We start from the raw sequence: 57,671 nt of genomic DNA on the forward strand, positions 1-57,671 counted from the left end.
AGGTTATTAAACCCCATGCGGTTGATCAAACCTTCTGCATCGACCAGACGAAACAGACGTGGTTTATCATTACCCGGCTGAGGACGCGGCGTCACGGTACCAATCTCAATGGAACCAAATCCCATCGCGCCGAGCGCATCAATGCACTCCCCGTCTTTATCCAGTCCGGCAGCAAGCCCGAGTGGATTTTTAAACGTCAGCCCCATACAGGTAACCGGTTTTGCGGGTACTTTCTGGCGGACAAGCGCTTCGAGCGGCGTGCCGGTAATGCGACGTAATTGCTGGAATGTCAATTCATGAGCGCGCTCTGGATCGAGCTGGAAAAGGGCTTTACGAACGAAGGGGTAGTACATGAACTCTCCTGGATTCCCGGTGTGCAAACCGGGGGCGTATTATGTGCGATCGCGAGCAAAAAGGGAATTGACCTGCGGCAATAAATAGCAATCGTTTTCCTGCTTCCTCCTTTTTATCCATTTTTCAACTTTTCTATCCCGTATAAATCATTTCGATAAACAAAGTCTCTCTGCCAGACTGCACAAATTGTTATCAATGTTAATCAAAAGCAAACAATTGGTTATAAGGGGAGAATAACATTATGCGCGTCATTACTCTGGCGGGAAGCCCACGCTTTCCCTCTCGCTCCAGCGCGTTGCTGGAATATGCCCGAGAAAAATTGAACGGCCAGGATGTCGAAGTCTTTCACTGGAACCTGCACAACTTTGCCCCGGAAGACCTGATCTATGCCCGTTTTGACAGTCCGGCGCTGAAGACATTTATCGAACAACTACAGGATGCTGACGGGCTGATTGTCGCAACGCCGGTCTACAAAGCCGCTTACTCTGGCGCACTGAAAACGCTGCTCGATCTGCTCCCCGAGCGGGCGCTGGAAAGAAAAGTGGTTTTGCCGCTGGCGACTGGCGGCAGCGTGGCGCATTTACTGGCCGTCGATTACGCGCTGAAACCGGTGCTGAGCGCGTTAAAGGCTCAGGAGATCCTGCACGGCGTGTTTGCCGATGATTCACAGGTCATCGACTATCAGCATAAACCGCAGTTTACGCCCAACCTGCAGCAGCGCCTGGACAGTGCGCTCGACACTTTCTGGCTGGCGTTGCATCGTCGCGATCTCCAACTCCCGCAACTGAACGCCCTGCGAGGTGCCGCCCATGCTTAATCTGCTCAAGCGTCACACCTCATGGCTGGCATTTACCGGGCTGCTGTCCCTGTCATCCTTGGCGCATGCCGCAGAATCGGCTCCGGATGCCCTGCGCATTGGGTATCAGAAAGGAAGCGTCAGCATGGTGCTGGCAAAAAGTCATCAGCTACTGGAGAAACGCTACCCACAGACCAAAATCTCGTGGATTGAGTTCCCGGCTGGACCGCAAATGCTGGAAGCACTCAATATCGGCAGTATCGATCTCGGCAGTACCGGTGACATTCCGCCAATTTTCGCCCAGGCCGCCGGAGCCGATCTGGTTTATGTGGGCGTCGAACCGCCCAAACCGAAAGCCGAAGTGATTCTGGTGCCGAAAAATAGCCCGATCCAGAGCGTTGCGCAGCTCAAAGGGCATAAAGTCGCCTTCCAGAAAGGTTCCAGCGCCCACAATTTACTGCTCCGGGCGCTGCAACAGGCAGGGTTGAAATTTACCGATATTCAACCGACTTATCTGACCCCCGCCGATGCGCGAGCGGCCTTCCAGCAAGGAAACGTCGATGCGTGGGCTATCTGGGATCCCTACTATTCGGCCGCATTACTGCAAGGTGATGTGCGCGTGCTGAAAGACGGCTCAGACCTCAAGCAGACCGGTTCGTTTTATCTCGCTGCACGTCCTTATGCCGAAAAAAATAGCGCTTTTGTTCTTGGCGTACTGGATACCTTTAGCCAGGCGGATGCGTTAACTCTCAGCCAACGCCAGCAAAGCATTACTCTGCTGGCTAAAACCATGGGCCTGCCCGAGCCGGTAATTGCGTCTTATCTGGATCACCGTCCGCCAACCACCATTACGCCCGTCAGCGCCTCTGTTGCCGCCCTACAACAACAAACCGCGGATCTGTTTTATGACAACCGTCTGGTGCCGAAAAAAATCGATATTCGCCAGCGTATCTGGCAACCCACTCAGCAGGCAGGAGAAAAATTATGAGTCTGAACATGTTCTGGTTTTTACCCACCCACGGTGACGGTCATTATCTGGGGACGGAAGAAGGTTCGCGCCCGGTCGATCACGGTTATTTGCAACAAATTGCGCAAACAGCCGATCGCCTGGGATTTACCGGCGTTCTGATCCCAACCGGTCGCTCCTGTGAAGATGCCTGGCTGGTCGCCGCGTCGATGATCCCAGTCACCCAGCGATTAAAGTTTCTGGTCGCGCTACGTCCAAGCGTAACCTCGCCGACGGTCGCCGCCCGCCAGGCCGCGACGCTCGACAGACTCTCTAACGGCCGGGCGTTATTCAACCTGGTAACCGGCAGCGATCCACAAGAGCTAGCGGGTGACGGCGTGTTCCTTGATCACACCGAGCGCTATGAAGCCTCTGCTGAATTCACTCAGGTCTGGCGGCGTTTGCTGCAAGGTGAAACCGTGGATTTCAACGGCAAACACATTCATGTCCGCGGCGCGAAACTGTTTTTCCCTCCTGTACAACAACCCCGGCCACCGCTTTATTTCGGCGGTTCGTCTGATGTTGCACAAGATCTTGCTGCCGAGCAGGTTGATCTCTATCTGACCTGGGGCGAGCCGCCTGAACAGGTGAAAGAGAAGATTGAACAGGTGCGGGCCAAAGCGGCGGCGCTCGGGCGCAAGATCCGCTTTGGTATTCGTCTGCATGTGATCGTCCGGGAGACAACGCAAGAGGCGTGGCAGGCAGCGGATCGTCTGATAGCCCATCTGGATGACGACACCATTGCCAAAGCCCAGGCCGCCTTCTCAAGAACGGATTCGGTTGGTCAGCAGCGAATGGCTGCACTGCACAACGGTAAACGCGACAAACTGGAAATCAGCCCAAACCTGTGGGCAGGAGTAGGACTGGTGCGCGGTGGCGCGGGTACCGCGCTGGTCGGAGATGGTCCGACGGTCGCGGCGCGTATCAACGAGTATGCCGCACTGGGAATCGACAGTTTTGTGTTGTCCGGGTATCCACATCTGGAAGAGGCATACAAGGTTGGCGAGCTGCTGTTCCCACATCTGGATGTCGCTATACCAGAAATTCCACAGCCGCAGCGCCAGCATCAACAAGGCGAAGCGGTGGCAAACGAATTTATCCCACGCAAAATCGCGCAAAGCTAAGGAGCCTGCTGATGGCAACGCCGAAAAACAGGTGGTTACTGCGCCTCGCACCCTGGTTTTTACCGGTTGGGTTGGTCGCGCTCTGGCAGCTCGCATCATCAATGGGCTGGTTGTCCACCCGCATCCTGCCCTCTCCGGAGGGCGTTGTCGAAGCCTTCTGGACGCTTTCCGCCAGCGGCGAGCTTTGGCAGCATCTGGCGATCAGCTCCTGGCGCGCGCTGGTAGGCTTCTCCATCGGCGGATCGATTGGCCTGACGCTGGGACTGATTAGCGGTCTTTCGCGGTGGGGAGAACGCCTGCTGGATACTTCGGTGCAGATGCTGCGTAACGTGCCGCATCTGGCGCTGATCCCACTGGTGATTTTGTGGTTCGGCATTGATGAATCCGCCAAGATCTTTCTCGTCGCGCTGGGCACGCTTTTTCCGATTTACATCAACACCTGGCATGGGATCCGCAATATCGATCGCGGCCTGGTAGAGATGGCTCGCAGCTATGGGCTGTCTGGTTTTTCACTATTTATTCATGTGATCCTCCCCGGCGCCCTGCCCTCGATTATGGTTGGCGTGCGTTTTGCTCTCGGGCTGATGTGGTTGACGCTTATTGTCGCGGAAACCATTTCAGCCAATGCCGGCATTGGTTACCTGGCAATGAACGCCCGCGAATTTCTGCAAACCGATGTGGTCGTGGTGGCCATTATTCTCTACGCCCTGCTCGGCAAACTTGCCGACGTCAGCGCCCAATGGCTGGAGCGGATCTGGCTGCGCTGGAACCCGGCTTACCATGTGAAGGAGGCTACCGTATGAATACCGCTCGCCTAAACCAAGGCACGCCGCTTTTACTGAGTGCCGTGACGAAGCAATACGCCGCCAATACGGTGCTCAATCAGTTAGATTTGCACATTCAGGCCGGACAGTTTGTTGCCGTGGTTGGCCGCAGCGGAGGAGGAAAAAGCACGCTACTGCGTCTGCTGGCTGGGCTGGAGTCTCCCACCTCAGGTGCATTACTTGCCGGAACCACCCCGCTGGCAGAAATTCAGGAGGATACGCGAATGATGTTTCAGGATGCGCGTCTGCTGCCCTGGAAGACGGTTATCGATAATGTGGGTCTGGGTCTGAAAGGTCACTGGCGCGATGCGGCCCGGGACGCGCTGGCCGCAGTTGGGCTGGAGAATCGTGCTCAGGAATGGCCTGCCGCCCTGTCCGGTGGACAAAAACAGCGCGTGGCCCTGGCGCGGGCATTAATTCATCGTCCCGGTCTGCTGCTGCTGGATGAACCCCTCGGTGCGCTGGATGCCTTAACCCGCCTTGAAATGCAGGAGCTGATTGTCTCTTTATGGCAAGAGCACGGCTTTACCGTACTGCTGGTCACCCATGACGTCAGTGAAGCGGTGGCAATGGCCGATCGCGTGTTGCTTATTGAAGATGGAAAAATCGGACTGGATTTAACGGTGGATATTGCGCGACCACGCCGGATTGGTTCGGTGCGTCTGGCAGAGCTGGAAGCAGAAGTGTTGAACCGGGTAATGCAGCGTAGCGAAACGGAACAGCCGATCCGCCGGCATGGATAAGCATTCAGAAAAATCAGGCCCAGTAAGCGCAAGCGCCACCGGGCCTTTTGCCGGATAGCGGCGTTACCGCCTAATCCGGCTTACAAAACGACAGGTCAACGTTTCAGGCTAACGCTTTGGTTACCTTCTCGAACAGATCGCCGGAGAGATTCTCCAGACCTTTCAGCTGCTCCAGCGCCGCGCGCATCTGCGTCTGACGTTTAGCATCATAACGTTTTAAGCGAATCAGCGGCTCAATCAGACGTGACGCCACCTGCGGGTTACGGCTATTGAGTTCAGTCAGCATGTCGACCAGGAACTGATAGCCGCTGCCATCTTCCGCATGGAATGCCGCCGGGTTGCTGCCCGCAAAGGCGCCAATCAGAGATCGGATTCGGTTCGGGTTACTCATACTGAAGGAACGGTGCTTCAGTAAGCCACGTACCGTCTCCAGCACGTTTATCGCCGGGCTGGTGGATTGCAGGATAAACCATTTGTCCATCACCAGACCGTCATGATGCCACTTATCGTCATACTCCTGCATTAGCGTGTCGCGGCAAGGCAGTTGCGCCGCGACTGCCGCGGACAGCGCCGCCAGCGCATCGGTCATATTGTTTGCTTCACGGTACTGCTTGCTGACCAGCGTGTCGGCCAGATGGGTTTCGCCAAAGGCCAGGAAACGCAGGCAGGCATTACGTAGCGTACGCTTGCCAATATCGGCATGCTCAACGCGGTACTCATCAAGATGATTAGCGTTATAGATGGCGAGGAATTCATCCGCCAGTTCGGCCGCCAGCGTGCGAGTTAACGCTTCACGTACTTCCGTTATTGCCACCGGATCGATGATGTCGAACAGTTCAGCAATTTCATTCACCGAAGGCAGCGTCAGAATCTCTGCCGCCAGTGCCGGATCGATTTTTTCATCCAGCAAAATCGCCCGGAATGCATCGGCTACGTGTACCGGCAGCGACAGCGGCTGTCCCTGCTGATGGCGGGCTACGTTGAGCTTAATATAGGTCGCCAGCAAGCTTTGCGCCGCGTCCCAACGAGAGAAATCGTTACGTGCATGACGCATCAGGAAGGTCAGCTGCTGATCGCTCCATTTGTATTCCAGTTTTACCGGTGCGGAGAATTCGCACAGCAGTGCCGGAACCGGCTGGAAGTAGACGTTATCGAAGACAAACGTCTGCTCAGCCTGAGTGACATTGAGTACGGAATTCACCGGGTGCCCGCCTTTTTGCAGCGGGATCACTTTCCCTTGGTTGTCATACAACTCGAGGGCGAAAGGAATATGCAGCGGCTGTTTTTCGGCCTGATCCGGCGTGGCCGGCGTGCGCTGGCTGATAGTCAGCGTGTACTGCTCAGTGGATGGATTGTAGTCATCACGCACGGTCAGAATCGGCGTACCGGACTGACTGTACCAGCGGCGGAAATGCGAAAGATCGACGTTGGACGCATCTTCCATCGCCTGCACGAAATCATCACAGGTTGCAGCGCTGCCGTCATGACGCTCAAAGTACAACTGCATCCCTTTCTGGAAGTTAGCCTCACCGAGCAGGGTGTGGATCATACGAATAACTTCAGCGCCCTTTTCGTACACGGTCAGGGTATAGAAGTTGTTCATTTCAATGACCATATCCGGACGGATAGGATGCGCCATTGGGCTGGCATCTTCGGCAAACTGCAGGCCGCGCATGGTGCGCACGTTGCTGATCCGGTTTACCGCGCGTGAGCCGAGATCGGAACTGAACTCCTGATCGCGGAACACGGTTAGCCCCTCTTTCAGGCTCAACTGGAACCAGTCGCGACAGGTCACGCGGTTGCCGGTCCAGTTGTGGAAATATTCGTGACCGATGACGCGCTCAATATCGAGGTAGTCTTTGTCGGTGGCGGTATCGGTACGTGCCAGCACATATTTGGAGTTAAAGATGTTCAGACCTTTATTCTCCATCGCCCCCATGTTGAAGAAATCGACCGCGACAATCATATAAATGTCGAGGTCATATTCGAGGCCAAAGCGCTCTTCATCCCATTTCATGGAGTTTTTCAGCGAGGTCATCGCCCACGGCGCGCGGTCCAGGTTGCCGCGATCGACGTACAGTTCCAGCGCCACTTCACGCCCGGAACGGGTGGTAAAGGTGTCGCGCAGAACGTCGAAATCACCGGCTACCAGCGCAAACAGATAACACGGTTTCGGGAACGGATCCTGCCACTGTACCCAGTGACGACCATTTTCCAGTTCCCCCTGCGCCACACGGTTACCGTTGGAGAGCAGGAACGGATATTGGGTTTTATCGGCGATAATTTTGGTGGTAAAACGCGCCAGGACATCCGGCCTGTCGAGATACCAGGTAATATGGCGGAACCCTTCCGCTTCACACTGGGTGCACAGCGCGTCGCCGGACTTGTACAGTCCTTCCAGCGCGGTATTGGCCGCCGGGCTAATTTCATTCACGATACGCAGCGTAAAACGTTCCGGCAGTTGACTGATGACCAGAGCGCCCTCTTCTTCTTTATACTCTGCCCACGGCTCGTCGTTCACGTGGATCGACACCAGGGTCAGATCTTCACCATTCAGGCGCAGGGGCGCATCGGACGCGCCATGACGGACAGCCTGGCTCACGGCGGTGACCACGGTTTTTTCAGCATCCAGGTCAAAGGTCAAGTCAATATCAGTAATCTGGTAATCCGGCGCACGATAGTCGTGACGGTATTTGGCTTGTGGCTGTTGTGTCATAAAAAACCTTTAGCATCTTTGGTAGAGTCTCGGCTTCAGTCTATTCCTGTTGCGTAAATCGCGCTACGCAGAATGTTCATCTTTTCAGGCACAAACACCCTTTTTGCTACATTTTTATAACACGCGGCACGAATTGCCCTCGACCAGAAAGACAGCTTATGGTGTGATCGGGGTTCAATAAATCGCTAAACAAGGTATACTCCAGCGGTTTTCTTAGTTGTTTATTGTACTAAACGCTCCCGTGAGAGGATGCTACTGCGCACCTATGACACAATTCGCTTCTCCTGTTCTGCACTCGCTGCTGGATACAGACGCTTATAAGTTGCATATGCAGCAAGCCGTTTTTCACCACTACTATGATGTACAAGTAGCGGCTGAATTTCGTTGCCGTGGCGATGACCTGCTCGGTATTTATGCCGATTCTATTCGTGAGCAGGTGAATGCTATGCAACACCTGCGACTGCAGGAGGACGAGTACCAGTGGCTCTCCGACCTGCCTTTCTTTAAAGCTGATTACCTCACCTGGTTACGTGATTTCCGCTATAACCCGGAACAGGTTTGCGTCACCAATGATAACGGTAAGCTGAACATCCGCTTAACCGGGCCGTGGCGTGAAGTGATCATGTGGGAAGTCCCGCTGCTAGCGGTTATCAGTGAGATGGTACACCGTTACCGTTCGCCCGAATCAGGCGTCCCGCAGGCACTCGATGAGCTGGAAAGCAAACTAGTAGAATTCTCTGCTTTAACGAAAGATGTCGATATGTCCCGCTTCCATCTGATGGATTTCGGTACGCGTCGTCGTTTTTCACGTGAAGTACAGCAGGCTATTGTTAAACGCCTGCAGCGAGAGCCCTGGTTTGTCGGCACCAGTAACTACGATCTGGCCCGCCGCCTGTCATTAACCCCAATGGGCACGCAGGCGCATGAGTGGTTCCAGGCTCATCAGCAAATCAGCCCTGAGCTTGCCACCAGCCAGCGCGTTGCCCTGGCCGCCTGGTTAAATGAATATCCTGACCAACTCGGCATTGCGCTGACCGATTGCATCACCATGGATGCGTTTTTACGTGACTTTGGCGTCGAGTTTGCGACCCGCTATCAGGGTTTACGCCATGACTCAGGCGACCCGGTGGAATGGGGTGAAAAAGCCATCGCCCATTATGAAAAACTGGGCATTGATCCGCTGAGCAAAACGCTGGTGTTTTCAGATAACCTCGATTTGAAAAAAGCGATTGAGCTCTACCGCCACTTCTCTTCTCGTGTGCAGTTGAGTTTTGGTATTGGCACACGTTTAACCTGTGATATTCCCCAGGTTAAGCCGCTCAATATTGTAATCAAGCTGGTGGAATGTAACGGCAAACCTGTGGCGAAGTTATCTGATAGCCCGGGTAAAACCATCTGCCACGATAAAGCGTTCGTGCGCGCGCTACGCAAAGCCTTCGATTTGCCGCATATTAAAAAAGCCAGTTAAACCTTCCAGGGAGCCAGTTTGGCTCCCTTTTCACGCTAATTTCCGAAATCTTTCACTCCAGCTACGAATTCTGCTTGTCTGATTGCAGATGCCAGGTAACATAGGTATCCCCCCATTACGGGTGGACATGTGTTTATATATCCGACTATTAACAGAGAGAATATTATGAGCGTTGTGCCTGTAGCCGACGTACTCCAGGGCCGCGTAGCCGTTGACAGCGAAGTCACCGTGCGCGGATGGGTGCGTACCCGCCGAGATTCAAAAGCTGGCATCTCCTTCCTCGCCGTTTATGACGGTTCCTGCTTTGATCCTGTACAGGCCGTCATCAATAATTCTCTGCCCAATTACAATCAGGACGTACTGCGCCTGACGACGGGTTGTTCAGTTATCGTAACGGGTAAAGTCGTTGCATCTCCTGGACAAGGACAGAGCTTTGAAATTCAGGCCACTGAGGTTGAAGTAGCCGGCTGGGTTGAAGATCCTGATACCTATCCAATGGCGGCTAAGCGTCACAGCATTGAGTATCTGCGTGAAGTGGCGCACATGCGCCCACGTACCAACATGATTGGTGCCGTCGCGCGTGTACGTCATACGCTGGCGCAAGCGCTGCATCGCTTCTTCCACGAGCAGGGTTTCTTTTGGGTATCGACTCCGCTGATCACCGCTTCCGATACGGAAGGTGCCGGTGAAATGTTCCGCGTGTCTACGCTGGATCTGGAAAACCTGCCGCGTAACGATCAGGGCAAAGTCGATTTCGACAAAGACTTCTTTGGTAAAGAGGCTTTCCTGACCGTTTCCGGTCAGCTGAACGGCGAAACCTACGCCTGTGCTCTGTCCAAAATTTATACCTTTGGCCCGACGTTCCGTGCAGAAAACTCTAATACCAGTCGTCACCTGGCAGAGTTCTGGATGCTGGAACCGGAAGTGGCTTTCGCCGACCTGAACGATGTTGCAGGCCTGGCTGAAGCGATGCTGAAGTACGCGTTCAAAGCCGTACTGGCTGAGCGTGCGGATGATATGAAATTCTTCGCCGAACGTGTCGACAAAGACGCGATTTCACGCCTGGAACGTTTCATTGAGGCTGACTTCGCGCAGGTGGATTACACCGACGCGGTAAGCATTCTGGAAAAATGCGGCAAACAGTTCGAAAACCCGGTTTACTGGGGTGTGGATCTCTCTTCTGAGCACGAACGTTATCTTGCTGAAGAGCACTTTAAAGCGCCGGTCGTCGTTAAAAACTACCCGAAAGATATCAAAGCGTTTTATATGCGCCTTAACGAAGACGGTAAAACCGTTGCAGCAATGGACGTCCTGGCTCCGGGAATCGGTGAAATCATCGGTGGTTCTCAGCGTGAAGAGCGTCTGGACGTACTGGATGCCCGTATGCTGGAAATGGGTCTGAACAAAGAAGATTACTGGTGGTATCGCGACCTGCGTCGCTACGGTACCGTTCCACATTCCGGCTTCGGTTTGGGCTTTGAGCGTTTGATCGCTTACGTGACCGGCGTGCAGAACGTCCGTGACGTTATTCCGTTCCCGCGTACCCCGCGTAACGCCACGTTCTAACCCTGCATTTTTGATACAAAAGCCAGCATTGCTGGCTTTTTTTGTCACCGCTTCACGTTTTGGGATCCCCCTCCCGCGTTTAACACAACCCTTCGCCTTCCCCCTTCCTGTTACGTAATATTTCATCGCAACATATTTGAACAAAAAATAATCAGCATTTTTATTGTGGATTAGCATTTTCTGATTAAATAGTACATTTTCTGACCATTTGCACGGCATTCCAGACGTCCAGAAATAGCTATCTGTAAACCATGAACTTTATGGCAGAACAGAGAAAAAAGGAGTTTATCTAAATTAAATATAAGAAAATCATATAAATAGAAATAGAAGTGGTGATTTTTAGCGCACGGACATCTGAAATTTGAAGTTGTTCACAAAGTTGCACAAAAATAACATTTTGTTACATACTTTTTCTTTTTGAAACCAAATCTTTATATTTGTAGCACTTTGACGGTAGCGAAACGATAGTTTGAATGGAAAGATGCCTGTCAGACACATAAAGACACCAAACTCTCATCAATAGTTCCGTAAATTTTTATTGACGGAAATTATTGGCGGCAGTGGCAGGTGTCATATAAAAACCGATGAGGGTAATAAATAATGATGAAGCGCAATATTCTGGCAGTGGTTATCCCTGCTCTGCTGGTAGCCGGGGCAGCTAACGCTGCAGAAATCTATAACAAAGATGGCAACAAAGTAGACCTGTACGGTAAAGCAGTAGGTCTGCACTATTTTTCCAAGCACAACGGTGACAATGCTTACGCACCTAATGGCGATCAGACTTACGCCCGTCTTGGTTTCAAAGGGGAAACTCAGATTAACGACCAACTGACCGGTTACGGCCAGTGGGAATACCAGTTCAGCGGCAATAACTCTGAAGGCGGTGATGATGCTCAGAATGGCAACAAAACCCGTCTGGCGTTTGCCGGTCTGAAATTTGGTGACGCAGGCTCCTTCGATTACGGTCGTAACTACGGCGTCGTTTACGATGCTCTGGGTTACACCGATATGCTGCCAGAATTCGGTGGTGACACTGCTGCTTCCGACCAGTTCTTCTCCCAGCGTAACGGCGGTCTCGCAACTTACCGTAACTCTAACTTCTTCGGTTTGGTTGAAGGCCTGAACTTCGCTGTTCAGTACCTGGGCAAAAACGAGCGTGATGACGTTCGTCGCTCTAACGGTGATGGCGTTGGCGGCTCTGTTAGCTACGAATTCGAAGGTTTTGGTATCGTAGGTGCGTATGGTGCAGCTGATCGTACCGATGCCCAGCAAAACCCACTTCTGCGCGGCCACGGCGACAAAGCTGAGCAGTGGGCGACCGGCTTGAAATACGATGCTAACAACATCTACCTGGCGGCGAACTACAGCGAAACCCGTAACGCAACCCGTATCGCTAACGGTTATGCTAACAAAACTGAAGACGTCCTGTTGGTTGCTCAGTACCAGTTCGACTTCGGCCTGCGTCCGTCCCTCGCCTATACCAAATCTAAAGGTAAGGACATCGAAGGAATCGGCGACGTAGATCTGGTGAACTACTTCGAAGTGGGTGCGACTTACTACTTCAACAAAAACATGTCCACCTATGTTGATTACATCATCAACCAGATCGATTCTGACAACAAACTGGGCGTAGGCTCTGACGACACCGTTGCAGTGGGTATCGTTTACCAGTTCTAATAGCAGACCTCTTTGTTAAATGCCTAAAAAACAGGACTTCGGTCCTGTTTTTTTATCTCTGCTAGCGGATTCTTGCGTCTTAAAAAAACACCTCGGCTTTTCGTCAGTAACGGTTGGCATTTTGTAAATCTACCGTTAACCTGATAGCGGACTTCCCTTCTGTAATCACTATGGAACCTCGTCATGTTTGAGAACATTACTGCCGCTCCTGCCGACCCCATTTTGGGTCTGGCTGATTTGTTTCGTGCCGATGACCGCCCAGGAAAAATAAACCTTGGGATCGGTGTATATAAAGATGAGACAGGCAAAACGCCGGTACTGACCAGCGTTAAAAAAGCCGAGCAATATATTCTGGAAAATGAAACCACCAAAAATTACCTTGGCATCGACGGTATTCCAGAGTTTGGTCGCTGCACTCAGGAATTACTGTTTGGTAAAGAAAGTTCGCTTATCAACGACAAACGTGCGCGTACAGCACAGACCCCTGGCGGCACTGGCGCACTGCGTGTGGCCGCTGATTTCCTGGCAAAAAACACCTCAGCTAAACGCGTATGGGTGAGCAATCCAAGCTGGCCAAACCATAAGAGCGTCTTTAACTCTGCCGGTCTGGAAGTTCGTGAATACAACTATTACGATGCCGCGAACCACTCATTAGACTTTGATGCGCTGCTGGCAAGCCTCAGCGAAGCGCAGGCTGGCGACGTGGTGTTATTCCACGGCTGCTGCCATAACCCAACCGGTATCGATCCTACGCTGGAGCAGTGGCAAACGCTGGCTCAGCTTTCTGTCGAAAAAGGTTGGTTGCCGCTGTTTGACTTCGCATACCAGGGCTTTGCCCGCGGTCTGGAAGAAGATGCTGAAGGTCTGCGCGCATTCGCTGCGCTGCACAAAGAGCTGATCGTCGCCAGCTCCTACTCCAAGAACTTTGGTCTGTACAATGAGCGCGTAGGCGCCTGTACGCTGGTTGCAGCCGATGCTGAAACCGTCGACCGCGCGTTTAGCCAGATGAAATCCGTCATTCGTGCCAACTATTCCAACCCACCAGCACACGGTGCGTCGGTTGTGGCAACCATCCTGAGCAACGATGCCCTGCGCGCTATCTGGGAGCAGGAACTGACTGATATGCGTCAACGCATCCAACGCATGCGTTTGCTGTTTGTGAATACGCTGCAAGAGAAAGGTGCGAACCGCGATTTCAGCTTTATCATCAAACAGAACGGCATGTTCTCATTCAGCGGCCTGACCAAAGAGCAGGTTCTGCGTCTGCGTGAAGAGTTTGGTGTCTATGCCGTCGCTTCCGGACGTGTGAACGTAGCAGGAATGACGCCAGATAACATGGCGCCGCTGTGCGAAGCGATTGTCGCAGTACTGTAATCTATCGCGTACTAAAAAGGCCGCAATAGCGGCCTTTTTCATTTATCTGCGGTGTTACCAGACTGGCATTTCATCCTGCAGGAACGGATTATGTAGCCGTTCGTTGCCCAACGTCGAAAGTGGGCCGTGACCCGGAATAAACGTCACGTCATCGCCCAACGGCAACAGTTTACGTTTAATCGAATCAATCAATTGACTATGATCTCCGCGAGGAAAATCGCTGCGCCCAACGCCGCCTTTGAAAATCACGTCACCAGAAATCAGTAGCTTCGATTGTTCATCAAAGAAGACCACATGTCCCGGCGTGTGGCCCGGGCAATGCAGTATCTGCAACGTCACGTTACCCACGCTTACCCGGTCGCCTTCATTCAACCAGCGATCGGGCGTCAGCGGCTCACAATCGCCCAAGCCAAACATGCGACTCTGAGCAGGAAGTCCTTGTAACCAGAACTCATCTTCTTTTTCCGGACCAATAACCGGTACACCATAATGCTGTGCCAGTTCAGCCGCAGCACCTACGTGATCAAGATGACCATGGGTGAGCAGGATCTGCATTAGCGTCAGGCCACTGGCATCGACTTCCTGTTTGATTTTCTCAGCATCGCCGCCGGGATCGACCAGCGCAGCCAGACGGGTTTGCTCACACCAGATTAACGAGCAGTTCTGGGCGAATGCAGTGACCGGAATAATACGATAGTTCATACGGCTCCTGTTTCATTAAGCTTATGGATCACCAATGACGCGCCGGTCCGGTGTCAATATGCACAAAGTTACTGCGTGGGTAGTATCCTACACCACCTGCGCGCATAGATAACGCAGCTTTGCGAATATTACTTAATGCGATACCTTCAATATGGAAATCCATGGCCTGCCCTTTCGTGTGGTAGCTTTTCTTTGCCACACCGCGGCTGTGCGCACGTAATTCATTATTGGTATCAATAGAGCGGTAACCAGAAATAAGCTGTACGGGTTTACGCGTGCCCAACAGGCCCTGCAGACGGAAGAGTTGATCGAACAATCCCGGATCGATGGATTTCACTTTATTCGCACGAAAATCACGGAAAAAGTGATTAAGTTTAGCTAATTCGTCCTGAATATAGCCCCTGCCATCAAAAAACTCTGCTTTTATTGACTCACCGGTATGCAGGTTATTCAGAGTCAAAATGCGCGGACGTGGGGTAGAGAGTGTAGCAAACGCAGGCGTAGGCAGGATGGCAGCGCCGAGGGCAATACCACCAAGCGCCAGCAGTTTGCGGCGATTAGCGTCAAATTTGTCCATGGTTTTAAGGTCTACAAGGTCAATGTTATCGTATGTATGCTCTAGCGCACGCGGGAAACCTTATCTGGCTAAGTAGTCCACGTCAAGGCTCCCAACCCCAGGAAATACGGGGCTTGCAGCCATTTCGCCCCGTTTCCAGCATAACTTACGACAATTATTTTCCTCGAACTGCTTCATTTATCTGATTAATTGTTCAGCTTTTGACACAATTTGTGCACTGGATCGCGCTGTCTGATCGTAATTGTAAATATCTGTACGATACTGCGTGCGACCATCCGGGCCAACAAATGCGGTCAGATAGTAGAGGTTGACGGGGATATTCTGGCGAATATTCACGTACCTTGTATCCCCTTGCTTCAGGGCATCCGAGATGCGCGTATCATTCCACCCCGCATCCTGTAGCAGCATATTCGCCAGCTCAGATGCCTTGTTCACGCGCACGCAGCCGGAGCTTAACGCCCGCGAATCCTTCTGGAACAGAGTGTGGTTCGGCGTATCGTGCAGATAAATAGCATCCGAACTCGGCATATTGAATTTATAGCGTCCGAGCGAGTTACGCGCTCCCGGAGCCTGCTGGAAGCGGAACGGCAGATTGGAGGCGGTGATGGTGGCCCAGTCAACCTGCCACGGATCTATCGTCTCTTTGCTGTTCCAGCCGCGCATTACGGTATAGCCGTGACGCTCAAGATACCCCGGATCATTCCAAACCTTAGGCAGAATATCCTTCCGGGCCAGCGTCGGCGGCACGTTCCACGGCGGGTTAACGACCACGTTATTCAGCGCACTGCTCATCATCGGCGTTTTACGATCGGGACGTCCGACGATAACGCGCGAGGCCAGCACCTGATTGCCGTTTTGATAATACACCAGCGAGTAGGCAGGAATATTCACCATAATACCGGTAGACAGCGTACCCGGCAGCAGGCGCAAGCGCTGAATATTTAACGCCAGTACGCCCGCACGTTGAGCGGGCGTCACGTTCAGCCAGTCACGCGTGGCAGGGCCAATCGCGCCATCGGCCCCAAGCCCCTGCCACGTCTGAAATCGCTTAACCGCGTCAACAAGTTCACGATCGTAAGCGCTACGGCCTTCTTTGGCAGCCGTACTGACAACAGATTCCAGCATCCCGGTGCGGCGCAAAATTTCACGCAGCGCAGGGATGTCGTTACTCCACTCCCCCGGACGCAGCGTCGCGGTACTGGTCAGTTGCGGCCAGGGCCGCGTATCGCCCACCAGCTTGAGCAGCGATTCATGCATTGCTGCGTACTGCGGATGTTGCGGTGCCAGGCTGGCGACAAACGAAGTCAGTTGACCGTTATCCAGCGCGACTTGCCATTGGTTGATCACGGAAATCGGCGGCGTCGTCAGCGCATAGGGCTTATCGCTATAGAGCCAGCGATTGCCTTTGACGGGGATGTTGGCAATAAAGTGCAGATACCCCATCATCGCATCTGAGAGCACGATATCTCGCGCCTGACCGGTTACTGCTGGGTCAGTCAGTAAAGCGACCCAGGTGGTGAACTGCGGCTGAAAGCCGGCAATCGCCACTTCAGCTAACTGTTGCTGAAAGGCTTTTACCGCATCACGATTTTCCCACATCGGTTTCATTTCGCGTGCGGCATACAGCAGTTCCAGTTGGCTCATATAAACCGGTGTGAAGCCCGCTGGAAGTTGAGATTGTAATTCGGCGCGGGCTTTATCAACTGACACGCCCTCGGGCAGCGGTTGGATACCTGCCATGATAGCCGTCGCGGAAGATTGAGCCTGCGGCTGCGATAACGCTGTTGGCTGTTCACTGACGGTCGCTGAGCTATCGCCTGGGATCATTTCAGGCTCATCGGCCTGCGCATTGAACAGTGGAGCGAATGTTACGGCCAGGCACAAACTAATTGCCGACAGCCGACGACCACACATTTTATTAAGCAACATCCCTTGCCCCCTGTTTTTTATCATACTTTGAGTAGCCAGGCCGTATGTCTTCCCCTTATTTTGGCGGGGCCGAACCTGTAAAACGCCAATACAAGCTGAAGTATGACGAGCAAGCCTGTGACGCGTTAGGCTTACCTTTAGTATATAAACATGAAAAAATTTTTGCCTAACCTAATGTAAAGAAGTTTAAAGAAATTACACCAGTTATTGAGAATTTTCGGAAGAAAAGAAGGCGGCCATTTAGCCGCCTTTTATTTAGCTTGCCTGCGAGGAGGCATCTTCGGTGCCAGGCAGCGGCTCAGGTAACTGAGGCGCAAACCCGCGCAGACCTACCACGTGAACGTGTTCGGTGTTCTGGAAGACTTTACGCACCAGTTTGTAGGTGGTGCCTTTCTCCGGACTAATGTTTTCTGGGGCTGCGATAATCAGCTGCATTTGCAGACGCTCGCACAGTTCAAACAGAGTCGCGATAGAGCGTGCATCAAGTCGCGCAGCTTCATCCAGGAACAGCAGACGGCAAGGAGAAATATCTTTCCCGCGCAGTCTACGCCCTTCGTCTTCCCAGCTTTGCACAACCATCACCAGAATAGACATCCCGGTCCCGATCGCTTCACCGGTTGACAGCGCGCCAGATTCAGCACGCAGCCAGCCGTCAGAGCCACGGTTAACTTCAACTTCCATTTCCAGATAGTTACGGTAATCCAGCAGTTCTTCACCGATGGTTTGCGGCGTACGTTGCCCCATATCAATCTGCGGATTCAGACGCTGATACAACTTCGCCAGCGCTTCAGAGAAGGTCAGACGATTGCTGTTAAACAGATCCTGGTGCTGCTCATGCTGTTCGGAAAGTACGTCCAGCAAGGTAGCATGCGTCTCGCGTACGTTGACGTTCAGACGAACGCTGTTTACCTGGCCAAACGACACGCTTTGCAGCCCCTGGTTCAGCATGCGAATACGGTTCTGTTCGCGCTGAATGGTCTTACGAATGATATTCGCCACGCTGCGAGAGCTGATCGCCAGTTTCTGTTCGCGAGACGTTAATTCTTCCGTCAGACGGCTCAGCTCAATCTCCATCTGTTCGATCGCTTCAACCGGATCGTCGGTACGGATGATATCCTGGCGAATACGTTCACGCAGATGCTGATAAACCGCGACAAAGAACTGAATTTTACGCTCTGGGCGTTTTGGATCTTCAGACATGCGCAGTACATCGCGCAGGTGTTCGTTATCCGCAACCGCCAGGCGCAGCGCACCAAGCGCCTTATCCGACATCGAGCGCAGTTCATCACCGGAAAGATACGCCAGCTCACGACGGTGCAGGCGGCGTTCAACGCCGTTATCTTTCACCATCCGCATCACCGCACACCATCCGGCTTTCGCGGTAACCACCTGCTCGCGCATCTCAAAATAATCACGTTCCAGCTTGCGCAGCCTGCGGGTCAGGTTTTCCATCTCCGCTTCGCAGAAGGTCAACGCTTTTTCCAGTTGGTTACGGCGCGCACGGTTGTTGCTGAGCTGCGCATGCAGTTCATCACGACGAATACGCGCGCGCTCTTCTGCACCGCTGTCCGCACGAACGCCAATATCCTGCAGTTCACGTTGTAAATCGTTAAGCAGCTCTTTTTTGGTGTCATAGGAGCTTTTCAGCGACGCCATGACCTGGTTGTACTGGCTTAACTGTGCGGCGTGACTGCGTAGCGCTTCACGGGCGCGGGTACGTTCAGCTTCCGCCAGTTCCAGGCGCTCACGCAGTTTTTCGTTCAGATCGCTGTTGCCGCTAAGCATTTCAGCAGAGTCGGAATAGCTAAAGTGCGCCCGGCGCTGCACCACTTCGGTCAGAGCAAAAGCTTGCTGACGCGCATCGCGCTGCATCTGCTGGGAATACGCGTAGTCTTCCTTCAGTTGTTCAAACTGCTCAGGGTCATTTTGCAGGACCGAAACAATCGGTTCCAGTTTGGCTAACTGGTTGCCATGTTGCTGCACAAAACGCGCCGCTTCCTGCGCTTCATCCAGGCGCTCACGAATTTCGTCCACGCGATCGGCCAGCGTGTCATCCGCCAGCAGATTCAAACGCGGGAGAAGGCGGTTAAGAGCGGAGACCCCCTCTTTCGCCTGCTCAAACTGCATACGGCTTTGCTGATTATCATTTTCATGATTGCTCAGCGCCCGTTCCAGTTCAACGCGACGGCCATTCAGTTGGCGAATTTCCGCTTCCGGATCGGCTTCAAACGCCACCGACAAATGACTGCCAATGAAACGACTGAACGCCTGATGCAGACGCTGGGTTTTCTGGACGTCAAAGGAGAGCGTTGCGAAACGTTCAGACAGCCCTTCACGCTCAGCATGCAGGGTTTCGATACGGCTTTCGCGCGCTGCACGGCCAAAAATCGGCACCGTTGGGAAGCGGGAATAACGCCACTGACGCTCGGCGGTTTTCACCACTACCGCTTTTTCCAGCTCGTCAACGCTGAAAACGCTGTCATCAAACGACTGCGGATCCCCTTCGATGAAATAGAGATCTTCCGGACAATCCGTCAGCCCTTCAAGCTGCTCGGTAATCAGCGACAGATCCGGCACCACGATGGCATGACGCGAAGGACCGTACAGCGCAGAGAAGTACGGCGCATCTTCAAGGCTAACGTCGTCATAGATTTCTGACAGCAGAACGCCACCGAAGCGCTCCGCCAGCGCGTTCAGACGCTGATCTTCCGCCCCGCCCGGCTGACTTAAACGTTCAATTTCTTCATCAACTGCATTTTTGCGCGCACCGACTTCATCACGCTCAACAATGGCTTCACGCTCGCGCTCCAGCAGTTGTTGCAGATACTCAGTCACGTCCTGGCTTGAGGTAAACTCTTCGCCACACTGCTCGCGAAGCTGATTCAGGCTATTCTGCGCGGCCAGCCAGACAGGCGCACGTTTCATCAGATGCTGGATACGAGACTGCAGCTGTTCCTGCTCCTGACGCAACGTCATACGCTGTTCGCTGGCAGAAGAGACGCTGTCCGACAAGGCGGCGATGCGTGCTTCCAGTTCCTGGTGCAGCGCTTCCAGCTCATCGATATCGAACTGTTTACCCTGACGCTTGCAGAATTCAGCCAGCAGACGCTCGGCATCTTGCTGTTCGCGCAGACGCTGCTCCAGTTCGCTGAGTCGCATACGCAACGGCTGAACCTGTTCCGCCAGGTGGCGCTGTTCAACGCCTTCCCGCAGCAGTTCACGCGCCACGCTCCAGGCTTCACCACGCGCCAGCGGGCCATTGATAGCCGCCACCAGCTGATAAGCCTGTTCGAACTGGCTGTGCGCGGTTTGCGCCACGCTCATTTTTTGTTCCAGCGTCAGCAGTTTTTCAGTGGCTTCCTGCTCTTTAGCCTGGAAGGTTTCCAGCCATTCAGCAGCGCTGTCGGCGGTCAGATCCGGTAAGTGACAGAGCTCTTTCGCCCGATTCAGCGCCTGGATCGCCTGGGTATATTGGATGGCTCGCGTTTGCTGGACGTCCAGCGCTTGCTGATAATCGGCAAGCTGGCTTTTCAGCTCATCCACTTCCAGTTCCGCGGCTTCTGCGCGGGCTTCGTTTTCATCCTGGCGGTCAACGGCTTCCGCGACCACCTCATTTTGTTCTTCGAGACGGACCTGCAGTTCTTCAAGATCCGCTTCGTAGCGTTCAATTTTTTCCTGCTGACGCAGCGCGGTTTGCACCAGATTCAGGTGATCGCTCGCGGCCTGGTAATCAGCCTCCAGATCGCCTTCCGCGCCGTTATGCTCGCCCAGTTCGCGCGCCATATCCACGTGCTTATACTGCTCCGCGGCCAGCTGCTTGCGTGAAGTATGCAGCTCACGACGATATTCCAGCGCTTTATCAAGATGGATACGACGTTCGTTGGCGTGACGCATATAATCCGCGGCCACATAGTTGGTCGCTTCGCTGATCAAATGCTTAAACAGATCGCGGTCAGACTGAGTTACGCGAATCGCTTCCAGCGTCATGCGGTTTTCACGCAGCGCAGCTTCCATATCCTGGAAGGCTTTACGTACGCCGCTGTTTTCCGGCAGCAGGTAGTCACGCAGTGAACGGGTAATGGCACTGGAGATCCCACCGTACAGCGAGGCTTCAATCAGACGATAGAATTTACTACGGTCAGACGCGGAACGCAGACGACGGGCGATGATGCCCAGATCGAACATCAGTGAGTGATAATCGGTGATTGAGTTGAACTGTTTAAACTGCACGCCTTCCATCTCATCAAGCTTCTCTTTCAGCTCAGAGAGGGACAGCACGCGCGCCTGGCGTTCATTCAGCGTTTCCGTCACCAGTTGGGTTGGCTGCACCGACATCGGCAGTCCCTGAATGGCAAACGGTTTGATATCCACTTTACGATCGCGACCGGCAACCTGTTGCAGACGCACCCCCACGACCACGCGCTGATGGCGCGAGTTGAGGACGTCGAGCATTGAGTAACAGACGCCCGCTTTCAACTTACCGTGCAGGCCCTTATCACGTGAACCACTGGTTGCACCGGCTTCGGTGGTGTTACGGAAATGCAGCAGGGTTAAGTCCGGGATGAGCGCTGTAACAAATGCCGCCATGGTGGTGGACTTACCCGCACCGTTACCGCCGGACAGCGTGGTAACCAGTTCATCAAGGTCGAATGTACGGGCAAAAAAACCATTCCAGTTAATCAGCGTAAGTGAGCGAAATTTACCGCGTTCAATCATTATTCTTCTTCTCCACTGTCCGGCTGATTCTCTTCGGGCTCATCGTTGAGCTGCAGGCGGTTCTCGACCGGCATCGCTTCGCCATCACGAATTAAGCGACGCTGCGCTTCGCGCGGATCGTCACCGCTGCGCACGTCCGCGCCAAAGCGGAAGACTGATTCCGTAATACGGAATTTGCTGCTGTCGTGACCCATAAACCACACCATGCCTAAACGGCGCAGACGGTTTAGCGAAGAACGAACTTTTTCCTGTAGCTTCTGGCGATCAACATCCGAACCGGTTGAACGATTGTTCACCAGTTTCAGCAGCTTCGCTTCATCAGCCAGCGTTAGCAGCTCGTCGTACAACTCTTGCTGGGTAAAAATCCCTTCATTCGCCAGGCGTTCCGGGCTGAGATAGAGATAGCAAAGAATTTTACCGACCATCATGTCCAGTTCAGACAGGACCGAACGGGGGATGAGCGTCGTTGAACGCGGGCGAAGGTAGAAGAACCCTTCCGGCGCACGGATCAATTCCACGTTATAGCGGCTGTAAAACTCTTCAAAATATTCCTGAAAATCCATCAGGAAGGCATGATTATCCAGTTCATCCAGACCGATATGGCGGCCCGAACGTAAGGCGCTGTCCAGCGCCGGAAATAACGGATTCGCCAGCGCCTGCGCCAGCTTTACCGGCATCACTTGTTCAATATTTGTCAATGACATGCGCCTGTACCTTGGCTCCGTAATCATTAATCGGCTGCCATTTGGCTGGCAGTCCGGTGAAGTCTGCTTGCGCTACGCCAAGGCGTACCGCCTGATCGATAACTATGCGCGCGACGTCGAAATGACGCGCACGTGGGTATTGCGCCAGATACTCGCGCACGACCAAACCGAGATCCAGTGGTGTTTGTCTGGATTTGTAGATAGCTAGCTGTTCTTCGATGATCGCCGCCAACTGTTCACGGATCTCGTTAAATTCTTCATATTCCAGATCTTCCGGAAGCTCGCCGGTGACCTCTTCGTCACGCAGCACCATCTCTTCGTCACGCATATCCAGCAGACGATCGGCGTTGGCATAGGTTAGCGCCCACGGATCGTCAAAGTATGTCTGCACGGACTGGCGCAAACGCTGGGCAAAGACGCGGTTTTTATCCATATCGATCGCGGTACGGATAAACTTATGCACGTGACGATCGTAGCCGATCCATAAATCAATGGACTGCTGACCCCAACTGATAATGCGGTCGAGCTTACTTTGTAAGTCAAACACCAACCGATCGACGAAATGCAAATCGTCATGCGTCATCGTGGCGTCCTGGATGTGTAACAGGTGAGCCTGTAGCTTATCCCCCGCCGCTTCCAGCGTATCCTGCAGTTCACGCAGCGTACCAGACGTTTCAGAGAGCAGCAGTTCACAGCTGGAGATCGCCGCCCGCCAGTCTTTATTAAGCAACTGTGCGATGTCGTCTTTTACCTGCTGTTGCTGTTCATCCATGATGCGCTGGGTCAGATCGATACTGTCGAAAATCTCCGCCACCGAGTATTTCAATGGCGCGTAGACGTTGCGATGCCAGTGGAACTCATCGCCACCTTCCGCTGCCGCATCCGCCGCGCGCTTTAGTTCACCTGCAACAATCGACAGCTGCATTGAAAGACGCAGCGTAGAGAATTCACGCTGACGAATGTAGTAATCCGTGATGCCAATTCCCAATGGCGTTAAACGATATATAGCGTTGCCTTCCGCCTGCTCGCTGGTAAAGCGGTTCAGCAGACGTTGACGCACCATATCGTTGATCGCGTTGTTGGCGCGTACGCCGATGGTTTCGCTGGTTTGCTCAAACGCATCACTCACATGGCGGAACGCATCCACCAGCTCACCTTCACTCATCTCGCCGTCAAGTCGCTCACCGTTTAAGGTCGCGACCGCCAGCAGGAACGAAAGTCTGTCTACCGGCAGAGAGATGGAGAAGTCATTTTTTCTGGCCCAGGCAACCAGTTCGGGGACTGTCTGGGAAAATTCACTCATAAATTATCCTTGCATCTGCGGCTCGGGCCGAACTTTTAATCGCGGTGACATGAATATAGCGCCCAAGGCTGATATACGGTTCCTGGCGGCAATAGCGCGTTTCTAACTCAAGTAACATTTCAAAGTCGTCATGCTGTTTATGTTTATCTCGCAGATAATCATGAAACACACGGACGCCCGTTTTACCGGTTATCTGCCAACCGATCTCGTCCAGCCACTGGTAGACCTGCCCCGGATCGCGTGGGTAGTCCGGTGAAAGCGTGCGTTTTTTACGTTTCGGCATCCCCACCTGCACATAGTCAAAGTTCCCTGCGACCATGTTATGCATCAACAGACCGTTAGCATTGTAGAACATTAACGACAGCGCGCCGCCAGGACGCAATACTGACCACAGAGTCTGCAACACGTTGACCGGATCTGTCACCCACTCCAGCACAGCATGAAACAATATCAGATCAACCGGGCTTTCCAAATGCGAAGCAACATCCTGAGCGGCGCATTGTATAAAATGCATGTTCCCGCTCACACCTTTTGCCTCTGCCGCCTGTTGCGCTCGGGCGATCATCTCGCCAGACAGATCGCATAATGTGACGAAATGTCCTCGTTCCGCCATTTTGATGGCCGTTTGCCCTTCACCACCACCGGCATCCAGAATGTGCAGTTTTTGCTCACCGAACGTTTCCAGTAATCGATCCAGATCCTGCCAAAGGATAGCCTGTCTTAATTGACCTTTGGTGGTGCCGTAAATGTTACGGGAAAACTTCTCTGCAATGTCATCAAAATTGCGATCCCGCATCGGGCTCTCCGCATACTGGCTTTAGGGTGACTAAGTAAAACCGCTATTTTGTCACACCCACGCCGAGAATGAACCTTCCTGGTGTAATATCCCTGCAGATCCCCTGCTGTATGGTTAAAAAAGGAACCAAAAAGGATGCTTTTTACGCTGAAGAAAGTGATTGGCGGTATGATGCTGCCGCTGCCACTGATGCTAATTATGATGGGTATTGGCCTGGCGCTGGTCTGGTTCAGTCGCTTTCAAAAAACAGGGAAAGTGTGTATTAGCCTGAGTTGGCTGGCACTGTTACTCCTTAGTTTACAGCCCGTCGCCGACAGACTGTTGAAACCGATTGAGGACAGTTATCCAACGTGGCAAGGTTCGCAAAAAGTAGAATATATTGTGGTGCTGGGCGGAGGGTATACCTGGAATCCGCAGTGGGCGCCGAGTTCAAATCTGATCAGCAACAGCCTTCCACGTCTGAATGAAGGTATTCGCCTATGGCGCGCAAACCCGGGATCGAAGCTCATCTTTACCGGCGCTGCTGCAAAGACGAATAACGTCAGTACCGCAGAAGCTGGCGCCCGCGTAGCGCAGTCGCTGGGGGTGCCAGCCGATGAAATCATCACCCTGGATCACCCCAAAGATACCGAAGAAGAAGCCGCAGCGGTAAAGAAAGCCATCGGCAATGCGCCGTTCCTGCTGGTAACCTCTGCCTCCCACTTACCGCGGGCGATGATCTTCTTCCAGCAGGCCGGCTTGCATCCGCTGCCAGCGCCAGCCAATCAGTTAGCAATTGATTCACCGCTTAATCCGTGGGAGCGCGCTATACCTTCACCCGTCTGGTTGATGCACAGCGATCGCGCTGGTTACGAAACCCTGGGACGCATCTGGCAGTGGCTGAAAGGATCGGAACATTGACAGGAATGTTGCCTGATAAGATGTTCACATGTTTATCATGCGAGCCACGGCAGCAATGATTTCGTTGCCAGGTCAAAGTTGGAACGATTAAAGCGTCCGGTGTTGACCAATTGCGTCACTTCATCCCATAACACATACAACCAGCGCCGCCAGATGAATGACTCCGCCACTGGCGCGCGCTGCAGGTATTGCCAAAGCAGGCTTTCCGCCAGCGCATTATCCATCAAGCGGAACAGTTCATATTCCCTTGGCGCCCACAGCATCAACCCCGGTCCCACCATAGCCAGAAGCTGATCGCTACGGGCGTCTTTGAGCATGCTACGTAAACTGAAATTACCGTGGATCAGCACGCAGTTATCATTGAATCCTGCAAATAAGGTAGGTAAGCACTCACGGGTGCGAAACAGGATCCGCTTGTCCTGCATCGTTAGCCCGGTATTGTTGAACTGATTTAACGTGGTCCACAGCACCTCAACCCGCTGACGATACCAGGATGGCCAGATATTCTCTTGCGTGTTATCCACCATTCCCACGCAGCCAGCACTATCCTGCCGATGCCATGACAGCAGACCTTCTACGATCTGATCTTTTAAATGTTCCCAGCGTTCGGGCGTTCGGGCAGGCGCTTCCACCGGCACCCCACGTAAACGCTCAAGCAGTAGCACATCAGGACCGGGATGTTCCTCGTGGGTTAAGACCCCATAAATGACGGGCATACGCACCGTACCACTGCGCGCCAGCATGGAGGTTTTCCATGCCAACTGCTGCGCCATACCCGGCGTGGTGAAACTTCTCGCCATCAGTGGCATCGGATTTCCCTGGCTGTCGTACAGTGACCACAGGGCCGTATCCACTTTTTCATTCACGCATTCTATACGACTGAGTTTTTCACCCAACAGATGACTGAGTTCGGCACGCAACTGTTCCATTTCGGATTGCCCTCATAAATGCTACTGCTTTCATAATGAGCGTCGTGCAGACAGATGTCACCCGGATGAGATCAATTGATGAAAAGAAAAGTGGCGGGAAAGCGTAACGATATGACACTCCTCCCAAAAATTCGCGTCATCAGGGGGAGTGTCGTGAGAAAAACTAACGCATTTCGGCGCGAACGCGCTCAAGATCTTCGGCAGTGTCTACGCCGGTACCGGGTACTTCTTTGGCGACGGCAACATGAATTTTTTCGCCGTACCACAGCACACGTAGTTGCTCCAGCATTTCAATATGCTCAAGCGGGCTGGGCTGCCAGTTAACATAACGGCGGATAAAACCGGCGCGATAGCCGTAAATACCCAGATGTCGCAAGAAGGTGTCACCCACCGTTTCCAGGCTTTTAGCGAAACGGTCGCGATCCCACGGAATGGTCGCGCGTGAAAAATAGAGCGCATAACCTTCGGCGTCCAGAACGACTTTCACCGCATTCGGATTAAATGCCTCTTCCGCACTGTGAATCGGGGCAGCAAGGGTCGCCATACCGACCTGGCGCTGTGCCAGATTCTCAGCGACCTGGCGAATAATGACCGCCGGGATCATCGGCTCATCACCCTGTACGTTCACAATAACGGTATCATCGCTAAAGCCACATTTCTCGACGACTTCCGCCAGACGCTCCGTACCGGACTGGTGATCGGCGCGGGTCATGCATACTTCACCCCCCACCGCTTCTACCGCGCGAGCGACATCTTGGTGATCGGTCGCAACGATAATACGTTCAGCGCCAGATTCACGCGCACGCTCCAGCACATGCACGATCATCGGCTTGCCATTGATATCCAGCAGCGGCTTGCCCGGCAAACGTGTGGACGCATAACGCGCAGGAATAATGACCACAAAACTCATGATTTACTCTCATCAGTAGTCAGAACGCGAGCTTCGGTTTCCAGTAACACGGGAATGCCATCACGCAGTGGGAAAGCAAGGCTATCCAGTTTACAAATCAGTTCCTGTTTTTCCTGGTTAAACCAGAGTTTGCCATTGCATACCGGGCAGGCAATGATTTCAAGCAGACGATGATCCATAGTTCCTCCAGATGGACCGGATTGTGAATCCGTAAATATTAACATAATCGCTTACCGTGCTGGGTCTATTTCCCAACCATGGCGTGCATCAGCAAATAAACCTTCAGGATAGCGTCCCAGCGTCACACGTGTTGCCTGCTGCCAGCGGGCAAAATCATCAATCGCCTGAAACAATCCTTTTTGCAGAGTACCCCCAGGTTTGACGCCATCCTGTAACCACAGCGAAATCACTTCCAGTACGCCCGTTTTGCGGTGCATTTTGGCATCCATCCGCCCAACTAACTGCCCGCGATGCAGCAGCGGCAGGACAAAATAACCATACTGACGTTTCGGTGCTGGCATGTAACATTCCAGCCGATAGCTAAAATCGAATAGCTGCTCTGCCCGTTTACGATCCCAGACCACCGGATCAAAGGGTGATAATACTGCGCTATGCGTTGCCGTTAATTTACCCGTCAATGCCTGCTCCAGCAGCGGCTGAAGGTGGCTATGCAGCCACAGGGTTCCTAACCCTTCGACATCAACAGGAATAATCTGTTGCTGCTGTGCACGTACGTTGCACCAGTTTTTTAGCGCCGGACGCTTCAGGCGATAGTAGTCTGCCAGCCATTGTTCGCGAAAAATCCCCAGACTGCGGGCGCTGTTATCCAGCATGAGGTTTTCAGCTTCTTCCTGTGAAAGCCGGTCGCGTTCATCATCCCAGTGCGGCATGACGCGATGGGTTAAATCATACACTCGCTGGAAATTACGTCGTTCCACCACCATCACTTTCCCGGCGGTGAACAGGCCTTCAAGATGACGCTTATGCGGTTTCCATGCCCACCAGCCGCTGGCCCCCTTGTGCAGATGCTCAAAATCAGCAGAGCGGACTGGTCCGTTATGCTGGATGTGCTGGAGCAGTTGCTCAATCTCATGAGCATGTTCTTTCATCCACTCCGCTTTATATTTCCAGCCCATTTTCTCCGGGGCCAGCATGCGGTGACGTATCAGCATAAAGTCGCTACGCGGCAAAAAGCAGGCCTCGTGCGCCCAGTATTCCATCAGTTCGCCCCGCTGCAATGCGTCATCCAGCCACTGGGGCGAATAATCACCCAAACGACTAAACAGCACCAGGTAAGGGCTGCGCGCCACAATATTGATGGTATCGATTTGCAATAACGACATGCGCGAAATGGCAGCAAGAATATCTGCTGGGGTTGCCCGACGGCGTGTTTTTTTCAGCAGCCCTTGAGCGGCAAGGTGAAGATGACGGGCATCCGTCAAAGAAAGACGCGGCAACGACATTTATGGCCTCATAAATGATTCGCTGCCGCAGCGTGAATCAGTTAGCGAGTCAGCGAGATTAAGCTATCCAGCAACATATCAGGCCGATCGCCTGACAAATGAGCATTAACAGGTAAATACCACCAGTTTTCATCGGCAAATGCACGGCACTTAACCGCATCTTTTTCCGTCATCACCAGCGTTTGCCCGGCGTCTGCAAACGCACTGACGTCACTGTAGGTCAGAGACTGATGGTCTGCCAGCGCAATACTTTTTTGCACGCTGGCACCGCATGCTTCCAGCGTGGCAAAAAAACGCGGTGGATGGCCAATGCCCGCCATGGCGACAATATTGGACAGCTGCGACACATCGCGGCGTTCACCCGTACGTAAATTAACGGCCAGCCCCGGTTCAAGTCGCATAGGGATTTCCCCTGGCTGCGCAACGCCACCGTTAACGATAGTCGCATCCACCGATTTAAGCCGGCCTGCGCGTTCCCGCATGGGACCCGCGGGAAGCCACCAGCCATTGCCAAACCGACGTTCTCCGTCAATAACCACGATTTCAACATCTCGCGCCAGACGGTAGTGCTGTAGCCCATCGTCCGTCACGATAATCTGCACATCGTGTTGGGCCAAAATGGCTTTGACCGCATCCGATCTTACCGGGGATACCGCTACGGGCACGCCGGTACGTTGGGCGATCAGCACAGGTTCATCACCCGCTTCTGCCGTAGTGGTATCTGCGGTCAGTAACAGCGGGTAAGCAGCCGCTTTCCCGCCATAACCACGCGACACCACGCCCACGCGAATCCCACGTTGACGCAGTTGTTCAACCAGCCAAATCACCACCGGTGTTTTGCCATTGCCACCCGCGGTCAGGTTTCCGACCACCACAACCGGGACTGGTGCACGCCACGCGCGTTTAATCCCAAGCTTGTAACATAAGCGGATCCCCCCGCTCACCAGGCCATACAGCCAGGAGAGCGGGAGTAACAGTCGCCACAGCGGCGACTCACCAGACCAGATTCGAGCGATCATTGACCGAATTGCATTTTGTGTAATTGTGCATACACCCCACGCTGCTCAATCAGCTCGCTATGGGTTCCGCGCTCAACAATAATACCGTCTTCCACCACGATGATTTCATCCGCCTGTTCAATGGTAGAAAGGCGGTGAGCAATCACCAGGGAGGTACGGTTTTTCTGAAGCTCATCCAGAGCAGCCTGAATTGCGCGTTCAGACTCGGTATCGAGTGCCGACGTTGCTTCATCAAGGATCAGAATCGGACTGTCACGCAACAAGGCGCGGGCAATAGCGATACGCTGGCGCTGACCACCAGATAGCAGGACGCCGTTTTCGCCAATCACCGTATCCAGGCCATTGTCCATCTTATTGATGAAATCCATGGCGTAAGCCATTTTCGCCGCTTTTTCGATCTGCTCACGGCTGTACAAATCGGTACGCGCGTAGGCGATGTTGTTGGCAACCGTATCGTTAAACAGGTGCACATTCTGCGAAACCAACGCGACCTGATCGCGCAGGGATGCCAGGGTATATTCACGTAGATCGTGTCCGTCCATCAGAATCTGCCCTTCATCAATATCATAGAAGCGCGTGATCAAGCTGGCGATAGTGGATTTCCCGGAACCCGAACGGCCAACCAGGGCAACGGTTTTCCCCGCTGGGATACTCAGGTTGATGTTGCGCAGCGCAGGTACTTCACGTCCCGGATAGGTGAATGTCACGTTGCGGAATTCGAGATTGCCGGTAGCGCGTTCGATTTCGCGTGTACCTTCATCTTTTTCCTGCTCGCTATCCAGAATCGTAAATAAGGTCTGGCAGGCCGCCATACCGCGCTGGAACTGCGCGTTGACGTTGGTCAGCGATTTCAACGGACGCATCAGCGCGATCATTGACGAGAAGACAACCGTAATTGTCCCTGCAGTCAGGTTTTCCATTACGCTTGGGAAGCTGGCTGCATACAACACGAAGGCCAGAGCCAGAGACGCAATCAGCTGGATGATAGGATCGGAGATAGAAGAGGCGGAAACCATCTTCATGCCCTGCAAACGCATCTTATTGCTGACTTTATCAAAGCGCTTAGTTTCGACTTCCTGACCACCAAAAATCAGAACTTCTTTGTGGCCTTTCAGCATCTGCTCCGCACTGGTCGTAACCTGACCCATGGTGTTTTGCATATTTTTACTGATGCTACGAAAACGCTTGGAAACTATACGAATCGCCACTGAAACAATTGGCGCCAGTACAATCAGGATCAATGACAGCTGCCAGCTGTAATAGAACATCATGATAAACAGGCCAATAATTGAAGCCCCTTCACGTACCACGGTGATCAGCGCGCCGGAGGACGATGATGCGACCTGCTCTGAATCATAGGTAATACGTGACAACAGCGTACCTGTAGACTGTTTATCAAAAAAGGAGACCGGCATGCCCATCATATGACCAAACAGGCGGCGACGCATGGTCATGACCACTTTGCCTGATACCCATGAGATGCAGTAGCTGGAGACATAGCTGGTGAATCCGCGAAGAACCATTAGTCCAATGACCACCAGCGGCATCCACAGCAGCACCGAGCGATCCGTTTTACCAAAACCATCATCCAGTAATGGCTTAAGGAGCGATAGCATGAAGGTATCGCTGGCCGCGTTCAGGATTAACGCTATACCCGCCACGATCAGACCCGATTTAAAAGGCGCTATGGTTGGCCATAGTCGGCGAAACGTCTGCCACGTAGAGAGATCTTTATCGTTATGCATTCAAAAAACCAGCATTTGTTAGAATAGCCGCATATTCTACCCGTTATCCTCCGACACGCCAAACCACTGATGATACCAACGAGGTAAAATCTGATCCCGCAAGCTGTTTATTCGCCAGTTTTTTTGATAAAAATCCAGCGTAATCTGCCCCTGGTGTGGTGTATCCAGCCATTGATAATTTTGTTGCCGATAACGTTGCTTCACTTTCCTGGACGGGAGACACCAGGCATTGTAACGGGATGCGGAGGCTAGCGCGGCCTGCCCGCCGACCCGCTGAATCAGCGCCTGCGATGATGAGGTATTGCTACCATGATGTGGAACCTGTATCACCGTAGACTGCAGATGCTGCCAGTAGTGACTTAGCATTTTTTGTTCAGCGGGAGACTCAATATCTCCGGTCAGCAGAATACTCTGATGCCCGTCATCGACCTTAACCACGCAGGAGTGGTTATTCCCCAGATCTTTATTTCCACGCACGGGCCAATGCGCACTAAAGGTTAACCCTTGCCATTGCCAGCGCTCCCCGCGTAAACACGGGAGATGCCCTTCCCATCCTAATGGGCTTCTTATCCATAGCGACGGCCAGGCTTGCTGCAGTGAACGCAACCCGCCCCGGTGATCCATATGCTCATGGCTTAAAATAACGCCTTCTGGCTCCAGGTTGTGCCAGCGTAGCCATGGAATAATCAGCTGTTGCGCGCTATCGCCTTCAGGCCATGCCAGACCGGTATCGTAAAGAATCGCTTTCCCATTGCGCGCAATTACCATCGCCAGCCCCTGCCCGACGTCCAGCATATGCACTTGCCAGACATCAGTACGTGGCGTTCGCCAGAACGGGGCGCTCAGTAAAAGGAGCACAGTGACGCAAACTACCGGTATAGTTCGCCACGCGTTCAGCCGATATGCGATGAGCAGGAGTCCGGGTACAAATGCAAGCCATTGCCAACGTGCATCAATATTGATCCACCCTTCAGGCAGGCTCCTGAGCCCCCAAAATAATAGCGCGAGGGAGCGATCCGCTAAATACCATAGGTTCGACTCAACCATCGCCAGCCCGGTTAAATGGACGATCATGCCTGCTAATATCAATGGTACGGAAATAAACGTAACCAGCGGTACAGCAAACAAATTCGCCAAAAATGAGGTCAGGCTAAAACCGTGAAACATCGCGATTTGCACAGGCAGAAGCAGGAGCGTAATTCCCAATTGCAAATGAGCAAGCGCCAGAAATTGGCGTCCAACGCGAGACAGCGGCCAATCCGGCATCGGAACCCATTGATACCAGAACAGCAGCGCTGCAACGGCAAAAGCAGACAACCACAGACTTTGTGAAAGAACGGCGACAGGATCCACCACCAGAATGGCTGCCAGACAGCAGAGCCACACCGACCATCCACTCCACTGCCTGTCGCTGAGTTTTAGCCCTCCCCAGACCAGAAGCGCAACAACCGTACGTAATGCCGGGGGCTGTAGCCCCGTTAACCAGGCATAGAATGTTGCGCAGACGATCCCGCCAACTAACGGAACCTGCCAGCAAATCCATCGGGTTGGCATAAAAAATTGCCCCGCGCGAATTAATCCTGCAGCCAGAAGTGCGGCAAATGCAATATGCAGCCCGGAGATAGCCATCAAATGGGCCGTGCCGGTATCACGCATAATGGTTTTCACCGCTTGTGACACGGACAAGCGCTCCCCCATTCCCAGGCCCAGTATAACCTGCTGCCAGGGATAGTCAGCGAGCGCGCTTTTCAACGAGGAGAGATACCGCGAACGCAAACTGCATTGTTGTGTGATAACCGAAGCCTGCAAAAATCTTCCCGTCAGCAGCTGGTGCTGCGCCAATGCGTAACGCTGGCTATCAAACCCGCCCTCGTTCAATTGACCGTGTATAGCACGAACCTTCAACGTCATCGCCCATGTCTGGCCCGCACAAACGTTGCCGGGTAGGTACTGCCCATACAGAGTAATTCCGATAGCAGGAAATACCCGCTTCCCCTGCAGATGCGTGATCTGGCCGTAGTGCGTTGTCATATTATCGGTTCCGGTTATCCGCACGATGGCCTGCTGGCTTTTTGCAGGCAGCGTATTACCGGCCCACAGCGCATCTTTCGCAGCCAGAACTCCCCAAAGAAAAAATAGCAGGGTTAATCCGGCGAAACGTACAGGGCTGTGAGAAATAAGACAGAGCAGAATTGCCAGACCAAATATAACGCCGATGCACAGCATGTCAGGTAACGCAGGTAATAGCATAAGCGGGAGAATGCCGAATAAGGCACTCGTACTAACCGTTGTTATTTTCATCAGTCACCTCCCTGTAGCAGGAAGTGTGCAGTAATGTTCGACGGTTGTCTGGTGCCAATTTAGCGTTATACGGTATGCATTCCGCTAACATTTAGCGGCGCTTGTAACGTGCAAATTAACTGGGATGGAGATTCCAGGATGGGTTGGCAGAAATGAAAAAAGCACCCATGCGGGTGCTTTTCTCGGCGTTAAGTCTCGCTAAAAACTTAACCGTAAATATTGGCGCGATCGCGCAGTTCTTTACCTGGTTTAAAGTGCGGAACGTATTTTCCTTCCAGGTCCACTTTATCGCCGGTCTTCGGATTACGTCCGGTGCGCGGTGCGCGGTAATGCAAAGAGAAACTGCCGAAACCGCGGATTTCAATACGCTCGCCCTGCGCAAGAGTCGAGGCCATATGTTCCAGCATCTCTTTAACTGCATCTTCAACCGCTTTCGCGGGAATATGAGGTTGCTGGGTTGCAAGTCTTTCAATCAATTCTGACTTGGTCATGATTCCTCCGGTTCCTTAAAGGCATAATTAGCTGCTGCATTGATTAAGGGCGGCCTTAGCCGCCCTTTGTCATTGATTACAGGACGAATCCTGTAATCTGTCAAGCTACTCGTCACCCTTTGTGCTGTTAACAGCACAAAGGATTTAGGAGCACTCGATATTACTCGCCTTTAGCTGCTTTGAAAGCTTCAGCCATTGCGTTGTTAGAGAAGTTAGCATCTTCCTGTTTGTTAACAGTTGCGATTGCATCTTTCTCATCAGCTTCGTCTTTAGCACGAACAGACAGGCTGATTGCGCGGTTCTTACGATCAACGCCGGTGAATTTAGCTTCAACGTCGTCGCCTACGCTCAGAACCAGAGTTGCATCTTCAACGCGGTCGCGGGAAGCTTCAGAAGCGCGCAGGTAACCTTCAACGCCGTCAGCCAGTTCTACGGTTGCGCCTTTAGCATCAACAGCAGTGACTTTACCGTTTACGATTGCGCCTTTCTTGTTCAGTGCAACCCAGTTGTTGAACGGATCTTCTGCGAGCTGTTTAACGCCCAGAGAGATACGCTCACGCTCTGCGTCAACCTGCAGAACAACAGCTGCGATTTCGTCGCCTTTTTTGTATTCACGAACTGCTTCTTCGCCTGCAACGTTCCAGGAGATGTCAGACAGGTGAACCAGGCCGTCGATGCCGCCGTCCAGGCCGATGAAGATACCGAAGTCAGTGATAGACTTGATTTTACCTTCAACACGGTCGCCCTTGTTGTGGGTTTCCGCGAACTGCTGCCATGGGTTGTTTTTGCACTGCTTCAGACCCAGGGAGATACGACGACGTTCTTCGTCGATATCCAGAACCATAACTTCCACTACATCGCCAACGTTAACAACTTTGGACGGGTGGATGTTTTTGTTGGTCCAATCCATTTCGGAAACGTGAACCAGGCCTTCAACGCCTTCTTCGATTTCAACGAAGCAGCCGTAGTCGGTCAGGTTGGTCACGCGACCAGTCAGTTTGGTACCTTCCGGATAACGCTTAGCGATAGCTACCCATGGATCTTCGCCCAGCTGTTTCAGGCCCAGAGATACACGAGTACGCTCGCGGTCGAACTTCAGCACTTTAACAGTGATTTCGTCGCCAACGTTTACGATTTCGCTCGGATGCTTAACGCGTTTCCATGCCATGTCGGTGATGTGCAGCAGGCCGTCAACGCCACCCAGATCAACGAATGCACCGTAGTCAGTGAGGTTCTTAACGATACCTTTAACTTCCATGCCTTCCTGCAGGTTTTCCAGCAGCTGATCGCGTTCTGCGCTGTTTTCGGATTCGATAACGGCACGACGGGAAACAACAACGTTGTTACGCTTCTGATCCAGCTTGATTACTTTGAATTCAAGCTCTTTGCCTTCCAGGTGCAGCGTGTCGCGGACCGGACGAACGTCTACCAGGGAACCCGGCAGGAACGCGCGAATACCATTCAGCTCAACAGTGAAGCCACCCTTGACTTTGCCATTGATAACACCAGTAACGGTTGCAGCTTCTTCGTAAGCTTTTTCCAGCGTGATCCAAGCTTCGTGACGTTTAGCTTTTTCACGGGACAGCAGGGTTTCACCGAAGCCGTCTTCTACTGCATCCAGAGCAACGTCAACTTCGTCACCAACCTGGATTTCCAACTCGCCCTGGGCGTTTTTGAACTGCTCTGCCGGAATGGCGGACTCAGATTTAAGACCAGCGTCAACCAGTACTACGTCTTTGTCGATAGCAACAACAACACCACGAACGATGGAACCCGGACGGGTTTCGATTTCTTTTAAGGATTCTTCAAACAGTTGAGCAAAAGATTCAGTCATGTTTAATCTTCAGGTTTCATATTTAACGTCCACCTGGCTCCATGCCGGATGGGGTTGTTTAACATACCCGCTGTCAATCCATTGCAACGGGGGTACTGCAAATTCGGTCGCACTTAAGCGAGTGCCAGTTTTTGGCGCGCGTATTGTAACGCTTTTTCAATCACTTGCTCAATGCTTAATCGGGTTGAATCCAAAACTAAAGCATCAGCAGCGGGAACCAGCGGCGCTACAGCACGGTTACGATCGCGGTAATCGCGTTCTTCGATCTCGGCCAAAAGGCGTTCAAAGTTAACACTAAAGCCCTTTTCCTGCAACTGTAGCATACGTCTATGCGCACGTTCTTGCGAGGAGGCGTCCAGGAAAATTTTCACTGGTGCATCCGGGAACACCACGGTCCCCATGTCTCGTCCGTCGGCAATCAGGCCGGGCGCTTCACGAAACGCGCGTTGACGACGTAACAGCGCTTCGCGTACGCGAGGAAACGCAGCGACCTGAGATGCGGCATTCGCTACTTCCTGGGTGCGGATTTCGCCGCTGACATCTTCACCTTCCAGAATGACTTCCAGGTTGCCGTCCGTTGAGATAAAACGCACATCCAGGTGTGAGGCAAGCGGTACCAGAGCATCTTCAGATGTGACATCAACATGGTGATGCAACGCTGCGAGCGCCAGTACGCGGTAGATCGCGCCTGAATCTAACAGATGCCATTGCAATGCTTCCGCCATTGCCTTGCACAAGGTGCCTTTTCCTGCACCACTTGGGCCATCAATGGTAATAACCGGGGCAATTGCCGTCATCTTTTTCTCCTTAAACGGGCATACGTTAACGTGAACGCCGCGCATTATACGCGCCAACGCTAATAATCGTTAACACAGAGTGTAAAAACCCGATTAGTCTGTAACGATGTGAGGAAGAATTGCGCAATTATAGCGGGCTGGCGAGAAACCAGCCCGGAAGATGACACTGATTTACTTTTTATCTGCAGCGATGCGCTCACGAATATGCGGAGCGCGATCGTCAGATGTGAGGATCAGGCAGGTGTACTAATACGCGCCAACTGTTCGAAATAATCTGGGAAGGTTTTGGCGGTACATTTAGGGTCCAGAATGGTCACCGGCGTGTCAGACAACGCCACCAGCGAGAAACACATCGCCATGCGGTGATCGTTGTAGGTCGCGATCTCCGCAAACTGTAACGTCGCCGGTGGTGTAACGCGAATATAGTCTTCGCCCTCTTCAACGATCGCGCCCACTTTACGCAACTCGGTCGCCATCGCGAACAGGCGGTCGGTCTCTTTGACACGCCAGTTGTAGATGTTACGTAAAGTCGTGGTGCCTTTAGCGAACAGCGCTGCCGTGGCGATGGTCATCGCCGCATCGGGAATATGGTTCATATCCATGTCTACCGCGTTCAACTCACCGTGAGTACAGGCAATAAAGTCATCGCCCCAGGTAATGGTCGCGCCCATTTTTTCCAGCACATCAGCGAAGCGGATATCACCCTGCATACTGTTGCGGCCAATCCCGGTGACTTTTACCGTACCGCCTTTAATGGCTCCCGCTGCGAGAAAATAGGATGCGGAAGAAGCATCGCCTTCAACCAGATATGCACCCGGTGACTGATACTGCTGCTGACCCTGCACAACAAAGCGCTGGTAGTTCTGATTCTCAATTTCAACACCAAACGTTTTCATCAGGTTCAGTGTGATATCAATGTAAGGTTTAGATACCAGCTCGCCTTTAATGGCGATCGTCGTATCCTGCGGCGCCAGTGGCGCAGTCATCAGCAGCGCAGTCAGGAACTGGCTGGATACGCTGCCGTCTACCTCAACCTGTCCTCCGGTAAAGCCACCGCGCAGACGTAAAGGCGGATAGTTTTCCTGCTCCAGGTATTCAATGTTGGCTCCGCCCTGGCGTAACGCATCAACCAGATGGCCAATCGGGCGCTCTTTCATGCGCGGCTCGCCCGTCAACACGATGTCATTGCTGCCCAGACACAGCGCAGCGGCCAGCGGGCGCATTGCGGTTCCGGCATTGCCAAGGAACAGTTCCACTGCGCCTTCGACATGCAGCGCGCCGCCATTGCCGATAATCTCGCAACGCGTACGGTCGGCAGAAAGGGTATAGCTAATTCCTAACGCATTCAGAGCATTAAGCATATGGCGGACATCATCGCTGTCCAGCAGATTAGTCAGGACAGTGGTGCCATTTGCTAATGCAGCCAGCAGCAAAGCGCGGTTAGAAACACTTTTGGATCCAGGCAGATTGATGGTGCCATCCACCCGCGCAATGGGTTGTAACGTCAGGGATTCCATGAAACTCGACTCTCAAAAACAGACATAAAAACCCCACAGACTGGCTGTGGGGATGAAAATACAGCAGATTAACCGCGGCGGCGCTCGAAATCGACCATGAAATCGGTCAGCGCTTTTACACCTTCTAGCGGCATTGCATTGTAGATGGACGCGCGCATACCACCGACCACACGGTGCCCTTTCAACGCGTGCAGACCCGCAGCGAAAGACTCTTCCAGGAAGAGTTTATCCAGGGCGCTGTCAGCAAGCTGGAACGGTACGTTCATGCGTGAACGGTTCGATTTTGCCACGTCGTTACGGTAGAAATCGCTGTTATCGATTACGCCGTACAGCAGTTCCGCTTTTTGCTGGTTAATTTTATCCATCGCGTTAACACCGCCCTGCTCTTTCAGCCATTTAAAGACCAGGCCAGACAGGTACCAGGCAAAGGTTGGCGGCGTGTTGAACATGGAGTCGTTGTCATTCAGCACGGTATAGTCGAGGATTGACGGGCATGACACATGAGCCTTACCCAGCAAATCTTCACGTACGATGACAATGGTCAGCCCGGCCGGGCCGATGTTTTTCTGCGCCCCGGCATAAATTACGCCATAACGGCTCACGTCAAGCGGTGCGGAAAGAATGGTAGAGGACAGATCCGCCGTAACCACCACATTGCTGGCAAAATTCGGCGTTTCATCGATCGCAATGCCATCAATGGTTTCATTCGGGCAATAGTGCAAATACGCCGCGTTGTCTGAAAGCTGCCATTCGCTCATTGGCTTAACAGCACGCAGTCCGTCAACGGTGACTTTGGCGTCGATAACGTTTGGCGCACAGTATTTTTTCGCTTCTTTAATTGCGCTGGCGGCCCAATAACCGGCATCAACGTAATCCGCCGTGGTTTTGTCACCCAGAATATTTAACGGGATACCCGCAAACTGCCCGCGCCCACCGCCATGGCAGAACAACACTTTATAGTTGGAGGGGATGCTGAGAAGATCGCGAAAATCCTGCTCCGCTTCCTCTGCGACCTGGATGAATTCTTTGCCACGGTGGCTAATTTCCATCACCGACGTGCCAAGACCGTTCCAGTCGCGAAGATCCTGTTGAGCCAGTTTAAGTACTTCTGCCGGTAACATTGCCGGACCTGAACTAAAATTGAAGACCTGAGCCATTTCCCCTCACCACGTTGTGTTGTTGTCCAATCAACATCCTGTCATTGGCGATAATCCGGTGACAGACATTGGTATAAGTTATTCCTGTGGATATCGGTTTTATCATTCAGTGACACGCGCCGCAATGGGTAAAACTGGCCAGGGTAAAAATGTGTCATTGGTCACACAACAGAATCTATCGGATTGACGGGTAAAAACCGAGATTTTCGCTGTCAGGTGACCCGTTTTGCCCGACTGGCCTTCGACCATTCTGGATTTGCACAGCGTGGACATAATTGATGATCTCCGGCGTTCATTTGCACCACTTCACTACACCGTATACAGGCATAGTCCCCAGCTTCAGGTATCACTTTAAATCGCTGTGTACAGCGTTTAGGCAAAATACTGAGCCCCGGCTTTACGTCTTCATCGGCAAAGAAATAGACGCTGATTTGCCCATTAGTCTCCAGGATGGCCAGTCTCACCTGTCCCAATTGCTCCACGCCGTTCAAACGCAATTCCATAAAGAATTCGAATTCCGTCATATTGGCGCTATTGAGCTTCGACCATGCCAGCTCGCCGTCCTCAATGATCACAACGGGCTTGCCCTCCAGCAAATCCTCCATTTTCTCGCTATGCGCCATCAGCCACATAACCAGCCGATACAGCACGGCAAGCGTAATAAAGACCACCAGCACCGGCAGCATCGGGACATCATCATAAAATGCCACGTCTCCCGCCGCGGACCCCAGCGTAAGGATGATCAGCACTTCAAAAAGCGACATCTGGCGTACGCCGCGACGTCCGGTGATTTTTAAAAACAGAAAAACCAATATAAAGGTATAGAGGCTGCGCAAAGCAACTTCTCCCAGAAAATCCATGGGCACCTTATCCAGTACCATTCGGTGTAAATCGAAAGCTTTCATTATTATGCTCTAAACGTGGTTGGCTGTAGGAAAGCATAGCTAATACTTTTATTTACGTCTGAACTCCGGCGACGATAGCGCCATTCATTTAAAACCCGTATCATTGCGCGCTTTCCGTACGACAAAAGTGATTTTCATGACGCAAACATTTATCCCCGGCAAAGATGCCGCTCTGGAAGACTCCATCGCTCGCTTCCAGCAAAAATTGCTCGACCTTGGTTTTCAAATTGAAGAAGCCTCGTGGTTGAATCCCGTCCCTAACGTCTGGTCTGTACATATTCGCGACAAAGAATGCGCGCTGTGCTTCACCAACGGTAAAGGCGCGACGAAAAAAGCGGCGCTGGCTTCCGCGCTGGGCGAATATTTTGAGCGTCTGTCGACTAACTATTTCTTTGCGGATTTCTGGCTGGGTGAAACCATCGCCAACGGCCCATTCGTGCATTATCCGAACGAAAAATGGTTCCCGTTGACTGAAGAAGACGACGTACCAGAAGGTCTACTGGATGCTCGTCTGCGTGCGTTTTACGATCCAGACAACGAACTGACTGGCAGCATGCTTATCGATCTGCAATCCGGTAATGAAGAACGTGGGGTCTGCGGCCTGCCGTTTACCCGTCAGTCGGATAACCAGACCGTCTATATTCCGATGAACATTATTGGCAACCTGTACGTTTCTAACGGCATGTCTGCGGGTAACACCCGAAACGAAGCGCGCGTTCAGGGCCTGTCTGAAGTCTTTGAGCGTCATGTGAAGAACCGTATTATTGCGGAAAGCATCAGCCTGCCGGAAATCCCGGCCGAAGTCATGGCGCGCTACCCGGCAGTGGTGGAGTCCATCGCCAAACTGGAAGCGGAAGGTTTCCCAATTTTCGCCTACGATGGCTCGCTGGGCGGCAAGTATCCGGTGATTTGCGTTGTCCTGTTCAACCCGGCCAATGGTACCTGCTTTGCCTCCTTCGGTGCGCACCCGGATTTCGGCGTTGCGCTGGAGCGTACCGTCACTGAACTGCTGCAGGGCCGTGGTCTGAAAGATCTTGATGTCTTCACCCCACCAACCTTTGACGACGAAGAAGTGGCTGAACACACTAACCTTGAAACCCACTTCATCGATTCCAGCGGCCTGATCTCCTGGGATCTGTTCAAGCAGGATGCTGACTATCCGTTCGTTGACTGGAATTTCTCCGGTACCACCGAAGAAGAGTTCGCCACCCTGATGGCCATCTTCAATGCTGAAGATAAAGAAGTGTATATCGCCGACTACGAGCACCTGAGCGTTTACGCGTGCCGCATTATTGTTCCGGGAATGTCTGACATCTATCCGGCTGAAGATCTGTGGTTAGCCAACAACGCCATGGGCGCCCATCTGCGTGACACTATTCTCTCGCTTCCGGGCAGTGAATGGGATAAAGAAGACTATCTCAATCTGATCGAACAACTGGATGAAGAAGGCTTTGACGACTTCACCCGCGTACGCGAGCTGCTCGGTCTGGCAACCGGTGCGGATAACGGTTGGTACACCCTGCGCATTGGCGAGCTTAAAGTGATGCTGGCGCTGGCCGGCGGCGACCTGGAGCAGGCGCTGGTCTGGACAGAATGGACGATGGAATTCAACGCCTCTGTCTTTAGCGCTGAACGTGCCAACTACTACCGCTGTCTGCAAACGCTGCTGTTGCTATCTCAGGAAGAAGATCGTCAGCCGCTACAATATCTGAACGCGTTTGTTCGCATGTACGGTGCCGAGGCGGTTGAAGCCGCAAGTGCAGCATTAAGTGGCGAAGCGCCGTTCTACGGGCTTCAAACTGTTGATAGCGATCTGCAGGCTTTCCCGGCGCATCAGTCTCTGCTGAAAGCCTACGAAAAACTGCAGCGCGCGAAAGCAGCACATTGGTCAAAATAGTGACAATCAGCCTGCGCTGAGTAGGCTAAAGGTATTGTCTGGGCTATATTACGGGGCGCTTAATGCGCCCTGTTTTTTATTTTGGTCAAATCAAAAAATAAATGTAAAAACAAGGTTAAATATTAGTAGTTGATATTAAGAAAATTAGCTTATTAATGTGGTTTTTTATCTCAATTACTCCATTTTAATTAACCGCCCTAGAGGAGACAGAAAGAAAAAATTCAACTCACTTTATAATTTTTAAAATTTATTTTTATTTTGATAATCAACAAGTTACACCGTAATCGCATAAAAACCATGCGCCTTACGGGCCTATAAGCCAGGCGAGATATGATCTATATCAAATTCTCATCTATAATGCTTTGTTAGTATCTCGTCGCCGACTTAATAAAGAGAGAGTTAGTGTGAAAGCTGACAACCCTTTTGATCTTATTCTTCCTGCTGCAATGGCCAAAGTTGCCGAAGAAGCAGGCGTCTATAAAGCAACGAAACATCCGCTTAAGACGTTCTATCTGGCAATTACTGCCGGTGTATTCATTTCAATTGCCTTTGTTTTCTATATCACCGCCACAACCGGTACCGGCACAATGCCTTTCGGCATGGCGAAGCTAGTAGGTGGTATCTGCTTTTCCCTGGGGCTGATTCTCTGCGTTGTCTGCGGTGCAGACCTCTTCACCTCAACCGTACTGATTGTCGTAGCGAAAGCCAGTGGTCGCATCACCTGGGGCCAATTGGCTAAAAACTGGCTTAACGTTTATGTCGGCAACCTGATTGGCGCCCTGATCTTCGTGTTACTCATGTGGCTTTCTGGCGAGTATATGACCGCTAACGGCGCGTGGGGTCTCAACGTCCTGCAAACAGCCGACCACAAAGTGCACCATACTTTTGTTGAGGCGGTAAGTCTTGGCATCCTGGCGAACCTGATGGTGTGTCTGGCAGTATGGATGAGCTATTCGGGTCGCAGCCTGATGGACAAAGCGTTTATCATGGTATTACCGGTCGCAATGTTTGTTGCCAGCGGTTTTGAGCACAGTATCGCAAACATGTTTATGATCCCTATGGGTATTGTAATTCGCGATTTCGCCACCCCGGAATTCTGGACCGCTGTTGGGTCTTCTCCGGAGAATTTTTCTCACCTGACCGTGATGAATTTCATCACCGATAACCTGATTCCGGTTACGATCGGCAACATTATCGGCGGCGGTTTGTTGGTCGGGTTGACATACTGGGTCATTTATCTGCGTGGTAACGATCATCATTAATCTGATGATGCCCATTACACGCAGTAAATAAAAAATCCACTTAAGAAGGTAGGTGTTACATGTCCGAGCTTAATGAAAAGTTAGCCACAGCCTGGGAAGGTTTTACCAAAGGTGATTGGCAGAATGAAGTAAACGTCCGTGACTTCATTCAGAAAAACTACACTCCGTATGAGGGTGACGAGTCCTTCCTGGCTGGCGCAACTGATGCGACCACTGCACTGTGGGACAGCGTGATGGAAGGCGTTAAACAGGAAAACCGCACTCACGCGCCTGTTGACTTTGACACCTCCGTTGCTTCTACCATCACTTCTCACGACGCTGGCTACATCAACAAAGCGCTCGAGAAAATTGTTGGTCTGCAGACTGAAGCTCCGCTGAAACGTGCGATCATTCCGTTTGGCGGCATCAAAATGGTTGAAGGTTCCTGCAAAGCGTACAATCGCGAACTGGACCCGATGCTGAAAAAAATCTTCACCGAATACCGCAAAACCCACAACCAGGGCGTATTCGATGTTTACACCAAAGACATTCTGAACTGCCGTAAATCCGGTGTTCTGACTGGTCTGCCAGATGCCTATGGCCGTGGCCGTATCATCGGTGACTACCGTCGCGTTGCGCTGTACGGTATCGACTACCTGATGAAAGACAAATACGCTCAGTTCGTCTCTCTGCAGTCCGATCTGGAAAACGGCGTAAACCTGGAAGCCACTATCCGTCTGCGTGAAGAAATTGCTGAACAGCACCGCGCACTGGGTCAGATCAAAGAAATGGCTGCTAAATATGGCTGCGATATCTCTGGTCCGGCAACCAACGCTCAGGAAGCTATCCAGTGGACTTACTTCGGCTACCTGGCCGCGGTTAAATCTCAGAACGGCGCAGCAATGTCCTTCGGTCGCGTATCCACCTTCCTGGATGCCTACATCGAACGTGATATCAAAGCAGGCAAAATCACCGAGCAAGACGCTCAGGAAATGATTGACCACCTGGTCATGAAACTGCGTATGGTTCGTTTCCTGCGTACCCCTGAATATGATGAACTGTTCTCTGGTGACCCGATTTGGGCAACTGAATCTATCGGTGGTATGGGCGTTGATGGCCGTACTCTGGTTACCAAAAACAGCTTCCGCTTCCTGAATACCCTGTACACCATGGGTCCTTCTCCGGAGCCGAACATCACCGTTCTGTGGTCTGAAAAACTGCCTCTGAACTTCAAGAAATTCGCCGCTAAAGTGTCCATCGATACCTCTTCTCTGCAGTACGAGAACGATGACCTGATGCGTCCGGACTTCAACAACGACGACTACGCTATCGCTTGCTGCGTAAGCCCGATGGTTGTTGGTAAACAAATGCAGTTCTTCGGTGCGCGTGCAAACCTGGCGAAAACCATGCTGTACGCAATCAACGGCGGCGTTGATGAAAAACTGAAAATGCAGGTTGGTCCTAAATCTGAACCGATCAAAGGCGACGTTCTGAACTTCGACGAAGTTATGGAGCGCATGGATCACTTCATGGACTGGCTGGCTAAACAGTACGTCACTGCACTGAACGTTATCCACTACATGCACGACAAGTACAGCTACGAAGCCTCTCTGATGGCGCTGCACGACCGTGACGTTATCCGCACCATGGCGTGTGGTATCGCTGGTCTGTCCGTTGCTGCTGACTCCCTGTCTGCAATCAAATATGCGAAAGTTAAACCGATTCGTGACGAAGACGGTCTGGCTGTCGACTTCGAAATCGAAGGCGAATACCCGCAGTTTGGTAACAACGACTCTCGCGTTGATGACATGGCGGTTGACCTGGTAGAACGTTTCATGAAGAAAATTCAGAAACTGACTACTTATCGTAACGCTATCCCGACTCAGTCTGTTCTGACCATCACCTCTAACGTGGTTTATGGTAAGAAAACCGGTAACACCCCAGATGGTCGTCGTGCTGGCGCGCCGTTCGGACCGGGTGCTAACCCAATGCACGGTCGTGACCAGAAAGGTGCTGTTGCCTCTCTGACTTCCGTTGCTAAACTGCCGTTTGCTTACGCTAAAGATGGTATCTCTTACACCTTCTCTATCGTTCCGAACGCACTGGGTAAAGACGACGAAGTTCGTAAGACCAACCTGGCTGGTCTGATGGATGGTTACTTCCACCACGAAGCGTCCATCGAAGGTGGTCAGCACCTGAACGTGAACGTCATGAACCGTGAAATGCTGCTGGATGCGATGGAACATCCGGAAAAATATCCGCAGCTGACCATCCGTGTTTCTGGCTACGCAGTACGTTTTAACTCCCTGACTAAAGAACAGCAGCAGGACGTTATTACTCGTACCTTCACTCAGACCATGTAATTGGTTTTGACTGAAATCGTACTTTAAAAAGCGTACAATAAAGGCTCCACGTAAGTGGGGCCTTTTTAATAGCCTGCTTTGTCAGCTATCTATACTTATGGATAGCAGCCAAAACAGACTCGACACAGTTAATAACTGTGCACTAACACTGGCCCCGGATGGGCCACACCTGGAGAAACACCGCAATGTCAGTTATTGGTCGCATTCACTCCTTTGAATCCTGTGGCACTGTTGATGGCCCGGGCATCCGTTTTATTACCTTCTTCCAGGGCTGCCTGATGCGCTGCCTGTATTGTCATAACCGTGACACATGGGATACGCACGGCGGCAAAGAAGTCACCGTCGACGAGTTAATGAAAGAGGTCGTGACTTACCGCCACTTTATGAACGCCTCCGGTGGCGGTGTGACAGCGTCCGGTGGCGAAGCTATCCTGCAAGCTGAATTTGTACGCGACTGGTTTCGTGCCTGTAAAAAAGAAGGTATTCATACCTGTCTGGATACCAACGGTTTTGTTCGCCGCTACGATCCGGTGATCGATGAATTGCTGGAAGTCACCGACCTGGTGATGCTCGATCTCAAACAGATGAACGATGAAATCCATCAGAATCTGGTGGGCGTATCTAACCATCGTACGCTTGAGTTCGCACGTTACCTGTCCAATAAAGACATCAAGGTGTGGATCCGCTACGTCGTTGTGCCTGGCTGGTCTGACGATGACGACTCCGCGCACCGCCTGGGCGAGTTTACCCGCGATATGGGCAACGTAGAGAAAATCGAACTGCTGCCATACCATGAGCTGGGCAAACACAAATGGGTGGCAATGGGTGAAGAGTACAAACTTGACGGTGTTAAGCCACCGAAGAAAGAGACCATGGAGCGCGTGAAAGGCATTCTTGAGCAGTATGGTCATAAAGTAATGTACTAAGTATGACGACCACGGCGTCGCAGCGCTCTGCTTGAGTAGCGCGACGCCAACGTTCTATGCCTACGACATAAAATATTCTGAAAGTTTATTGGTCACGCTTTCAATAGAGAAAATACGTTTCTGGTGTGCTTTACGACACTGCACGTAACGCTCATCCTGCTCTTCCAGAGCACTGAGTATGCGATCCGCCACCATCATCGCACCAGCAATTTCAGCAAAACCAGACTCACCTTCCCCCTGTAACGCAACCGCCGCCTGCAAATTCCAGTCAGAAAGCCGATTTAATGGAGCAAACGATCCGCGAGTTAACGAGAGAATTTTTATGCCTTGTTCCTTCGCTAGCGTCAGCGACTGCATCATATCGGTAGAGACTTGTTCTGTATGAATAACGATAATCCCTGTTTTTTGGCTGTCCGCCAACGGAGAGATAGCCGCCGGATAAAACCGGTCGATATAACTGGCTATTTTCCCCATCTGCACCAGATTGATTTGCAGGAATAACGCCACCGGCACCGCAGTACCTACCGCATAAATTGCAATATTACTGAGCTGATTTAACCAGGTCGCAACCGCCTGCAACTCTTTGCTGTCAATGATGGCATTGCTGTCACAAACGCTTGCCAGTACCGCCGCCGTCTCCTCACTTCCTCCATCATTCGGCCGTGCAGCTCCTTGCTCCAGTGCAAGAGCCGTTCTGAAATCAGAAAACCCCTTAAAACCAAAGGCACGGCAAAAACGAGTGATGCTCCCCTCACTGGTATCAATAGAATCGGCCAGCTCGGTTATCGTATGCCGCATCACAAAATCAGGATTTTCAGTGATAAAACGCCCTACCTTTTCCAGGATCGGACTCAGCTCTGAAGCCCCATTTCTTATGTTAATCAATAAATTAGTATCTATCTGACTCATTTTTCGCCTTTTTGCACAAAATGCAAATGCTGTCACATACTTTGCCCGGCTTTGCGATAATAATTTTTATCGCACCAATGATAATTAAAAATAATTATTTTTACAAACAGGAGAACGTCTAATGAAAGGTCTGATCGTCTGTCGTACCGGTATGGGCAGTTCGCTAATGCTGAAAATCAAAGCCCAAAAAGTCATCGATAAACATGGCTGGGATATCGATCTTGAACACGATGTCCTGTCAGGGCTACGAACCTGGCAAAACATCGACTTCGTGATCACCATGAGCGACCTGACCGATGAGGTAGAAGCCGCCGGGTTCAGAGCAATCGGTATCACCGATCTGATGAACAGCGAAGAAATGGAATCTGCGCTCACCAGCGTTGTTCAAAACAACTAACCTCTCCGGGGGAAATATGGATCTCCTAAAGTTCATTGTATTCGACATTTTGGGTGTAACCCCACTTTTAGTTGGCTTTATTGCGCTAATTGGTTTGCTTATCCAGCGTAAACCCATCGAAAAAGTGCTTTCAGGTACCTTTAAAACCATCGTCGGATTTCTGGTATTTGCCGGCGGAGCAGGGATTGCGGTGACATCCTTAGGTAATTTTCAGACCTTATTCAGCGATGGATTCGGTCTGAAAGGTGTGATGCCGTTAGCCGAAGCGTTAACTGGGCTGGCACAAACCAAGTTTGCCATGTGCGTTTCACTCATCATGGTCGTTGGTTTCGGCTGGAACTTGTTTTTTGCCCGCGTAACGCCGTTCAAATACATCTTCCTGACGGGTCAACATAATCTGTATCTGTCTGCCCTCTTAACCGTTACGCTTAAGGCGCTTGGCTACAGCGATGTAACAACAATCATCGTCGGCTCCATACTGCTGGGGCTTGCGGCCTGTGTCTATCCAGCTATCGCTCAGCCGTGGATGCGTAAGATTACCGGTAATGATGAAATCGCGATGGGTCATTACGTTACTCTGGCCTACGCGCTATCGGGATGGATCGGTTCGAAAGTGGGCGATCCTAAGCAGTCAACAGAAAAGCTAAATCTTCCCGGATGGTTGGGGATTTTTAAAGACTACATCGTCTCCGTGTCCATCTCTGTCAGTATTTTCTATTACATCGCGGCGCTTGCCGCAGGCAAAGAAGCGGTAACAGCCGCCGCCGGTGGAATGCATTGGCTGGTTTATCCGCTATTCCAGTCACTCACGTTTACCGCATCGCTTTATATCATCATCACCGGCGTTCGCTTGCTGTTGTCAGAAATAGTCCCGGCATTTCTGGGCATCTCTGAAAAATTTATCCCGAACGCCAAACCCGCACTGGATTGCCCAGTCGTCTTTCCGTACGCCCCAACCGCCACCGTTTTAGGTTTCATCTCTTCCTTTGTGGGTGGATTGGTGGTTATGGGGGTACTCGCATTAATTGGGCAAACGGTCATTATCCCCGTCGCCATCCCCTACTTCTTCATTGGTGCTACCGCCGCCGTCTTCGGTAACGCGTCAGGAGGCTGGAAAGGGGCCATCGCCGGTAGCTTTGTCACTGGCATATTAATTGGTATTGGCCCGGCACTCATCTATCCCATCATGGAATCGGTGGGATTGTCCGGTACTAGCTTCCCGGAGACAGATTTTGTCGCCCTCGGCTTAGTGGTTTATTACATCGGCAAAATGTTGCCCTGATAAGGAATGAACATGAATATTGACGAATTGAAATCCCATGCGCTGGCTGCTCGCCGGGATATTGTCACCATGATTTATGAATCAGGCATTGGCCATCCTGGCGGTGCATTGTCCATCATCGACATTCTGACCTGGATTTACGATCAAGAGGTGGACTTCTCCTGCGCCCCTCGCGCTCGCGTGGTCATGAGCAAAGGTCATGCGGTTGCTGCTCAGTACGCCATGCTGCATCAAAAAGGCAAAATTGAGCGCAGCGAATTTAATACTTTTCGACAAATTAACTCACGTTTACAGGGGCACCCTAGCATCAAATCTCTGCCCGAAGTCGATGCAACAACCGGCCTGCTGGGCCAGGGATTATCCATTGCCTTTGGTATGGCGGCGGCCAAAAAACAGCGGGGGGAATCACAGCGCGTTTTCGCCATCATTGGCGATGGCGAAATGCACGAAGGACAAATCTGGGAAACGCTACAACAAGCAGGCCATATGAAGATGGATAACCTGGTGGCGATTATCGACTACAACGGTTTTTCCTCCCACGACCCCGTTAATCAGGTGGTGAATCTGGAACCTCTGGCCGACAAAGTGCGTCTTTTCGGCTGGCACGTACTCGAACTCCATAACGGTAACGATATGCATCAGGTTGCCAACACGCTGATGCTTTCACGCCATCTGAAAGGAAAACCTGTCGCCATTATTGCGCATACCACCAAAGGCAGTGGCGTTAGCTATATGGAAAATAACGGTGACTGGCATTCAAAAACCCCAACCACCGAACAATATCAGCAGGCTATGGAGGAGTTGCAGTGATGAAAGCCCCACGTGATGAAATTGGTAACGCACTCATTGCCCTGAAAAAAAAGGGCTATCCCATTGTCGCCATTGATAGTGATTTAGCCAGCTCCACCCGCACTGACCAGTTCCAGGCCGTCTATCCAGACGCTTTCTTTGAAATGGGTATTGCGGAAGGATCGGCAATGAGCTTTGCCACTGGCCAGGCGTTGGAAGGAAATATTCCGTTCTACGTTAACTTTGCGATGTTTGTGACAGGCACCGCCTGGACTCAACTGCGCCAGGCGTGCTACGCCAAAGCTAACATTAAATTAGTTGGTAGCCACCCAGGAATGGATGATGGACCTGACGGCGCATCGCATCATGCGCTGGAAGATCTGGCCCTGACGCGCGTACTGCCGGGGCTCACAATTCTAACGCCTGCCGACGCTGAAGAAGTTGAGGCCGCATTTGAACAGGCAGTAAACATTCCCGGTCCGGTCTATATTCGCGTAGCCCGAGAACCGATGCCCGTGCGCGATAAATCTGCCGTTCCGCGAGTGACCGATATCGCCGCCGTGGAGGACTCAGGCAATGACTTCGCCATTCTCTATGAAGGGACCGTTCTGGAGCAAGCAAGCGCAGGTTATGTGCAGCTGTGCGCCCAGGGAAAACGTGGCAAGCTGATTCACGTCGCCATGCTAAAACCGTTTAACCGCCAGCGCTTTCTGCAACTGATTGCCAGTTGCCCGCAGATCGCAACGATTGAAAATCACACGATCACCGGTGGGCTTGGCGGACAGGTTGCTGAAGTATTGGCGGAGGAAGGATTAACCACGAGATTAATCCGACTGGGGACACAAGACACGTTTACGGAATCAGGCAATAGCCGCCAGTTGAAAGAGAAATACGGTATTTCGGCGACCGCACTCTTTGAAGCCCTCAGATAGTTCGGGTTGGCAGACCGCAATGCGGTCTGCTGCTCTGAAATAAGGAGAACACAATGACATCTGCGCTATTTTCTGCCTATCAGTTTCGTGAACAATGCCACTCCTGGCAGGAGGCCGTGACGCTGGCTTGCCAGCCTCTGGAAGAACTGGGCGCGATTACGTCCGCCTACGCTCAGGCAATCATCCGTGAAACAGAACAACTGGGTCCGTGGTACATCTTAAGCCCTGAGTTTGCCCTACCGCACGCTCGTCCGGAAGAAGGAGTGATAAGCAGTGAGACACATCTGTCGCTCTTGTGTCTGAAAGAGGCGGTGCCTTTTCAAGGGCATCCAGATGTGCGGTTAATTATTGTCCTGGCGGCTGCCAGCAGCACCCAACATATTGAAATGATTAAAAAACTGGTTTGCTGGCTGGATGAAGGGGAGCATTTACAACAGCTGACGAGTATGACCAGTCAGGCGCAACTTCACTGCACGCTGAAAGCATGCGAATACCTCGCAACTTCCGGCATACCCGCAATGGGAAAATGAGTCACGGTATGCAAACATTTTGCCTGCATACCGTCTGGCGCGCTTTATACGTGAGCCACCGGAGTCGGTGTATGTCTGGCGCTACGCAACAACATCAGCAGATAAATAAACGATACGCTGGCGATCATAATGAATAACAGATTATCGGAATAATTCTGCATCAGCATTGCGGTGAATGAAGGACCAAGCAGGCTGCCAACGGTATAGCTTAATAACAATGCCTGATTCATGGCGACCAGCTGATGATGTTCAACCTTTTCACAGGCCCAGGCCATCGCCACCGGATAGAGGGTAAAACCTGCCGCACCCAACATAAACAACGCAGGCGCCATCGCCGCCTGATTCAGCATGGCGATACTTCCGACGATAACCACGAAGACCTGTACGCGTAAAACCAGCAGGCGCCCCAGCTTGTCTGCCAGGCGGCCAATCGGCCATTGCCCCAGAATACCGGCGCTAACCAGAACCGCCATCCAGAAACCAATGCTGGCGTTGCTCACCCCTTGATGGTTGAGATACAGCGGCATCAGGCCATACAAAGACCCCAGCACAATCCCGGAAATAATACAGCCGTTAACGCCCAGACGCGCCTGCCGCAACTTCAGCATGGAGGTAATAGGAGTAGACTGCTGTTCATCACCCTGCTGATTGGCAATGCGCGTAAAGAGCAATGGCAAAACGCCAGCCAGGATCGTACCCGTCACCCACGGCAGGACGTTCATCAATTCTGTTGATACTTTACTGACCAGTAGCTGGCCTAAAAACGTCCCCACGTAATAGATCATCATATAGGCGGCAAGCAAGCGTCCGCGATTACGCGAAGTCCCGCTGCACATCAGCGCACTTTCCACTACCACCCAAATCATGGCGCAGCCAACACCGGCGATAAAACGCCAGGTCATCCAGCTCCAGAACCCCACCATAACCCCCAGGCCGATACAGCCCGCGGCAAAAATAAGCGAGGCAATGTAATAGCTGCGATTAAAACCAAGGTGTTTTATTAAATACCCGGTCAGCAACGTCCCTACCAGATTGCCGGTAAAGTAGGAAGAACTCACCACACCTACCTGCCAGGTGGGCAGATTTTCATGGGCGAGCCAAAGCGGGACGAGCGTGTTTAACACGGCGATCGCCAGGGTCAGCAGAAGCAGCCCGCACAGCAACAGCATGACGGGACGGGTATAGATGGACATGAATAAAAACCGTGAGGAAGTTCAAATTTCATGCGCATCATGCCACTGCCAAAAACATTGTCAATCGGCGCAATCAAAGGGCTGAGGCGCTTTCCGGACGATCGATTTGCATTACTGATTCTTAATGTGAATAGATAAAAAACACAAAAACACATCTGCTTGTTTTTATTGATCTAAAACAAAAATCTCGCGTTGCGTTCAGTCGAAAAATTTCATGGACTCCCCTTACTTTTATTTCTTACTAAACTCTATGCGGGATGCAGATCTGCATTGTCTTCAAAATAGAACAGTGAGTTCTTATTTAGGTATCTAATCCATATATCGTTCTTTCTGTAGACTTAAACTCATCAAATTTCCCCCACTGATGCTGAACAGGAGAAATATCATGACTAAACCTTACGTAAGACTTGATAAAGATAATGCGGCAGTACTGCTGGTCGACCATCAGGCTGGCCTGCTCTCTCTGGTTCGGGATATCGATCCCGATAAATTTAAAAACAACGTGCTTGCCCTCGGCGACTTAGCAAAATACTTCAAACTCCCAACCATTCTGACAACCAGTTTCGAGACAGGACCAAACGGGCCACTGGTACCGGAACTGAAAGCTCAATTTCCCGATGCGCCTTATATTGCTCGCCCCGGAAACATTAACGCGTGGGATAACGAAGATTTCGTGAAAGCAGTGAAAGCGACCGGTAAAAAACAGCTGATTATTGCCGGTGTCGTGACGGAAGTTTGCGTTGCTTTCCCTGCGCTCTCGGCTATTGAAGAAGGTTTTGATGTCTTTGTCGTAACCGATGCGTCGGGTACGTTTAATGAAATTACTCGCCATTCAGCATGGGATCGGATGTCCCAGGCCGGTGCTCAACTGATGACGTGGTTTGGTGTCGCATGTGAGTTGCATCGCGACTGGCGCAACGATATCGAAGGTCTGGCGACGCTGTTCTCTAATCACATTCCTGATTATCGCAATCTGATGACCAGCTACGACACGTTAACTAAACAGAAGTAAAAAACCGGGGCTATGCCCCGGTTTGTCATTTAGCTGGCAACCGCCATACCGACGGTCATATGCAGCCCGTAGAACACGCCACGACCAATCAACTCGCCGACTAACAGCAGAATAAACGCGACGGAAAGCAGTGGAACTGCAGGCTGGTAGCCTTTCACTTGCGGTACAATCCAGCAGCACAGCGCTAAGGCCAGAGCGACAATCCGCCACGCCATCAGCGAGCCGTAATCCGGAACCAGCGCAGACGCCTGTTGAATGGAACTGTGGATCGTCGCCAGTTCAGCCCCCTGCATTACAGACATGATGGCGCTCACGACCAGAGCAAGCACTGAAATAGCCGGCAACAGGCGCATCGCCCAACCGTCCACGCCAGCAATTCTCAGCAACAGATATCCCAGCAGCGGACCGCCCATAAACATCGTCAGGAAGAAGCCCAGCGGCGTCCAGATGCTGTACCAGGTCGGCACAGTATCGATGGTGTTATACACGCGCACCATCATCCAGACAAAAATCACGCCCAGTACCATGGTGACAACTAACCACAGATTGCGTAATACGGGCGACATTTTTTTCAGCGTTGCCAGCAGCCAGCCGATGCCGCCAACGGCAAAGAAAATTGAGCCGCTGGCAATTTCATTACTCAACGCAGAAGACCCTATACGATTGAGTGAGTTAAAGGCGCGCATCGGTGAGCCCAGGTGGAGCATGGAAGCAATAAAGCCAATGCCCATTAATACCCACAGCCCGAGCATGCAGGCAATCACGCGCTGCTGCGATTCAGGGCGTAAGTCCCCTTTCATCAATGCCAGCGCCAGAACGATAAAGCCACCAACTACACACTGTCCGAAGACAGTGAAGATCATCAGCGGCCATTCATGCCATCCACTTCCCATCTTACACCTCCTTCGGATTGGCCAGATAACCTGTAGTATCCCCGGTCGGGCGGCTATTGGCGTTAGGTTTGATGACAATACTTGGTTTGGTAAAGTGCGCGCCCGGCAGTGGCGCTACCGCAGCCAAAGTACCGTGTTTTTTGCGCAGCTCTTCAATCGGACCAAAATCCAGCGCACGCAGTGGGCAGGACTCCACGCAGATAGGTTTCTTGCCTTCAGCGACGCGCTCATGGCAGCCATCACATTTAGTCATATGACCTTTTTCAGCATTGTACTGTGGCGCGCCGTAAGGACAGGCCATGTGGCAATACCGGCAGCCAATGCAAACATCTTCGTCGACAACGACAAAACCATCTTCACGTTTGTGCATCGCGCCGCTCGGACAAACCTTGGTACAGGCTGGATCTTCACAGTGGTTACACGCAATGGAGAGGTAATAAGCAAAGACGTTCTGATGCCAGACGCCGTTGTCCTCCTGCCAGTCGCCGCCTGCGTATTCATAAATGCGGCGGAAGCTGACTTCCGGGGTTAAATTTTTGAAATCTTTGCAGGCCAGTTCGCAGGTTTTGCAACCGGTGCAACGGCTGGAATCAATAAAAAATCCATACTGGGTTGTCATCGGTTACTCCTTACGCCTTTTCAACCTGAACAAGGTTCGTGTGTGACGGATTCCCCTTTGCGAGAGGAGACGGACGCTGGGTCGTCAGGACGTTAATGCAACCGCCCTGATCCACGCGTTTTGCATCCGGGTCATACCAGGCCCCTTCGCCCAATGCCACCACGCCAGGCATCATACGTGGCGTCACTTTCGCCTCGATATGCACTTCACCACGATCGTTAAAGATACGTACCTTGTCGCCGTTGTTAATACCGCGTCGCTGCGCATCCATCGGGTTGATCCACATTTCCTGGCGGCAGGATGCTTTCAGGACGTCCACGTTGCCATAGGTCGAGTGAACGCGAGACTTATAGTGGAAGCCGGTCAGCTGCAAAGGGAATTTCTCCACCAGCGGATCGTTTAAGCTTTCAAAGCCTGGGGTATAAATCGGTAGCGGATCAATTACATCACCTTCCGGCAGTTCCCAGGTTGCCGCGATCTCGGCAAGCTGCTGCGAATAAATTTCGATCTTACCTGACGGCGTGGTCAGCGGATTGGCTTTAGGATCCTCACGGAATGCCTTGTACGCCACATGATGTCCTTGCGGATCGCGCTGTTTAAAGATCCCTTGCTGACGGAATTCTTCAAATGTAGGCAGTTCAGGAATCGCTTTGCGCGACTGCTCATACAGATGGCGCATCCACTCTTCCTGAGTACGACCTTCTGTAAACTGCTGCTCAACGCCAAGGCGCTTCGCCAGCTCGCTGGTCATCTGGTAGATAGTCTTGCATTCGAAGCGTGGTTTGATCGCCTGATCGGTGAAAATCACATAGGACATGTTCCCGCATGAGGCATCCAACGCGAAATCCATCTGCTCAGAGGCGGTACAGTCCGGCAGCAAAATGTCCGCGTATTTCGCCGAGGAAGTCATATGACAGTCGATGACGACGATCATCTCGCACTTCTTCTCGTCCTGCAGGATTTCATGCGTGCGGTTAATATCAGAGTGTTGGTTAATCAGACAGTTACCGGCATAGTTCCAGATCATCTTAATAGGAACATCGAGCTTGTCTTTGCCGCGTACGCCGTCACGCAGGGCCGTCATCTCCGGGCCTCGCTCAATCGCGTCCGTCCACATGAACATCGAGATGCTGGTTTCAACAGGGTTTTCCAGCGTTGGCATACGCTCAAACGGCAAACTGTATGAGCCCTCACGCGCCCCGCTGTTGCCGCCGTTGATCCCAACGTTACCGGTCAGGATAGCGAGCATAGAAATGGCGCGGGTCGCTATTTCACCGTTAGCATGACGCTGCGGCCCCCACCCCTGGCTGATGTATGCCGGTTTAGCGCTACCTATTTCACGCGCCAGTTTGACGATACGTTCAGCGGGAATACCGGTAATCTGCGCCGCCCACTCCGGGGTCTTGGCAATGCCATCCTTACCCTGCCCAAGAATATACGCCTTATAGTGACCGTTCTTCGGCGCGTCGGCCGGTAAGGTTTTCTCGTCGTAACCCACGCAGTATTTGTCGAGGAACGGTTGGTCAACCATATTTTCGGTGATCAGGACATACGCCAGACCATTGACCAGCGCCGCATCAGTACCAGGACGGATCGGGATCCATTCATCTTCACGCCCCGCACCGGTATCCGTATAACGGGGATCGATAATGATCATGCGGGCATTGGATTTCTGTCGCGCCTGTTCAAGGTAATAGGTTACCCCACCCCCGCTCATACGGGTTTCACCAGGGTTATTACCGAACAGAACCACCAGCTTGCTGTTTTCAATGTCGGACGGGCTGTTACCGTCAGCCCAGCCGCCGTAGGTATAGTTCAACCCGGCAGCGATTTGCGCTGAAGAGTAGTCACCGTAGTGATTAAGATAGCCGCCGCAGCAGTTCATCAACCGTGCTACCAGCGTTTTACCCGGCGGCCACGAGCGCGTCATAGTGCCACCCAGCGTACCGGTACCGTAGTTCAGGTAGATAGACTCATTGCCGTAGTCTTTGATAAGACGCTGCATATTGCTGGCAATGATGTCGTAGGCTTCATCCCAACTGATGCGCTCAAATTTTCCTTCGCCACGCTTACCAACGCGTTTCATCGGGTATTTCAGACGATCGGGATTATAGACTCGGCGACGCATGGAACGACCACGCAGACAGGCGCGTACCTGGTGCAGACCGTCATAGTTGTCATCGCCGGTGTTGTCGGTTTCGACATACTTTATTTCACCGTCGACCACATGCATACGCAGCGGGCACCGGCTGCCGCAGTTCACCGTACACGCGCTCCAGATCACTTTCTCATTAATCGGTGTCGGATTAAGGGCTTCTGCGGCATTTGCAATACGGGTAAATGGC

At 52.2% G+C, this 57,671-nt stretch carries 46 protein-coding genes and 1 pseudogene (1 of these 47 running past the window's edge); 20 read left to right on the forward strand and 27 right to left on the reverse strand.

The features are described 5' to 3' along the window. Positions 1–353: pseudogene (locus tag OGV65_RS13700) on the reverse strand (quinone-dependent dihydroorotate dehydrogenase); the annotation flags it as partial. Between the two features lie 242 nt (positions 354–595). Here OGV65_RS13700 and ssuE point away from each other — a divergent pair. From ssuE to ssuB, 5 genes are read left to right on the forward strand one after another with little or no spacing between them, the layout of a single operon-like run. After that, the gene (gene ssuE, locus OGV65_RS13705) at positions 596–1,171 is read left to right on the forward strand and encodes an NADPH-dependent FMN reductase (protein ID WP_286455068.1); all 576 of its coding nucleotides are present in this window, start codon (positions 596–598) and stop codon (positions 1,169–1,171) included. Then, positions 1,164–2,138 carry a sulfonate ABC transporter substrate-binding protein gene (locus OGV65_RS13710; protein ID WP_153690550.1) on the forward strand — a complete coding sequence of 325 codons (975 nt, stop codon included), beginning with the start codon at positions 1,164–1,166 and terminating at the stop codon, positions 2,136–2,138. The genes ssuE and OGV65_RS13710 overlap by 8 nt, the downstream gene beginning before the upstream one ends. Further along, entirely contained in the window at positions 2,135–3,280 is a 1,146-nt protein-coding gene (ssuD, locus tag OGV65_RS13715) for an FMNH2-dependent alkanesulfonate monooxygenase (protein WP_016156131.1), read from the forward strand. Before OGV65_RS13710 ends, ssuD begins: the two co-directional genes overlap by 4 nt. A gap of 11 nt (positions 3,281–3,291) precedes the next feature. Beyond that, on the forward strand, positions 3,292–4,083 hold the full coding sequence (gene ssuC, locus OGV65_RS13720; protein ID WP_016156130.1) for an aliphatic sulfonate ABC transporter permease SsuC: 792 nt from the start codon (positions 3,292–3,294) through the stop codon (positions 4,081–4,083). Continuing rightward, the gene (ssuB, locus tag OGV65_RS13725; protein WP_016152467.1) at positions 4,080–4,847 is read left to right on the forward strand and encodes an aliphatic sulfonates ABC transporter ATP-binding protein; all 768 of its coding nucleotides are present in this window, start codon (positions 4,080–4,082) and stop codon (positions 4,845–4,847) included. The genes ssuC and ssuB overlap by 4 nt, the downstream gene beginning before the upstream one ends. 103 nt (positions 4,848–4,950) lie before the next feature. Here ssuB and pepN read toward each other — a convergent pair whose 3' ends face one another. Continuing rightward, complete coding sequence (gene pepN, locus OGV65_RS13730) at positions 4,951–7,563, reverse strand: aminopeptidase N (RefSeq protein ID WP_286455069.1); 2,613 nt, start codon at positions 7,561–7,563, stop codon at positions 4,951–4,953. 265 nt (positions 7,564–7,828) lie between these two features. Here pepN and pncB point away from each other — a divergent pair, with 265 nt between their 5' ends. The 4 genes from pncB to aspC all read left to right on the forward strand — a co-directional run bounded on the left by pncB (position 7,829) and on the right by aspC (position 13,648). Then, positions 7,829–9,031, forward strand: coding sequence for a nicotinate phosphoribosyltransferase (gene pncB / locus OGV65_RS13735; protein ID WP_047501156.1), 1,203 nt, complete (start codon positions 7,829–7,831; stop codon positions 9,029–9,031). Between the two features lie 165 nt (positions 9,032–9,196). Next, entirely contained in the window at positions 9,197–10,597 is a 1,401-nt protein-coding gene (gene asnS, locus OGV65_RS13740) for an asparagine--tRNA ligase (RefSeq protein WP_016152464.1), read from the forward strand. 600 nt (positions 10,598–11,197) lie between these two features. Next, positions 11,198–12,274: a porin OmpF gene (gene ompF, locus OGV65_RS13745; protein ID WP_016156126.1), complete on the forward strand. Its 1,077-nt coding sequence runs from the start codon at positions 11,198–11,200 to the stop codon at positions 12,272–12,274. 183 nt (positions 12,275–12,457) lie between these two features. Next, the gene (gene aspC / locus OGV65_RS13750) at positions 12,458–13,648 is read left to right on the forward strand and encodes an aspartate transaminase (protein ID WP_016152462.1); all 1,191 of its coding nucleotides are present in this window, start codon (positions 12,458–12,460) and stop codon (positions 13,646–13,648) included. A gap of 54 nt (positions 13,649–13,702) precedes the next feature. Here aspC and OGV65_RS13755 read toward each other — a convergent pair whose 3' ends face one another. From OGV65_RS13755 to cmoM, 7 genes are all read right to left on the reverse strand, one after another. Continuing rightward, positions 13,703–14,350: an MBL fold metallo-hydrolase gene (locus OGV65_RS13755; RefSeq protein WP_047501159.1), complete on the reverse strand. Its 648-nt coding sequence runs from the start codon at positions 14,348–14,350 to the stop codon at positions 13,703–13,705. Positions 14,351–14,378: 28 nt separating this feature from the next. Then, on the reverse strand, positions 14,379–14,927 hold the full coding sequence (mepK, locus tag OGV65_RS13760) for a peptidoglycan L,D-endopeptidase MepK (RefSeq protein WP_016152461.1): 549 nt from the start codon (positions 14,925–14,927) through the stop codon (positions 14,379–14,381). Positions 14,928–15,104: 177 nt separating this feature from the next. Further along, complete coding sequence (gene ldtD / locus OGV65_RS13765) at positions 15,105–16,856, reverse strand: L,D-transpeptidase (RefSeq protein ID WP_016156125.1); 1,752 nt, start codon at positions 16,854–16,856, stop codon at positions 15,105–15,107. Between the two features lie 255 nt (positions 16,857–17,111). After that, positions 17,112–21,572: a chromosome partition protein MukB gene (mukB, locus tag OGV65_RS13770; RefSeq protein WP_286455070.1), complete on the reverse strand. Its 4,461-nt coding sequence runs from the start codon at positions 21,570–21,572 to the stop codon at positions 17,112–17,114. Then, positions 21,572–22,276 (reverse strand): chromosome partition protein MukE, encoded by a 705-nt coding sequence (mukE, locus tag OGV65_RS13775; RefSeq protein WP_016152457.1) that lies wholly within the window; start codon positions 22,274–22,276, stop codon positions 21,572–21,574. The genes mukB and mukE overlap by 1 nt, the downstream gene beginning before the upstream one ends. Next, complete coding sequence (gene mukF, locus OGV65_RS13780; protein ID WP_016156123.1) at positions 22,257–23,579, reverse strand: chromosome partition protein MukF; 1,323 nt, start codon at positions 23,577–23,579, stop codon at positions 22,257–22,259. The genes mukE and mukF overlap by 20 nt, the downstream gene beginning before the upstream one ends. Beyond that, positions 23,572–24,375, reverse strand: coding sequence for a tRNA uridine 5-oxyacetic acid(34) methyltransferase CmoM (gene cmoM / locus OGV65_RS13785; protein ID WP_016156122.1), 804 nt, complete (start codon positions 24,373–24,375; stop codon positions 23,572–23,574). Before cmoM ends, mukF begins: the two co-directional genes overlap by 8 nt. A gap of 135 nt (positions 24,376–24,510) precedes the next feature. Between cmoM and elyC the strand changes: the two genes are divergently transcribed. Beyond that, a complete protein-coding gene (gene elyC, locus OGV65_RS13790) occupies positions 24,511–25,275 on the forward strand; it encodes an envelope biogenesis factor ElyC (RefSeq protein WP_286455071.1) in 765 nt (254 codons plus the stop codon). Positions 25,276–25,310: 35 nt separating this feature from the next. Here the strand turns inward: elyC and OGV65_RS13795 are convergent, their stop codons facing one another. The 13 genes from OGV65_RS13795 to OGV65_RS13855 all read right to left on the reverse strand — a co-directional run bounded on the left by OGV65_RS13795 (position 25,311) and on the right by OGV65_RS13855 (position 40,343). Next, on the reverse strand, positions 25,311–26,204 hold the full coding sequence (locus OGV65_RS13795) for a YcbJ family phosphotransferase (protein WP_016152453.1): 894 nt from the start codon (positions 26,202–26,204) through the stop codon (positions 25,311–25,313). A 163-nt stretch (positions 26,205–26,367) separates the two neighbouring features. Continuing rightward, positions 26,368–27,114 (reverse strand): 3-deoxy-manno-octulosonate cytidylyltransferase, encoded by a 747-nt coding sequence (kdsB, locus tag OGV65_RS13800; protein WP_155574099.1) that lies wholly within the window; start codon positions 27,112–27,114, stop codon positions 26,368–26,370. After that, positions 27,111–27,293, reverse strand: a complete 183-nt coding sequence (ycaR, locus tag OGV65_RS13805) for a protein YcaR (RefSeq protein ID WP_286455073.1) — start codon at positions 27,291–27,293, stop codon at positions 27,111–27,113. Before ycaR ends, kdsB begins: the two co-directional genes overlap by 4 nt. Positions 27,294–27,344: 51 nt before the next feature. Then, a complete protein-coding gene (locus OGV65_RS13810; protein WP_279265097.1) occupies positions 27,345–28,577 on the reverse strand; it encodes a winged helix-turn-helix domain-containing protein in 1,233 nt (410 codons plus the stop codon). A gap of 41 nt (positions 28,578–28,618) precedes the next feature. Next, the gene (gene lpxK / locus OGV65_RS13815) at positions 28,619–29,596 is read right to left on the reverse strand and encodes a tetraacyldisaccharide 4'-kinase (protein ID WP_047501169.1); all 978 of its coding nucleotides are present in this window, start codon (positions 29,594–29,596) and stop codon (positions 28,619–28,621) included. Next, complete coding sequence (gene msbA, locus OGV65_RS13820) at positions 29,593–31,341, reverse strand: lipid A ABC transporter ATP-binding protein/permease MsbA (RefSeq protein ID WP_047501171.1); 1,749 nt, start codon at positions 31,339–31,341, stop codon at positions 29,593–29,595. Before msbA ends, lpxK begins: the two co-directional genes overlap by 4 nt. Positions 31,342–31,377: 36 nt before the next feature. Continuing rightward, positions 31,378–33,642 carry a ComEC family protein gene (locus tag OGV65_RS13825; protein ID WP_286455074.1) on the reverse strand — a complete coding sequence of 755 codons (2,265 nt, stop codon included), beginning with the start codon at positions 33,640–33,642 and terminating at the stop codon, positions 31,378–31,380. A gap of 206 nt (positions 33,643–33,848) precedes the next feature. Further along, entirely contained in the window at positions 33,849–34,133 is a 285-nt protein-coding gene (gene ihfB, locus OGV65_RS13830) for an integration host factor subunit beta (protein WP_003035780.1), read from the reverse strand. A gap of 160 nt (positions 34,134–34,293) precedes the next feature. Next, the gene (gene rpsA / locus OGV65_RS13835) at positions 34,294–35,967 is read right to left on the reverse strand and encodes a 30S ribosomal protein S1 (protein WP_003035776.1); all 1,674 of its coding nucleotides are present in this window, start codon (positions 35,965–35,967) and stop codon (positions 34,294–34,296) included. 113 nt (positions 35,968–36,080) lie between these two features. Beyond that, a complete protein-coding gene (cmk, locus tag OGV65_RS13840) occupies positions 36,081–36,764 on the reverse strand; it encodes a (d)CMP kinase (protein WP_005123561.1) in 684 nt (227 codons plus the stop codon). A 233-nt stretch (positions 36,765–36,997) separates the two neighbouring features. Next, positions 36,998–38,281: a 3-phosphoshikimate 1-carboxyvinyltransferase gene (gene aroA, locus OGV65_RS13845; protein ID WP_286455075.1), complete on the reverse strand. Its 1,284-nt coding sequence runs from the start codon at positions 38,279–38,281 to the stop codon at positions 36,998–37,000. A 68-nt stretch (positions 38,282–38,349) separates the two neighbouring features. Then, positions 38,350–39,438: a 3-phosphoserine/phosphohydroxythreonine transaminase gene (gene serC / locus OGV65_RS13850; protein ID WP_049043001.1), complete on the reverse strand. Its 1,089-nt coding sequence runs from the start codon at positions 39,436–39,438 to the stop codon at positions 38,350–38,352. Positions 39,439–39,650: 212 nt separating this feature from the next. After that, positions 39,651–40,343: a DUF421 domain-containing protein gene (locus tag OGV65_RS13855; RefSeq protein ID WP_016156114.1), complete on the reverse strand. Its 693-nt coding sequence runs from the start codon at positions 40,341–40,343 to the stop codon at positions 39,651–39,653. Between the two features lie 136 nt (positions 40,344–40,479). Here OGV65_RS13855 and ycaO point away from each other — a divergent pair, with 136 nt between their 5' ends. From ycaO to pflA, 4 genes are all read left to right on the forward strand, one after another. Then, positions 40,480–42,240 carry a 30S ribosomal protein S12 methylthiotransferase accessory factor YcaO gene (ycaO, locus tag OGV65_RS13860; protein ID WP_047414124.1) on the forward strand — a complete coding sequence of 587 codons (1,761 nt, stop codon included), beginning with the start codon at positions 40,480–40,482 and terminating at the stop codon, positions 42,238–42,240. A gap of 404 nt (positions 42,241–42,644) precedes the next feature. Continuing rightward, a complete protein-coding gene (gene focA / locus OGV65_RS13865) occupies positions 42,645–43,502 on the forward strand; it encodes a formate transporter FocA (RefSeq protein ID WP_003831909.1) in 858 nt (285 codons plus the stop codon). Positions 43,503–43,561: 59 nt separating this feature from the next. Next, positions 43,562–45,844 carry a formate C-acetyltransferase gene (gene pflB, locus OGV65_RS13870; RefSeq protein ID WP_016152441.1) on the forward strand — a complete coding sequence of 761 codons (2,283 nt, stop codon included), beginning with the start codon at positions 43,562–43,564 and terminating at the stop codon, positions 45,842–45,844. A 185-nt stretch (positions 45,845–46,029) separates the two neighbouring features. Beyond that, positions 46,030–46,770 carry a pyruvate formate lyase 1-activating protein gene (gene pflA, locus OGV65_RS13875; protein ID WP_003035751.1) on the forward strand — a complete coding sequence of 247 codons (741 nt, stop codon included), beginning with the start codon at positions 46,030–46,032 and terminating at the stop codon, positions 46,768–46,770. A gap of 60 nt (positions 46,771–46,830) precedes the next feature. Here the strand turns inward: pflA and OGV65_RS13880 are convergent, their stop codons facing one another. Beyond that, positions 46,831–47,679, reverse strand: coding sequence for a MurR/RpiR family transcriptional regulator (locus OGV65_RS13880; RefSeq protein ID WP_016156113.1), 849 nt, complete (start codon positions 47,677–47,679; stop codon positions 46,831–46,833). 121 nt (positions 47,680–47,800) lie between these two features. On the opposite strand from OGV65_RS13880, the gene OGV65_RS13885 reads away from it, so the two are divergent. The 5 genes from OGV65_RS13885 to OGV65_RS13905 are packed head-to-tail and all read left to right on the forward strand — an operon-like array spanning position 47,801 to position 51,609. Continuing rightward, on the forward strand, positions 47,801–48,076 hold the full coding sequence (locus tag OGV65_RS13885; protein WP_016152439.1) for a PTS sugar transporter subunit IIB: 276 nt from the start codon (positions 47,801–47,803) through the stop codon (positions 48,074–48,076). 16 nt (positions 48,077–48,092) lie between these two features. After that, positions 48,093–49,358 carry a PTS ascorbate transporter subunit IIC gene (gene ulaA / locus OGV65_RS13890; protein WP_104651581.1) on the forward strand — a complete coding sequence of 422 codons (1,266 nt, stop codon included), beginning with the start codon at positions 48,093–48,095 and terminating at the stop codon, positions 49,356–49,358. 12 nt (positions 49,359–49,370) lie between these two features. Next, positions 49,371–50,168: a transketolase gene (locus OGV65_RS13895; protein WP_286455076.1), complete on the forward strand. Its 798-nt coding sequence runs from the start codon at positions 49,371–49,373 to the stop codon at positions 50,166–50,168. Next, positions 50,168–51,079, forward strand: coding sequence for a transketolase family protein (locus OGV65_RS13900; protein ID WP_047501183.1), 912 nt, complete (start codon positions 50,168–50,170; stop codon positions 51,077–51,079). Before OGV65_RS13895 ends, OGV65_RS13900 begins: the two co-directional genes overlap by 1 nt. A gap of 53 nt (positions 51,080–51,132) precedes the next feature. Continuing rightward, positions 51,133–51,609 (forward strand): PTS sugar transporter subunit IIA, encoded by a 477-nt coding sequence (locus OGV65_RS13905; RefSeq protein ID WP_286455077.1) that lies wholly within the window; start codon positions 51,133–51,135, stop codon positions 51,607–51,609. 44 nt (positions 51,610–51,653) lie between these two features. On the opposite strand, the gene OGV65_RS13910 is transcribed toward OGV65_RS13905, so the two are convergent. After that, on the reverse strand, positions 51,654–52,802 hold the full coding sequence (locus OGV65_RS13910) for an MFS transporter (protein ID WP_016152434.1): 1,149 nt from the start codon (positions 52,800–52,802) through the stop codon (positions 51,654–51,656). A gap of 385 nt (positions 52,803–53,187) precedes the next feature. On the opposite strand from OGV65_RS13910, the gene ycaC reads away from it, so the two are divergent. Further along, positions 53,188–53,814 (forward strand): isochorismate family cysteine hydrolase YcaC, encoded by a 627-nt coding sequence (ycaC, locus tag OGV65_RS13915; RefSeq protein WP_016152433.1) that lies wholly within the window; start codon positions 53,188–53,190, stop codon positions 53,812–53,814. 29 nt (positions 53,815–53,843) lie between these two features. On the opposite strand, the gene OGV65_RS13920 is transcribed toward ycaC, so the two are convergent. The 3 genes in view from OGV65_RS13920 to dmsA are tightly spaced (at most 10 nt apart) and all read right to left on the reverse strand, a layout consistent with a single transcriptional unit that may run on beyond the window. Next, entirely contained in the window at positions 53,844–54,707 is an 864-nt protein-coding gene (locus OGV65_RS13920; RefSeq protein ID WP_153690557.1) for a dimethyl sulfoxide reductase anchor subunit family protein, read from the reverse strand. A 1-nt stretch (position 54,708) separates the two neighbouring features. Continuing rightward, positions 54,709–55,326, reverse strand: a complete 618-nt coding sequence (locus OGV65_RS13925) for a DMSO/selenate family reductase complex B subunit (protein ID WP_003035741.1) — start codon at positions 55,324–55,326, stop codon at positions 54,709–54,711. 10 nt (positions 55,327–55,336) lie between these two features. After that, positions 55,337–57,671 carry the 3' portion of a dimethylsulfoxide reductase subunit A gene (gene dmsA, locus OGV65_RS13930; RefSeq protein WP_049269642.1) on the reverse strand. It continues 110 nt past the right edge of the window, so 2,335 of the gene's 2,445 nt are visible here — the last part of the coding sequence; its start codon lies off the right edge, out of view — the gene reads right to left on this strand; its stop codon occupies positions 55,337–55,339.

It is taken from the genome of Citrobacter sp. Cb004 (assembly GCF_030337065.1).
GTDB lineage: Bacteria > Pseudomonadota > Gammaproteobacteria > Enterobacterales > Enterobacteriaceae > Citrobacter > Citrobacter braakii.

Bases quoted from the DNA above. Each gene is read 5' to 3' on its own strand.
- pncB (WP_047501156.1), top strand. From the start codon at position 7,829: ATGACACAATTCGCTTCTCCTGTTCTGCACTCGCTGCTGGATACAGAC.
- OGV65_RS13710 (WP_153690550.1), top strand. From the start codon at position 1,164: ATGCTTAATCTGCTCAAGCGTCACACCTCATGGCTGGCATTTACCGGG.
- mukE (WP_016152457.1), bottom strand. From the start codon at position 22,276: ATGTCATTGACAAATATTGAACAAGTGATGCCGGTAAAGCTGGCGCAG.
- ssuE (WP_286455068.1), top strand. From the start codon at position 596: ATGCGCGTCATTACTCTGGCGGGAAGCCCACGCTTTCCCTCTCGCTCC.
- ycaO (WP_047414124.1), top strand. From the start codon at position 40,480: ATGACGCAAACATTTATCCCCGGCAAAGATGCCGCTCTGGAAGACTCC.
- cmk (WP_005123561.1), bottom strand. From the start codon at position 36,764: ATGACGGCAATTGCCCCGGTTATTACCATTGATGGCCCAAGTGGTGCA.
- ssuC (WP_016156130.1), top strand. From the start codon at position 3,292: ATGGCAACGCCGAAAAACAGGTGGTTACTGCGCCTCGCACCCTGGTTT.
- pflB (WP_016152441.1), top strand. From the start codon at position 43,562: ATGTCCGAGCTTAATGAAAAGTTAGCCACAGCCTGGGAAGGTTTTACC.
- ycaR (WP_286455073.1), bottom strand. From the start codon at position 27,293: ATGGATCATCGTCTGCTTGAAATCATTGCCTGCCCGGTATGCAATGGC.
- pflA (WP_003035751.1), top strand. From the start codon at position 46,030: ATGTCAGTTATTGGTCGCATTCACTCCTTTGAATCCTGTGGCACTGTT.
- OGV65_RS13855 (WP_016156114.1), bottom strand. From the start codon at position 40,343: ATGAAAGCTTTCGATTTACACCGAATGGTACTGGATAAGGTGCCCATG.
- ssuD (WP_016156131.1), top strand. From the start codon at position 2,135: ATGAGTCTGAACATGTTCTGGTTTTTACCCACCCACGGTGACGGTCAT.
- msbA (WP_047501171.1), bottom strand. From the start codon at position 31,341: ATGCATAACGATAAAGATCTCTCTACGTGGCAGACGTTTCGCCGACTA.
- OGV65_RS13795 (WP_016152453.1), bottom strand. From the start codon at position 26,204: ATGGAACAGTTGCGTGCCGAACTCAGTCATCTGTTGGGTGAAAAACTC.
- mepK (WP_016152461.1), bottom strand. From the start codon at position 14,927: ATGGACAAATTTGACGCTAATCGCCGCAAACTGCTGGCGCTTGGTGGT.
- ycaC (WP_016152433.1), top strand. From the start codon at position 53,188: ATGACTAAACCTTACGTAAGACTTGATAAAGATAATGCGGCAGTACTG.
- serC (WP_049043001.1), bottom strand. From the start codon at position 39,438: ATGGCTCAGGTCTTCAATTTTAGTTCAGGTCCGGCAATGTTACCGGCA.
- pepN (WP_286455069.1), bottom strand. From the start codon at position 7,563: ATGACACAACAGCCACAAGCCAAATACCGTCACGACTATCGTGCGCCG.
- ihfB (WP_003035780.1), bottom strand. From the start codon at position 34,133: ATGACCAAGTCAGAATTGATTGAAAGACTTGCAACCCAGCAACCTCAT.
- OGV65_RS13920 (WP_153690557.1), bottom strand. From the start codon at position 54,707: ATGGGAAGTGGATGGCATGAATGGCCGCTGATGATCTTCACTGTCTTC.
- OGV65_RS13905 (WP_286455077.1), top strand. From the start codon at position 51,133: ATGACATCTGCGCTATTTTCTGCCTATCAGTTTCGTGAACAATGCCAC.
- aspC (WP_016152462.1), top strand. From the start codon at position 12,458: ATGTTTGAGAACATTACTGCCGCTCCTGCCGACCCCATTTTGGGTCTG.
- OGV65_RS13925 (WP_003035741.1), bottom strand. From the start codon at position 55,326: ATGACAACCCAGTATGGATTTTTTATTGATTCCAGCCGTTGCACCGGT.
- ssuB (WP_016152467.1), top strand. From the start codon at position 4,080: ATGAATACCGCTCGCCTAAACCAAGGCACGCCGCTTTTACTGAGTGCC.
- OGV65_RS13810 (WP_279265097.1), bottom strand. From the start codon at position 28,577: ATGTCGTTGCCGCGTCTTTCTTTGACGGATGCCCGTCATCTTCACCTT.
- OGV65_RS13825 (WP_286455074.1), bottom strand. From the start codon at position 33,642: ATGAAAATAACAACGGTTAGTACGAGTGCCTTATTCGGCATTCTCCCG.
- OGV65_RS13910 (WP_016152434.1), bottom strand. From the start codon at position 52,802: ATGTCCATCTATACCCGTCCCGTCATGCTGTTGCTGTGCGGGCTGCTT.
- elyC (WP_286455071.1), top strand. From the start codon at position 24,511: ATGCTTTTTACGCTGAAGAAAGTGATTGGCGGTATGATGCTGCCGCTG.
- rpsA (WP_003035776.1), bottom strand. From the start codon at position 35,967: ATGACTGAATCTTTTGCTCAACTGTTTGAAGAATCCTTAAAAGAAATC.
- OGV65_RS13895 (WP_286455076.1), top strand. From the start codon at position 49,371: ATGAATATTGACGAATTGAAATCCCATGCGCTGGCTGCTCGCCGGGAT.
- ldtD (WP_016156125.1), bottom strand. From the start codon at position 16,856: ATGTTGCTTAATAAAATGTGTGGTCGTCGGCTGTCGGCAATTAGTTTG.
- cmoM (WP_016156122.1), bottom strand. From the start codon at position 24,375: ATGCGGGATCGCAATTTTGATGACATTGCAGAGAAGTTTTCCCGTAAC.
- mukB (WP_286455070.1), bottom strand. From the start codon at position 21,572: ATGATTGAACGCGGTAAATTTCGCTCACTTACGCTGATTAACTGGAAT.
- aroA (WP_286455075.1), bottom strand. From the start codon at position 38,281: ATGGAATCCCTGACGTTACAACCCATTGCGCGGGTGGATGGCACCATC.
- lpxK (WP_047501169.1), bottom strand. From the start codon at position 29,596: ATGATCGCTCGAATCTGGTCTGGTGAGTCGCCGCTGTGGCGACTGTTA.
- kdsB (WP_155574099.1), bottom strand. From the start codon at position 27,114: ATGAGTTTTGTGGTCATTATTCCTGCGCGTTATGCGTCCACACGTTTG.
- OGV65_RS13755 (WP_047501159.1), bottom strand. From the start codon at position 14,350: ATGAACTATCGTATTATTCCGGTCACTGCATTCGCCCAGAACTGCTCG.
- mukF (WP_016156123.1), bottom strand. From the start codon at position 23,579: ATGAGTGAATTTTCCCAGACAGTCCCCGAACTGGTTGCCTGGGCCAGA.
- OGV65_RS13880 (WP_016156113.1), bottom strand. From the start codon at position 47,679: ATGAGTCAGATAGATACTAATTTATTGATTAACATAAGAAATGGGGCT.
- OGV65_RS13885 (WP_016152439.1), top strand. From the start codon at position 47,801: ATGAAAGGTCTGATCGTCTGTCGTACCGGTATGGGCAGTTCGCTAATG.
- OGV65_RS13900 (WP_047501183.1), top strand. From the start codon at position 50,168: ATGAAAGCCCCACGTGATGAAATTGGTAACGCACTCATTGCCCTGAAA.
- ompF (WP_016156126.1), top strand. From the start codon at position 11,198: ATGATGAAGCGCAATATTCTGGCAGTGGTTATCCCTGCTCTGCTGGTA.
- asnS (WP_016152464.1), top strand. From the start codon at position 9,197: ATGAGCGTTGTGCCTGTAGCCGACGTACTCCAGGGCCGCGTAGCCGTT.
- ulaA (WP_104651581.1), top strand. From the start codon at position 48,093: ATGGATCTCCTAAAGTTCATTGTATTCGACATTTTGGGTGTAACCCCA.